We start from the raw sequence: 56,643 nt of genomic DNA, 5'->3' as shown, positions 1-56,643 counted from the left end.
CATTTTTCAGACGGCCGATGATTTCGTCCGAATCCAAATGAATCGGCACGGGGATTTCCACCGTATGAATTACATAATCGCCCAAAATATTGTCGCGGCGCACGGTGTGGCTCAGAAGCAGGCTGTTGGGAAACGAGAGCGTTTTACCGGAAAGCTGGCCAATTAACGGATTGGGGCCGATTTGCATCATCAGCGTGTTCAGCATATTGATATCGACCACCCGTCCGCGCAGGCTGTTGATTTCGATGTAGTCGCCGATGGAATATTGTTTAGTCACTGAGCGCAGGATGCTGCCGGACAAACACATAATCAATTCTTTGGTCGCCACCACAATTGCTGCGGCTACCGCAAACATTGACAACGCCAAAGTTTGAATCTGCGCCGCCCAAATCATCGCCAGTCCGAGCAGGATCAGCAACATGGTCAAGTTGCGGCTGAACACCAGCGAACGGCGTTTGTTTTCGATACTCAAATCCGGATGGCTGCGAAAATGTGCCGAAAGCAAAATGCTGCGCCCGGCAATGACGGCCACAATCATCACCACTGACATTAAAGCCGATTTGATGATTTCTTCACTGACAGGCAAAGCATTCAGCCAATCCTGTATGGTGTTCCACATAATGCTGTTTCCTTTCCCTTTTTAGGCCGTCTGAAAACCCACGCGTTCAAAAATTTCTGCCGCACACGCTTCCGATACCGCAAACAAAGTTGCCACGCTGCCCAAAGCCCGTTGTGCTGCCACGCTCAAATCGTCGCGACATACTTCGCCCAGCCACTCAACCGGCCGTGCCAGCGACATTTTCTCATCATCCCATTGCGGACAATGCACCGCGCGGCCTGTAATCCTGCCGACCCGATAACGGCGCAAAGCAGGCGAGTAGGTCAGTACGGCATCTCCATCAGCCAATTCGTTGACAAACCGCCACACCTGAGCCGCGCCCGATTGCGCAGTTCTCAACTTCACATTCGGCACGGCCGAACGGTAAATATCGGTCAGCTCCTCACGGCCAAAACCTTTTGCCGCCGCTTCGGCCAGCATGGGCCAAGCCAACGCCGCCACGCCGCGCTCGAAAAATACGTCATAAAGCACACCTTGAGTGCTGCGAACCATATAAAGTCTGGTTTGTTTTCCCATTGCAGTACCTGTTTGTTTGAAGAACCTATCCCTTTGTTTCCATGTTACCCGTTACGGCTGAAAAATTCGATATTTTGAATGGTCGGAAGGGTTTGAAGTTCTCGCTGAAAATAAATGAATTATAAATGAAAGGCCGTCTGAAAAAATAAAATAGGCCGATATATCAACAGATGATATATCGTAACAATATATTAATAACTGTAAAATTTTTTACGTTTATATCAAAAAAAGATAAGATAAAAAAATCAATCGAGAAAGATTGCTATTCACTGAACATTAGGAGAGAAAAAATGACCTGCAAAACCCACGAACATCATGACCACGTTCACGGCGCAAACTGCGGACACACTGCCATCAAACACGAAGGCCACGTTGATTATCTGCACGACGGCCACCTGCACCATGAGCACAACGGCCACTACGACGAGCATGCACTGAGTGTCAATGAAACCAATCCTGACGGCTGCCATCCGGTTGACACCTGCCACGGCCACGTTCACAGCGAAGGTTGCGGCCACGAAGCCGTACCGCACGGCGATCACGTCGACTACATCGTCAACGGCCGTCTGCACCACCAACACGGCGACCATTGCGACGACCACGGTCCTGTTGAAATCGTTAAATAAAACTGTTTTTCAGACGGCCTTTAATATGGGGCTTCTATAGAAAAAGGGGGTGTATTTTCACTCCCTTTGTTTGGTTTGCCCTATATTTAAAACTGCTGTGGCTTACCGCCTCAAAAACTGTATTAAACCAATGTATTTACTGGGTGCTTGACATTGTTTCGGCATTGTCGCTCCCCTTTGTTGTGGGCTATCTTTCCTTATTGGTCAAAGGCTTTATGCAATAAACTTTTCAGATAACCGTTCTATACAATAAGGTCGTCTGAAAACCGAATATTGATTTATGTTTTTAAAGCGCTTTTTAAATTAAAGGCCGTCTGAACGTGTAGTTTCAGACGGCCTTTAATTTTACCAATTTACACGAACAGCCCTACTGCCGAGCAATGTTTCCAGTTCGTCAAACAAGGCGGTGCTTGGCGTTACCATCCATTTGGGCGCAATTTTCAATTTGCCCGATGCTTTGCCGTTGCTGTACGACAGTTGCAGCGGGATGTGCGACGTGTCGGGCAGGCGGTGTGCGGTGAGGATGGTGGCGAGGCGTGTTATGTCGTGGCCGGGTGCGAGGGCGAGGCTGAGGCTGCGGGCGTAGCGTTCGCGCGCCATTTGCAGGGTCATGACTTGGTTTGCCATGATGCGCAGCCCGTCGCCTCCACCGTAGTCGTCGCGGCTGACTTTGGATTCGATAATCAGCACTTGGTCGGATTTGAGGTAGTCGGCGCAGTTTTCCAGCGTCTGGCCGCTGACCATGATTTCAATCTGCCCGCTCAAATCTTCGAGGCTGACGAAGGCGATTTTGCCGCGCTTGCCCATCATGGTGCGCACTGCGGTGACGAATCCGGCGAGGCGCACGCTGTCTTGCGGTTTCAGACGACCTAATTTGGTCGGGGCGATTTGGCGGACTTCTTGGGCATACGGACCGAACGGGTGGCCGGACAGATAAAAGCCGATGACGGTTTTTTCTTCGGCGAGTTTTTCCGATTCGCTCCACATGGGCGCGTCGATGAGCTGCACCGGTTCGATGGCATCTTCCATCATGTCGAAAAGCCCGCCCTGATTGGCGTTGGCGGCTTTTTGGTCGGCGTTGTTCATGGCGAGGTCGATGTTTGCCAAGAGCATGGCACGGTTGGGTTCGATGCTGTCGAACGCGCCGCCGCGTATCAGGGCTTCGAGGGTGCGGCGGTTCATGTGTTCTTTGCCGACGCGCTCGCAGAAGTCCAAGAGGCCGGTAAACTTGCCGCCGCTTTGCCGCGCGGCGATGATGGATTCGACGGCGGCTTCGCCCGTGCCTTTAATCGCGCCGAGTGCGTAGCGGATTTTCATGTTCGGATACGGCGTGAAGCGGTAGTCGGATTCGTTGATGTCGGGCGGCAGGAACTCGATGCCGTTGGCGCGGCAGTCGTCGTAGAAATGCTTGAGCTGGTCGGTGTTGTCCAATTCAGACGACATGGTCGCCGCCATAAATTCGGCGGGGTAATGGGCTTTGAGCCATGCGGTCTGGTAGGAAATCAGGGCGTAGGCGGCGGCGTGGGATTTGTTGAAACCGTAGCCGGCGAATTTTTCCATGTAGTTGAAGATTTCGTCGGATTTTTCGCGCGAAATGCCTTGTTTCGCCGCGCCTTCGGCGAAGATTTCGCGGTGTTTCACCATTTCTTCAGGTTTTTTCTTACCCATGGCACGACGCAGCAAGTCCGCGCCGCCGAGCGAGTAGCCGCCGATAATCTGCGCCGCCTGCATCACTTGTTCCTGATACACCATAATCCCGTAGGTTGGCGCGAGGATGCCTTCGAGCAGAGGGTGGATGTATTGGAATTCCTGACCTTTCATGCGCGCGACGAAGTCGGGGATGTTGTCCATCGGGCCGGGTCGGTAGAGCGATACGAAGGCGATGAGTTCTTCAAACTTGGTCGTATGCGCCGTTTTCAGCATTTTTTTCATGCCGGTCGACTCGAACTGGAAGACGGCGGTGGTGTTCGCATCGCGGAAGATTTGGTAGGCGGCTTGGTCGTCGAGCGGAATCTTGCCGACATTGACGATATCGCCGGTGGTATTTTTGATGTTGTTCTGCGCCATTTCGATAATGGTCAGGTTGCGCAGACCCAAAAAGTCGAATTTCACCAAACCCACGTCTTCCACGTCGCCCTTGTCGTACATGGATACGGGCGAGGCGGATTCGTCCGCCTGATACACAGGGCTGTAATCGGAAATCTTGCCCGGCGCAATCAACACGCCGCCTGCGTGCATACCCAAACCGCGCGTCAGGTCTTCCAGCTTTTTCGCCAGCGTAATCAGTTCGTCCGCTTCTTCCGCTTCGATTAATTCCTGAATTTGCGGCTCGGCCTTCATTGCATCGTCCAGCCCCAGAGGTTTGTTGGCTTCCAACGGAATCAGCTTGGACAGTTTGTCGCACAGCATAAACGGCAGTTCCAGCACGCGTCCCACGTCGCGGATGACCGCTTTGGACGACATCGTGCCGAAAGTCACAATCTGGCTGACCGCTTCCGCGCCGTATTTCTCGCGCACATATTCAATCACGCGGCCGCGGTTTGCCTGACAGAAGTCCACGTCGAAGTCAGGCATGGAAACGCGTTCAGGGTTTAAGAAACGCTCGAACAGCAGCGCGTATTTCAGCGGATCAAGGTCGGTAATCTTCAATGAATACGCCACCAGCGAACCTGCGCCCGAGCCGCGTCCCGGTCCGACCGGACAGCCGTGCGTTTTCGCCCAGTTGATAAAGTCTTGTACGATAAGGAAATAGCCGGGGAATTTCATCTGGATGATGATGTTCAACTCAAAATCCAAACGTTCCTGATATTCCGGCATTTTTGCCGCACGCTCCGCCTCGTCGGGATAAAGCTGAACCATGCGTTCCTGCAAACCCTCATTGGACAGTTTCACCAAATAATCATCCAGCGACAGACCGTCTGGAGTAGGGAAGAGCGGCAGGAAGTTTTTGCCCAATGTGATGTGCAGATTGCAGCGTTTGGCAATTTCTACCGTGTTTTCCAAGGCTTCGGGCAAGTCGGCGAAACGTTCGGCCATGGTTTCCGGGGGAATGAAAAACTGGCTCGGTGTGAAATCGCGCGGACGTTTTTTGTCCGTCAGTACCCAGCCGCCAGCGATACACACCCGCGCCTCGTGCGCGTTGAAATCATCGCTGCTCATAAACTGGGTCGGATGCGTTGCCACTACCGGCAAACCCAGTTCCTCCGCCAGCTTCACGCTGCCGGAAACGCAAGCCTCCCATTCAGGGCGTTCGGGCAGGCGTTGCAGCTCTAAATAAAACGCATCGGGAAACCACGCCGCATACTTCAACGCCGCCGCCCGCGCCGCTTCTTCATTGCCGTTCAATAGATTCACGCCCACTTCGCCGTAATGCGCGCCGCTCAAACAAATCAAGCCGCTGTTGTCGCCGTTTGCCAGCCATTCGGGGTTGAGTTCCGCATGATGGACATTGCGGTCTTTGCCGACATAGGCCTCCGTCAAAAGCTCGCTCAAGCGCAGATAGCCCGCATCGTTGCGGATAATCAGCATGGCGCGGAACGGCTTGTCGGGTGCATTCGGATTGCCTATCCACACATCCGCCGCGCCGATGGGCTTAATTCCTGCACCGCGGCAGGCTTTATAGAATTTCACCAAACCGAATTCGTTCATCAAATCGCTGATGCCCAAAGCAGGCAAACCGTATTCCTGCGCTTTGGCAATCAGTTTTTTAATCCGCACCATACCGTCGGTAATCGAAAATTCGGTATGCAGGCGCAGGGGGATGTAGGTCGGCTCGGTCATGGCAAAATCGGCGTGAACAATAAAAGGCATATTGTAGCAGGGTTGGCGGTTAAAGGCCGTCTGAAAACCAAATGTAATGGGTTTGGATAAAGCAAATCAAACAGAAGGGGGCTTTCTTTCAGACGGCCATGTTAAAATATCGCCATTATTGAAAAGGATTAAATGATGGAAGCAACAGTCTATCTTGAAGATAATGAATACATCGCTTTATGCGACCTGTTGAAATTGGCCGGCCTTGCCGAAAGCGGGGGACAGGCAAAAGCGTTTATCGCTGAAGGGCTGGTGTTGCGCAACGGCGAAACTGAAACCCGTAAAACCGCCAAAATACGCGGCGGCGAAGTGATTGAATTTGACGGCGCTCGCTTGGAAATTGCCGATGGATACGACCCTGAAGAATAAAGCCGAAGCCATCTTGGGCGAGCCGCTTTTAGACGAACCTATCCGCCCCGAGTCGTGGGAATGTTGCGGCAGCGAGTGCGGCGATGCCTGTATCCAGACAATGTATTGGGCGGAAAAAGCCCGCTATGATGCACAACGGCGGAAATTGAAAGAAGCAGGTTGGGTAGGCGGCGAAGATGAGACAAAGGCCGTCTGAAAACGATTAGCTTGATGTAAATCGTGTTTTAAATAATGCTGCATTATAAAGCCAATGCCGTCTGAAAGTTTCAGACGGCATTGGCTTTTTTAAAGTTTAAATTAAGATTGTGTTACCTCGGAAGCGGTTGCATTTTCAGGTGTGCCAGGTGCAGCATCTGCAGGAGCCTGATAATCTGTATTTTGCGATGAAGAGGGCTCAGCATTGTCATAGTTATCATGTTTATGATGCTTATCATGTTTACCAAAGTGTCGTTTGTCTTGATCGTCATCTTGTGCTACCGCCAATACTTTGCCGTTTTGAGCATCAACCAAAGCTTCGTATTCGACGCCGTCTTTCAAGATTTCTACTTTGTAACGGCCGCCCAAATGTTGTTTGTATTTGTAATCGACATCTTTAACGACGCCGCCCACTTCTGCTACCGCTGCTGCGGCTGCTTGCTGGCCGGAAACCTTTGCAAACATACCTTCTTTGAAAGCCATGGTACCTGCCGCACCGGCAACGCCCAAACTTGAAGCAATAATACCGGCAATGATGAGTTTTTTTGAAATAAAAGCGTTAATGCGTTTCATGATTTTCTTTCCTACTGTGTTGTTGAACGATGAATGCATTCTATGCCTCAACAATTAGCTGAATATGAGCAAAACGCTAAGATGTGTAATGGGTTGCAATACTAAAATTAACATTTTAATAATGGAGATCGAAGCCGCGCTTTCAGACGGCCTTGCTGATATGTTGTGATGACATATTTGGCGCAGATTGTGGTTTGCGTGTGAAAACAAAAAAGTGTGATGAAAAAAGGGCATGTGTGAGACATGCCCCGGATTAAATGGTAAACGCGATGATGAGAAACCAAATGACGGAATAAGATTTGCGGTTGGTCAACTTATCTCATTCCGCCTTGTTTTACAATCATTCAGGCGATGCTTCGCCTGCAAGATTTTCGATTTCTTCGCGATGCGCGTCAAACCATGAACCGACCACTTGATTGACTTCGCCCATGCCTTGTTTTTTCAGGCTGGAGAATAATTGAACGCTGATTTTTTGGCGGTCGGTGTAGGGTTTAAGTGATTTTTTTACCGCCGCCAAAGTTTTAATTTGGTCATTTTTAGACAGCTTGTCTGCTTTTGACAGCAGGATATGCACAGGACGGCTGGTAATGTGGAAAAAGTCCAGCATTTGAATGTCTAAAGCTTTGAGCGGATGGCGCGAGTCCATAATCAGAATCAGACCGATCAGTTGGCGGCGTTGTTGCAGGTAGTCGCCCAAGAGTTTGACCCAGTGCGTACGGATGGCCTCCGGTACTTGCGCGTAGCCGTAGCCGGGCAAGTCAACCATGAAATTGCCGTTTTCCAGTTCAAAGAAATTGATGTGTTGGGTGCGGCCCGGTGTTTTGGAAACATAGGCAAGGCGCACATGATTGGTTAAGGTATTGATGGCGCTGGATTTGCCGGCATTGCTTCGGCCGACAAAGGCAATCTCGGCCGGCGTGTTGGGCAGGTCTTTCAGATGGTTGACCGTTGTAAAGAATTTGGCGTTTTGAAAAAGATTCATCAGTATTTCCTTGCATGGAAACAAAACTGCAACATCATAATTTGTATCGGGCATTTATGTTGCAGCAGTTTGGTAATTTGAGTAGTAATTTAATGTAAACTTGGTATAGAATAGCACGTTTATAGAATTATCGGTTTTAATCGGGAAAATTCCCCGGTATTTGAGTATAAAAAAGGCATTGACGCGGTACGCAATGCTGTAATCAGGAGCACTCCATGAAACGATTGACTTTATTGGCCTTGGTATTGGCTGCCGGTGCGGTTTCCGCTGCCCCTAAAGCAGATGCTGAAAAAGGCAAACAGGTAGCGACTACTATCTGTGCGGCGTGTCACGCAGCCGATGGTAACAGCGGTATCGCAACTTATCCTAAACTGGCAGGTCAGGCTGCGGCCTACACCTACGGTCAAACCATGGCCATCAAAGACGGTACCCGCACCCACGGTGCTGCCGGCGTGATGAAACCGATGGTGATGAACTTGTCCGAACAAGACATCCGCGACGCTGCCGCCTACTACGCCAAACAACAAGGCAAACCGGGCGAAGCCAATCCTAAAGAAAACCCAGAGCTGGGCGCGAAAATCTATCGCGGCGGCCTGAGCGCTAAAAAACTGCCGGCATGTATGTCTTGCCACGGTCCTAGCGGCGCAGGTATCCCTGGCGGCGGTACTGAAATCCAAGCCTATCCTCGTCTGGGCGGCCAACACAAAGCTTACGTTGTCGAGCAAATGAAAGCTTACCAATCCGGCCAACGCAAAAACGCCATCATGGCCGATATTGCCAACCGCCTGAGCGAAGAAGAGTTGAACGCAGTAGCCAACTTCATCCAAGGTTTGCACTAATTTCGTTTTGAAACGAGCTTATTGATACAGGCCGTCTGAAAACCCTTCAGACGGCCTTAGCCAATATATGCCGATAAGCCTGATTGTTTTTTTCAAATAGCGACAGCAAGATTTTTACTACAATATGCAGTATTCTTCCTTTCGCATCACACGTCATTGCAGTCCGTTCCATCGATCGGGTTGCCCCCAGCCGACATTTGAGACATGAGTAAATCTTCATCATCCGTCCCACTCATCCGCAGACCGTGGTTTGCCTTTTTCAGCTCCATGCGTTTTGCCGTCGCCCTGCTCAGCCTGTTGGGCGTGGCTTCGATTATCGGTACGGTCTTGCAGCAAAACCAGCCACAAGTCGATTATTTGGTGAAATTCGGCCCGTTTTGGTCGCAGATTTTCGGCTTTTTGGGCCTGTACGACGTGTACGCCTCGGCGTGGTTCGTTGTCATCATGATGTTTTTGGTGATTTCCACCGGATTGTGCCTGATTCGCAATGTTCCGCCGTTTTTGCGCGAGATTCGTTCCTTCCGTGAAAACGCGAAGGAAAAATCACTGGCGGCAATGCGCCATTCCATCGTTTTAGACGGACAGGTAACGCCCGAAGTTGCGCAACGTTATTTGGAAGTGCAGGGCTATGGCTGCAAAACCGTTACGCGTGAAGACGGTTCGGTTTTGGTGGCGGCGAAAAAAGGTGCGATGAACAAATGGGGTTATATCTTTGCCCATGCCGCGCTGATTGTAATTTGTTTGGGCGGTTTGATAGACAGCAATATCCTGCTGAAAATCGGCATGCTCACCGGCCAAGTCGTGCCGGACAATACGGCGGTTTACGCCAAAGACTTTAAGCCCGAAAGCGTGTTGGGAGAATCCAACCTGTCGTTTAGGGGCAATGTCAATATTGCGGAAGGGCAGAGTGCGGACGTGGTGTTTCTGAATGCGGATAACGGCATGCTGGTGCAAGACCTACCGTTTTCGGTCAAATTGAAGAAATTCCATATCGACTTTTACGATACCGGTATGCCCCGCGATTTTGCCAGCGACTTGGAAATAACGGACAAGGCGACCGGCAAAGTCAGCGAACACACTATCCGCGTCAACCATCCTTTGACGCTGCACGGTATTACGGTTTATCAGGCAAGTTTCGCCGACGGAGGCTCAGACTTGACGTTTAAAGCTTGGAATCTGGCTGATGCCGACCGCACTCCGGTCAAACTCAAAGCAACTTCCATGCGCGAGTTTCCGCTGGATTTGGGCAAGACCTCTTATAAACTGGAATTTGACCAGTTTACTTCGATGAACGTCGAAGACATGAGCGAGCCGTCTGAAAAAGAGCAAAACCTGAAATCCGCCATCAATGATGTTCGCTCCGTTCGTCAGGAAGGCAAAAAATACACCAATATCGGCCCGTCTATCGTTTACCGCATCCGCGACAAAGCAGGGCAGGCGGTCGAATATAAAAACTATATGTTGCCGGTAAAACAAGATGAAGATTATTTCTTCATTACCGGCACACGCAGCGGCTTGGCGCAGCAATATCGTTGGTTGCGCATTCCGATGGATAAAAACGGTAAAATCGATACCTTTATGGCTTTGCGCCAATATTTGAAAGACGACGCGGCACGCCGTAAAACCGTTGCCAACGCCGTCAAAGGCGCGCCTGCCGAAATCCGCGAGCAATTCATGGCGGCGGCGGAAAATACTTTGTCGATTTTTGCCAAAGGCGGCTATTTGGCTTTGGACGAATTTGTTACCACCAACATTCCCAAAGATCAGCAGGAAAAAATGCAGGGCTATTTCTACGAGATGCTCTATGGCGTGATGAATGCCGCTTTGGAAGATACGATCAGCACATACAATCTGCCGGCTTGGCCGCAAGATGAAAAACGCAACCGATTCCTGCTGCATGCAATGGACGCTTATACCGGTTTGACCGAATATCCCGCACCGATGCTGCTGCAACTGGAAAGTTTGGCTGAAGTGCGCTCTTCCGGCCTGCAGATGACCCGTTCGCCGGGTGCATTCCTGGTGTATTTGGGTTCGGTATTGCTGGTGTTGGGTACGGTGTTTATGTTCTATATTCGTGAAAAACGCGCTTGGCTGCTGTTTTCAGACGGCCGTATCCGTTTTGCCATGTCTTCCAGCCGCAACGAACGCGACTTGCAGAAAGAATTTCCGCAACACACACGGCAATTGCAGCAGCTTGCCAAGGATTTGAACCATGAATAACAAACATCAGGCCTTGCCTGAGCATGAGCTTCTGACACACAAATCATTTATCCGAAACCTTAGCCTCTTCGACTGGGCGTTCGCGCTGCTGATTGCAGTTGGTGCGTTTATTGCCCAAACCCAGGCCGGTCTGCACATGGACATCTACGAAATGGTGATTTTGTGGGTGAGTGGCGGTATTGCCGTTTTTCTGGGTTGGTTTTTCAAACCGATGCGCTGGTTTATCCCTTTGGGCGTGTGCTTGGCGTATTTGGCCGTTGATTTGTATGGCGGCGACATCAAACACGCAGACGGCTTCCTGCTCAAATACCTGTTAAGCAGCCAGTCGGCGATTATGTGGCAATGCGCGTTTGTGTTCTTTGCCTTGTTTGCCTATATCGTCGGCGCGATAGCGGCGGTACGCAAAAATGTGCCGTCCAATACGCTTTTGGGCATGGGTACGGTGTTTGCGTGGGTTTCCGCGGTGGCGGGCTTTGTCGGTTTGCTGGTGCGCTGGCATGAAAGCTATCTGTTGCGTCCCGATGCCGGCCATATTCCGGTTTCCAACCTTTACGAAGTATTTATCTTGTTCTTGGTCATTACGGCGCTGATGTATCTCTATTACGAAGGCCGTTTTGCCGTACAAAAACTGGGTGGCTTCGTCTTCAGCTTTATGGCGATTGTGGTCGGATTTGTCTTGTGGTACAGCGTTTCACGCGAGGCGCATGCCATTCAGCCGCTGATTCCTGCTTTGCAGTCTTGGTGGATGAAAATCCACGTTCCGGCCAACTTTATCGGCTACGGCGCATTCTGTATCGCCGCCATGCTGGGTATTGCCGAACTGCTGGCGCTCAGAAAAGAAGATGCGGGCAAAAAATCATGGCTGCCGCACTCGCAAGTTATTGAAGAAGTCATGTACAAAGCGATTGCCGTCGGTTTCCTGTTCTTTACGATTGCCACCATCCTCGGCGCATTATGGGCGGCAGATGCCTGGGGTCGCTATTGGAGCTGGGACCCGAAAGAAACTTGGGCATTTATCGTTTGGCTGAATTACGCTGTCTGGTTGCATTTGCGGCTGGTGGCAGGCTGGCGCGGCAGGGTGTTGGCTTGGTGGGCAGTCATCGGCTTAATCATTACCGCCTTTGCCTTTATCGGCGTGAATATGTTCTTGAGCGGCCTGCATTCTTACGGCACTTTGTAAACAGCCTATCCTGCACTTTATTTCAGACGGCCTTTTTCCGTTTTCGGAGAAAACGCCGTCTGAATCGTTTTTAATCATTTTTTCAGACGGCCTCAAACCATGTTGGTATTAGGAATTGAATCATCTTGCGACGAAACCGGCGTTGCGCTCTACGATACCGAGCGCGGCCTATTGGCGCATCATTTGCACACACAAATGGCGATGCACGCCGAATACGGCGGCGTTGTCCCTGAATTGGCTAGCCGTGACCATATCCGCCGTGTCGTGCCGTTGACGCAAGGTTGCTTGAAGGAAGCAGGCGTAGGCTATGCCGACATTGACGCGGTTGCCTTTACGCAAGGCCCGGGCTTGGGCGGCGCATTGCTGGCCGGTTCAGGCTTCGCCAATGCCTTGGCATTTGCCATCGGTAAGCCCGTTATCCCCGTTCACCATCTTGAAGGCCATTTGCTCTCGCCCTTGTTGGCAGACGACAAGCCTGAATTTCCATTTGTCGCTTTGCTGGTGTCGGGCGGACATACGCAATTTATGGCTGTACGCGGTATCGGCAATTACACCTTGTTGGGGGAGAGCGTGGATGATGCGGCAGGCGAGGCGTTCGACAAAACGGCCAAGCTTTTAGGTTTGCCTTATCCCGGTGGTGCCAAATTGTCCGAGCTGGCCAAACTCGGCACACCTGATACTTTCACGTTCCCACGCCCCATGCTTCATTCGCACGATTTACAGATGAGCTTTTCCGGTTTGAAAACCGCCGTTTTAACTGCTGTCGAAAAAGTCTGTGCCGAAACCGGCAGCGATGAAATTCCGGAACAAACACGCAACGACATTTGCCGCGCTTTCCAAGATGCGGTGGTCGATGTGTTGGCGGCCAAAGCCAAAAAAGCGTTGTTGGATACCGGCTTCAGGACTTTGGTAGTTGCCGGCGGTGTGGGTGCAAACTGGAAACTGCGTGATGAATTTTCGCGCTTAACCGTCAAAGTGCCGTCTGAAAAAGGCCAACCCAAGCCGCAGGAAGAAAAAATTAACGTCTATTTCCCACCGATGGCATACTGTACCGACAACGGCGCAATGATTGCCTTTGCCGGCGCGATGCGTCTTGCCGAGCGTCAGGCTGTCGGCGCATTCAATGTCAAGCCGCGCTGGCCTCTGTCGGATATTGTGAAGCAGGGCTGATGTATTAGACTGCTTCGATGCAATGAAAGGCCGTCTGAAATGATGAATTTATCCAAAGGTTTGCTGGCGGCCATAACGTCCAATGCATTGTTTGCCATGCTGTTTTTGTACGGCATATGGATGCAGCCGATGAGCGGTACGGAAATTTTTGCGTGGCGTATGGTGGCGATGCTGTCGGCTTTATGCGTGTTGATGACGATGGTCAATGGTTGGCAGGCTGCGGCGCGGTTTGCGAACAATATCGGCCGTGATTGGAAGCGGTGGCTGTTGATTGTATTGCCGACGCCGATATTTGCCAGCCAGTTGTGGCTGTTTGTCTGGGGACCCGTCAACGGGGAAGGGGTAAACATCGCCATGGGTTATTTCCTGTTTCCTTTGGCGATGATGCTGGGTGGACGGATTTGGTTTAAAGAGCGTTTAAACAGGTTGCAGACGGTTGCCGTTGTGTTGGCCTGTGCAGGTGTGGCATGTGAATTGGTACGGTCGGGAGCGTTTTCGTGGACGACTGTATGGGTGTTTGGTACTTATCCGTTTTATTATCTACTACGCCGAAAACTGGGCGTGCCTTCTTTAATCGGTCTGACCTTTGATTTAATAATGATTACGCCGTTTGCGTTGGCGTATATTTTGCTGGCAACGGATACGCCGGCGATGATAGCGGCCAAACCGGCATTAATCTTTTTTATTGTGTTGCTGGGCTTCAATAGCGCAATATCCATGCATTTGAATTTGAAGGCCGAATCAGTTACTTCCGGTTGCGGTGTTCGGTATGTTGAGCTATTTGGAACCTGTATTGCTTTTTATCGTGTCGATTGTGTGGCTGGACGAGCCGGTGCAAAAAGGCGCATTGATCGGCTATGGTCTGATTTGGTCGGGATTGTGCGTGATGATCGTCAATGGCTTGTTGGGAATGAAGAAAGAAAAGAAATTGGCTAAAGCTTGATGATAAATTAAGGCCGTCTGAAAAATGGGTTGCCCAATATTTTCAGACGGCCTTTGATATTGCAAGGGACGTATCGGATACGCCCCTTTTGTTTTACCAGCTTTGGGCGATACGGTCGGCTTCTTGCAGACGTTCGACTGTGCCGACATCCAACCAAAGGCCGTTGTGGTGTTCGCCGCTGATTTGGCTTTGGCTCATGGCCTGACGCAACAGAGGGGCAAGTTTGGCAGCTTGGTGCGCCGGGGTATCTTTAAAAAGCGCAGGATGATAAACGCCCACGCCGCTGAAAGTCAGGGCTTGACCGTTTGCGGATGAGGCGGATACTAGGCCGTCTGAAAGCAGGCCGAAGTCGCCTTCGGGATGGTGTGGCGGATTGTCCACCAGCCACAAATGGGCGAGAAGGTTGTGTTCCTGCATACGCTTGGCAGCCAGTCCTGCAGCTTGGAAATCAATGTCGGTCAATACGTCGCCATTGACGACCAAAAACGGTTCGTCGCCCAAAAGAGGCAGGGCTGTGGCAATGCCACCGGCAGTTTCCAGGCCTCCGGCGCGCTCTGGAGAATAGGCAATGCGCACACCGTAGTCCGAACCGTCTTTTAAGGTGTCTTCGATTTGTTGGCCAAGCCAGGCATGGTTGATGACGATTTCAGTGAAGCCGGCCTGTTGCAGGCGGCGTAAGTGCCAACCAATAAGCGGCGTGCCTGCTACTTCGAGTAAGGGTTTGGGCGTGTGGTCGGTCAGGGGGCGCATGCGTTCGCCGCGACCGGCGGCCAGTATCATTGCTTTCATGGGTGTGCCTATAATGTGTGAAACAGAAAAGGTCTCAGGCCGTCTGAAACATCAGTTTCATTTTTCAGACGGCCTGAGACCTTTATTTATGCCAAAGATTTGAATTGCCTACGGAAATACAGCAATGCCGGTGCTTGCGTGTTGGTATTGCGGATTTCGTTGAGCTGAACGAAAAAGACGTAATGCGTGCCGATTTCGCGCTGATCGACAATACTGCCGTGCAGGTGCGCCAGCGCACCTTCAACCTCGAGCTGTCCGGTTTGCCCTCTATGCCAAATATGGTATTCGAAACGTTCTTCGGGCGAGAGGTCGGTCAGTCCGGCAAAGTGTTCGGCGATATCCTGCTGGCTGTCATTGAGCGTGTTGATGCACAAATCATGGTTGCCTTGCAGGATGGGAATGATGGCGGATTGGCGGTTGATGCACAGCATGACCGTCGGCGGCTCGTCGGTAACGGCAGTGACGGCAGTCATGGTAATGCCATAGCGTCCTGCTTCGCCGTCTGTCGTGATGACGTGCACGCCGGCGGCACAGGAGGCCATGGCCTCTCGAAATGGTCTCTTGAATGTGTGTGTTGAGTCTGTCATCCGGCTTTCTTTATTTTAATGCCTGTTCGATTTTTGCCAGCTCTGCCAAGAGTTCTTTGAGTTGTGCCATTTTTTCTTTGGACAGAACTTTTTCAATCGCATCGTAGCGTTCGTCAACCAATGCGCCGGTGGATTCATAGAGTTTCTCACCTTCGGGCGTCAGTTTCAGGTAAACACGACGTTGGTCGTTGGAAGGCTTCAGGCGGACGGCCAAACCTGCTTTTTCCAAGCGGGTCAGAATGCCGGTAAGACTGGGGCGAAGGATGCAGGCCTGATTGGCCAAATCTTGAAAGTCGAGTGTGCCGTTTTCCGCTAAGAGCCGGATGATACGCCATTGCTGGTCGGTAATATTGGCTTGGTTCAGAATAGGGCGGAATTGGGTCATCAATGCTTCCCGCGCCTGAATCAGACCGATATTGATAGATGCATGTTTAGATTGGTTGGGCATTACTAAGTCTCCGGTGTTATCAAAAATCAAACCGTTGAAGCGTGAGGTAGATTGATAAAGGCGAATATTGCTGTTTTAAGGCTGCCGTCGGCAGCCGGGTCATGGGAACAAAAGCATCACTGCCACAATATTAGATGAAGATCTCTAACAGTTTGTTTTGATAATAATGTTTCCAATTGTTCTTATGGTTATATCTTAGTCTATTTTCCTTATAATCTCAACAAAATCATATGTTATTGGGAAAGAGATAGTTTATTTATTTATGAAATCGAATTGGTTGAATATATTCAGGTGAAATTATTCTTTAGATTTTCTATTTTTGGTGGATTTTCAATGAATTTAGCTGAAGATATTTGCCAAGTAAATTCTGATTTTTAATCCGATATAACTGGAAAGTCCGGATGTGTGATGAATCATTTTGCCATCTTTTAATATGATAATGGTCGGCGTGACGGCTATATTCCATTTTTGAGCCATCAGGCCATCTGAATCATTGAAATTTGGAAAGGATAGATTGTTTTGTTGCATATGGTGGGCAATGTCTGCGTCGCTTCCGGAGCGCAAGGCTATGCCCAGTGTTGGGATATTGTCTTGGTGTAGCTTTTCTATGGTGGACGATGTGTATGAACAAATACGACACCAGCTGCCCCAAAAATAAACAATGGCAACCCGATTTTGGCTGAAGGATTGGAGAGAGGTGGTTTGCCCATCGGTTAAAGTGATGGTTTGTGCTGCTGATTGTAAGGGTTGGTCAGGCTTGCGCACCCAGTCGACAATCAGGGATAAGAAGATGAAGATAATCACAGCTTGAAGCAATGATTTGGCGTAGTGGATCAGGGTTTTCATCATATATTGCGGGATATTGGATTATTGTTTTATAAATGAAAAAAAGCCTTGCATAGCAAGGCTTTTTGATTCGATTCTGAAAACGTATTAACGTTTGGAGAATTGTTTTGCGCGACGTGCTTTGCGCAAACCAGGTTTTTTACGTTCAACTTCACGAGCATCGCGAGTAACGAAGCCTGCTTGAGACAGAGCTGGTTTCAGAGCTGCATCGAAGTCGATCAGGGCGCGGGTAATGCCGTGACGGATAGCGCCGGATTGACCGGTTTCGCCACCACCGGTTACGTTAACTTTGATGTCGAAAGATTCGGCATTTTCAGTCAGAACCAGAGGTTGACGTACAACCATGCGGCTGGTTTCACGTGCGAAGAATTCGTCAACGGGACGGCCGTTTACGATGATTTGGCCGGTACCTTTAGTCAAGAATACACGAGCCACTGAACTTTTGCGGCGGCCTGTGCCGTAGTAGTATTTACCGTTCATGTCGTGTCCTTATTATTTCAGTTCCAAAACTTTAGGTTGTTGTGCAGCGTGGCCGTGTTCGGCGCCGGCGTACACTTTCAGTTTTTTGATCATGGCGTAGCCCAGAGGACCTTTAGGCAACATGCCTTTTACGGCTTGTTCCAAAGCGCGGCCTGGGAATTGCTCTTGCATTTCGCGGAAAGTACGCTCGTAGATGCCGCCTGGGAAACCAGAGTGACGGAAGTATTTTTTGTCTTCGAATTTAGCACCGGTCACGCGCAGTTTGTCTGCGTTGATGACGATGATGTAGTCGCCGGTATCAACGTGAGGGGTGTATTCGGGTTTGTGTTTGCCGCGCAGACGGTGTGCGACTTCGGCTGCGACACGACCCAGAACTTTGTCTTCTGCGTCAATGACGAACCATTCGCGCTTCACCTCGTGGGGTTTTGCAGAGAAGGTTTTCATGGTTGGAATCCAGATATATATAGAAAGTTATGGATTTTAAAGAGGAGATTGGCTTTTGTCAATCTTAATTGAGTGTGTTTGATGCATGAATATGCGGTTTTTTCAGACGGCCGGAAATCTTTACGAAAGTCTTAACTTGGAAAGGGGAAAGCCACACCTGTCGGTATGGCTTTTTTAGGGAATCCCCACGAGTGCCGTTTAGGCTGAATCCGCTTGAACCTTGCTGACAAGGCGGTCACCTCGGGTAGTTTCGGGTGCGTCCGACAAACGGACGCTCGCGCCCACTACAGCTCCCGGTAACCTAAAGCGAACGTATTGGTTCAAAGGAATGTATGCCTTTGCGAACACCGCAGGGAAAAGGGGAAAATCAGTTTTGCTCCAAGCGCGCCAGTGCTTTTTGGCACGCGTTGTTCATGTCGGTTATTTTACGCTCAAATTCACCGATTGCCAAATCGTCGTTGAGGGTGGTTTTCAAGAGGTCGTGTACGACGTTGAGGGCTGCCATGACGACGATTTTGTCCGTGCCGACGATTCGGCCGCTTTCTTTAATCGCGTCGCTTTTTTTGTTGAGCATTTCAACGGCTTGCAGGAGGGTGGTTTTTTCTTCACTCGGCGTGTTGATGGTGAAGTTGACATTCATGATGTCGAGATTGACTTGTTCGATACTCACGGGGCATCCTTTTATTGTTGTGTTTCTTGGGGCAGTCGGGCAATGAGGCTGCGGATTTGGTCTGCACTTTGGGCCAGCGCGTTGCGGTAGTTTTCTTTTTCGGCAGTCAGGTTGTCAATTTTGCTTTGCAGGTCTTCTTTGAGTTTGCCGACTTGAACCAGCAAGGCTTCGCTGAGTTCGTCAATGGCCGCGTCGTGTTGGCGTTTTTGTTGCTCTTGCTCGAGTTTGAGTCTGTCGATTTCTTCGTTGAGACGGCGGTTTTCTGAAACCAGTGTTTCAAATTTTTGGACAAGTTGGTAAACGTTGATTTCCAGATTGTTCAGTGATTGCTTCATGTGTTTCCCTTCAGACGGCCTTATGGCCGTCATATTGTGCGTCAGGCCGTCTGAATGGCAGACGGCGCGACAGTTTATTCGAAGCGCGCGCTTCGTTCCATCAGTCGTTCAACGACTTGCTGCGGGGTCATTTCTTTGCGGATGAGTTGCAGCAGGGTTTGAGTGATGGGCATATCGATTTGGTATTTGGCGGCGGTGTTGAAGACTTCTTCAATGGTGCTGACGCCTTCGGAAACGTGGCCGATTTCGACAAGCACTTGATGCAACTCTTTGCCTTCTGCGAGGCCGAGGCCGACACGGCGGTTGCGCGAGAGTGCGCCGGTACAGGTCAGGATAAGGTCGCCGATGCCTGCCAAGCCCATCATGGTTTTGGGTTGCGCGCCCATGGCGATGGCAAGGCGGGTGATTTCGGCAAGGCCGCGTGTTACTAAGGCTGCGCGTGCATTGAGGCCGTATTCGAGGCCGTCTGAAAGGCCGGTGGCAATCGCCATAACGTTTTTAACGGCACCGCCCACAGCGACGCCGATGACGTCGGTGCTGCCGTACAGGCGCATCACGTTGGTGTTCAGTTGGGCGGTGGTTTCCTCCACCCAGTCTTTGTTTTCGGAAGCAAGTACGACGGCGCAAGGCAGTTGGGCTGCAAGTTCTTGGGCAAAGCTCGGACCTGAGAGAACGCCGATTTTTTTATTGTTAGGCAGGACTTCTTTCAGTACTTGGAAAGTCAAGAGGCCGGTATCTTGTTCAAAACCTTTGCAGGCGGCGAGAACGGGAATATCGGCAGCGTTATGCTGTTTGAGCAGCTCGGCGCTGCTTCTGAGGCCGGCTACGGAGGTTACGATCAGGGCAAGTTGGCTGTCTTTCAGCGCTTCGCCCAAATCGGCGTGAACGGTCAAGGACTCAGGGAAAGGGAAGCCGGGCAGGCCGCGTTTGTTTTCGCGATCTGTTTGCAGGGCGCGGATTTGGTCGGGATTGCGTGTCCAAAGGGCAACTTCATTGTTGTGGTGCGCAAAGTGCAACGCGAGAGCTGTACCCCACGAACCTGCGCCGATGACGGTAATTTTCATGTTTCTCTTCCATATGGGAACGGGGCTTACTTTAAAACAAACGGCTTTGGGGTGCAAGGGCAGCGTTTGTGAAAAATATTTTGTGCCGTTTAAAAAGCCTTAGGCCGTCTGAAAGTTCAGACGGCCTGCTTCGGTTTATGATTTATTGTTACCGGAATGGTAGGCATCGTAGGCGTAGTAGTCGTAGCTGTTGTTGGCTTCGCGCTTCATGCCGTTGAGGACGACACCTTTGATGTTGATGTGGTTTTGTTTGAGGCGTTCAACGCTGGCCTCAAGCTCTCGTGCACGCGTATGTGCATAACGGCTGATCATCAGGACGGTGCCTGCATGTTGGCCGATGATGACGGCGTCGGTCACGGCCAATACGGGCGGCGTGTCCAAGATGACGTAGTCGTAGCGTTGGCTAGCGTTGGCTAGCAACTCGTTGAAACGGTTGTCCATCAAAAGCTCAGACGGATTGCTAGGATAGCTGCCGCTGCTGATGAGGTGGAGGTTTTCAATGCCGGTTTCTTGTACGGCTTTAGCCGGAGCTGCTTTGCCGTTGAGGATGTCAGACAAGCCGAACTCGGGGGTAAGGCCGAAGAGTCGGTCGAGGTAGCCTTTGCGCATATCGGTATCGATAAGCAGAACGCGTTTGCCCGACTGCGCCATTACGGTGGCGAGGTTGGCGGAGATAAAGGATTTACCTGCTTCAGGCGCGGCACCGGTAATCATGAGGACGTTGTTAGGCGCGTCCAGCATGGAGAAGTAGATATTGGTGCGCAGGGCGCGGATGGCTTCGACGGCCGTGTCGGCGCGGTCTTCGCTGGCCAGCAGATAGTTGGAACGGCCACCGGTTTTCTTGAATTTGCTTTTGAAGAAGTCGCGTTTTTGCTGGGTTTTGGAGTGCGGAACAAGAGCGACGACTTCCAAATTGAGATTTTCGATTTCTTCGGATGAAGTAATGCCGTTTTTCATGCGGTTGCGAATCATCAGCCACAAAGCGGTCAATGAACCTGCGGCAAGTGCGCTCAGGAGTGTGATGACAGCTTTGCGCGGGGCAACGGGGTTTTCAGGGACATAGGCATAATCGACGATGCGGACATTACCTTGCGCACTGGCTTTCATGATGTTGAGTTCTTGTTGTTTGCTCAACAGTTGGACGTAGGTAGCCTGGTTGGTTTCTACGTCGCGGGTCAGGCGGATAACTTCTTGTTGGGTATTCGGCAGCTCAGCAATTTGTTGGTTGATTTTGTTTTTAGCACGCTCGAGAACGGCAAGTTTGTCCAATACGGCTTTATAGGAAGGGTGTTCAGGCGTGTATAGCTCGGCCAAGCCTGCTTCTTCGGTTTTGAGCAGGGTAATTTGGGTTTCGATGCCGGTCAGGCTTTCCAATGCGCCTTTGGACTCGAGCGGAATGTCGAGGGAGCCTGATTGTTGGCGGTAGGCATTGAGTTTGTTTTCAGCGTCTTGCAAGGTTTCTTTCAAGCGTGGCAATTCTTCGCTGATGAAGGCCAAACCGCTGGATGCAACTTGGACGTCGCGTTCGCGGTTTTGCGCAACGTAGTTGTCGGCAATGCTGTTGAGGATGACACTGGTACGTTTAGGGTCAGTGCCGGTAAAGGTAAGGTTGATGATGGGGCTGGTTTTACCTTTGCTGATGACCGCCAGTTTGTTTTGGATGTTTTCGATGGCGCTGATGCGCGAGAACTTGGTCAACGCAAATTCTTGACCCGGATTGGCTAAGATTTGATCGATTTTGAGGGTGGTTTGATTGTTGATTTTCAGAGGTACGCCGACCTTGCCTTCTACAACGCGTTTGTCAGGCAGGGTAAGGGTATAGGCTTTGTTGCTCTTGGCGGTCAGCGTGAAGGTTTTGTTGAACCATTCGTCTTGTACGGTAAAGCTGCCGACGGTCAGTTTGGGATCAGGGTCGCCGCTGACGTTGTGCATCAGGCTGCCGATAACGGGTGTGTATTTGGCTTTGACTTCTTGGTCAAGCTGAAGGTCGTCAACGGTTTTACCCAGTACCAAGCGTGATTGAACCAGCTCGACTTCTGCTTCAGACGGCGTGGTTTGGTTGTTGAAGATGCTGTTGATTTCGGTCAGGATTTGGTTTTGCCGCGTTTCAATTTCCAGCATGGCGTCGGCACGGTATTGCGGAGTGGATGCCAGGCTGAAGGCTGCGCCAAGAATGCCGCCTGCAAGCAGGGCGGCGAGGATTTTGTATTTATTTGTCCAAATTACGCGCAGCTGTTGGCCGAAGTCGATTTCGTCGTTGTCTGCGCTGTAAGGTGTGTAGGTCGTTTTTTTCATTGCTTGCTTTCTTGTTCATGCCGGTTTTATACCGGTTGAGTTTTTCCGTTTAGTTTGGTTTTCCAAGTGTCTGCGGCAGCATTGAGCTGTTCAAAAACGGCTTCAAACATTTCGCTGCTTTGTTTGTATGGGTCAGGTATGGTTTTTTTAGGCAACCATTGGGCAAACAGCATGGTTTTGCTGCGTGCCGGCGGATGGATGTCGGCCACCATATCGATTTGACTGGGCTCCATGACGAGAATCAAATCGGCCTGTTCGCACATCGGGGCGGTCAGTTGGCGTGGCGTATGGCCTGCAACGATGACGCCGTGTTTGAGTGCGGTTTTAATGGCCTGGAAATCGGCATCCTTACCTGCCAGTGCTTTTATGCCGGCGCTGCTGATTTGATGGCCGGGTAGTTTTTTCTGCATGATCCGCTCTGCAGTGGGGGAGCGGCAGATGTTGCCTAGGCAGACGATGAGTATGTTGTGGTACATGATATTGTTTTCGGTTTATGGCCTGAAAAAAACGTGAGTCAGACTATAAGATACTGCTTTTCCGTTTGTGCGGTGTGTACGGCTTTTGTATGCCGTTTATGTAATTAGCTTGGATTGTGCGTGATTTTGTATCCTGCTGTCAAACAAGGGTCTGACAGCAGGAACCACTGTTTATCTAAACGTATTGTCGAGGGTGTTGACGTTGCTGATGGAGTTGGTAATTTGTGACATTACGCGGTTCCAACGGGTAACCGGGGCGGCGGTAACGTAAACGGTATCTTCCGAACGCAGTTTGAATTCGCTGCCCAATGCGTAAGAAGTCGCATCTTTCAGGTTGAGCTGATAGATGTGGATAGGTTTGGCCGCGTCTTCTGGTGCGCGGCGGATTACGAATACGCCGGTTGCGTCAGCATAGTTTTGGTTCATACCGCCGACTTCTCCGAGCGCTTGGGTCAGGTTGAGGCCGTGATTGCCGATCGGTAGTGTGGCTTGTTTGCCGACTTCGCCCATGATGTAGATTTTGTTGTTGCTGCTGTTAGGAACGTAAACGATGTCGCCATGGCTGAGGAGATGGTTTTGCGACATATCGCCGTATTGCAGCATGTCTTGCAGGGAGATGGTGCGGTCGACACCGTTGTGCGTCCATTTGATGTGTTGGGTGTCGGCACTTTGGGTAACGCCGCCTGCTTGGTTGATGGCATCCAAAATGGTCATCGGGATATTGGTAATCGGCAGCTGACCTGCTTGGTTGATGGCACCGGATACTGAAATGCGTTGCGAACGGAATTCGGTAACGTTGATGGCTACTTGAGGGTTTTTGATGTAGCGTTTCAGAAGGTTGGTCAGGGTGTTTTGCAATTCGTCCAAAGTTTTGTCTTTGGCTTGAATTTTGCCTGCCAGCGGGTAAGTAATATAACCGCCCTCATCTACCCAGGCCCCGCGGCTGACTTGGTTGGTTTGCGGGTTGCTTTGCTGGATAGGGGAGTTAAGGTCGGAGTGCGCCCAAACCATGATATTGAGGACGTCGCCGCTGCCGATGCGGTAGCGGTAAGCGCTTTTGCTTTGCTCCAAACCTTGATTGTTTTGGGAAAGTACAGGCGGCTTACGCATTTTTTCAATCAGGTTGGGCGTGATGGGGTAAACAGCAACGCGGCTGTCGAGGTTGGTGTCGGCTGCGGTGTCGGTATCGGTGTAAACAATGGTTTTGGTTCTGGTTTTGATGGTTGAACCAGGAATGACTGTCGTGCTGTTACAGGCAGTCAGTGCGAATAGAGTAAGCAGGGAGAGCGTTTTTTTCATGTAGTAGTCCTTGCGGGATGGTGTCCGGGCCGTCTGAAAATGTTCAGACGGCCTTATTGTTTTGTTGCCAAACCAAGTCGCAGATACCGTCTTTAGGTACGAAGCCTGTCGGTGCGCGCAGCAGAAGCTGGCGCAGGCTGTTTTGGTCGCTTTGGAGACAGGCAGTATGGAGTTCCGACAGTATGTCAGATAATTGCGTCCATGGAAGCATTACTTCACTGGCGGTCATAATACGGGGATGAGTGGTTTTTTGTACCTCGTCGCCGATGAGCAGTTCTTCATAAAGTTTCTCGCCCGGGCGCAGGCCGGTAATCTTGATTTCGATGTCGCCGTGTGGGTGTTGCTCGTCTTTGACTTTGAGGCCACTGAGGACAATCATTTGACGGGCAAGGTCGATGATTTTGACGGATTCGCCCATGTCGAGGACGAATACGTCGCCGCCTTTACCCATTGCGCCGGCTTGGATAACCAGTTGCGCTGCTTCGGGAATGGTCATGAAGTAGCGGGTAATGTCTTGGTGGGTCAGGGTAATCGGGCCGCCTTCGGCAATTTGTTTTTCAAATACAGGGACAACGGAGCCGGACGAACCCAATACATTGCCGAAACGCACCATGCAGAAGCGTGTTTTTTGTTCCGGCTCGGCGGCAAGGGCTTGCAGGCAGAGTTCGGCCATGCGTTTGCTGGCGCCCATGGTATTGGTCGGACGGACGGCTTTGTCGGTGGAAATCAAAACAAAGGTGGAAACGCCTACATCTACGGCAGCCTGCGCGCAGCAGAGTGTGCCGAACACGTTGTTTTGAATGCCTTCGATGGTGTTGAACTCAACCATAGGGACGTGTTTGTAGGCCGCAGCATGGTAGACGGTGTCGACGTGATAGGCCTTCATGATGCTGCTAAGGCGTTCTTTGTTTTGAACCGAACCCAAAAGCGGTACGACTTCGACTTGACTGCCTTGCGCGGCTTGGGTTTCGCGCAATTCTTTGTCTATGCTGTACAGGGCAAATTCGGACAATTCAAACAACAGCAGTTTGGTCGGACGGCAGTTGAGAATCTGACGGCAAAGTTCGGAGCCGATAGAACCGCCTGCGCCGGTCACCATCACGACTTTGTCGCTGATGTCGGCGCTCATCAATTCAGGGCGCGGTGCCACAGGGGCGCGGCCGAGCAAATCGACCACAGAGATTTTTTTCAATGAGCTGACGTTGATTTTGCCGTCGACCAAATCTTTCATGCCCGGAATGGTCAGGACTTCGCATTTGTATGCTTCGAGGCGGCGGATGATGTCTTTGCGTTCTTCCGGCGTAGAACTTGGAATCGCCAGCAGAATTTTGCGGACGCCGTAGCGGCTGATTAGCATCGGGATTTCATTGGGGTTGTAGACGGCAAGATCATAGATGACGGTACGTTGGATTTTCGGGTTGTCATCGACAAAGGCAATGGCCGAGTATTCGTTAACCTGTTTGATGGCTTCCAACAACTGGCGGCCGGATTGGCCTGCGCCGTAGATGATGACGGGTGTCATTTGTTTGCGGTGATGGTCGGTCAGAATCGCGCGCAGGATCATGCGCGAGCTGGTTACGCCGACCACCAAGACCAAGAAATAGACGATGGGCAGGGCAAGATGCAGTTTTTGTTCAAAAATCAGGGTGGTCAGGCAGAACAAGACCGCTGAAATGATGCTGCCGAATGCGGCTGAAGTCAGGACGCGGATGCTGACGAAGCGTGTGACGGCGCGATAGAGGCCGATACGGATGAAAAGGATGATGGTCAGCACAGCGGTGCTGCCGAAAGCCAGCCAGTTGGCGATACTCAACCATTCGTCGGAATATTGCACTTTGAGGCTTTGGGCAAACCAAAATGCCACGAATATCATCAAGATATCGTGGATGACGAAAAAGGTTTTTTTAAGGTTGCGCGGCAGAGCCAGCAGGGTTTCCAAGTTCATTTTATATTTCTTGTGTCTGAGTGTTGTAATGTGGCTTGGTACGGATTGTTTGAAGCAGGCTGTTTTATTTTTTCAGACGGCCTGAAGTTGCAGGCCGTCTGAAAATGATTATGCTGAGGCTTCAGTCAATACGGCTTCGATGTTTTCTTTGCAGAACGCAATTTCTTCATCAGTCAGGGTTGGGTGCACCAAGAACATCAGGCTGGTGTCGCCCAACTCGACAGCATTTTTCAAACGCTCTTTCGGACGCCAAGGCGTGTTGTCGAAGGCTTTTTCCAAATACACTTCGGAGCAGCTGCCTTGATAGCATGGGACTTTGCGTGCGTTCAGTTCGTTGACGATGCGGTCGCGCGTCCAGCCGTCTTTCAGGTGTTCGGGTTTGACGAAAACATAGAACTTGTATTGCGCGTGTTCGATGTAGTCGGCAACTTCAACCAAACGGATGCTGGCAAATTTGCCCAAGCTTTCAGCCAGTTTGGCAGCGTGAGCTTGACGGCGGGCAGTCCATTCGGGCATGCGTTTGAGCTGGATGCGGCCGATGACAGCCTGCATTTCCATCATGCGCCAGTTGGTGCCGAAGCTTTCGTGCAGCCAGCGGAAACCGGGTGCGTGTTCGCGGTGGTACACGGCATCGTAGCTTTTGCCGTGGTCTTTGTATGACCACATTTTGCTCCACAGCTCTTTGTCGTTGGTGGTTACCATGCCGCCTTCGCCGCCGGTGGTCATGATTTTGTCTTGGCAGAACGACCAAGCGCCGACGTGGCCGATGGAGCCGACGGATTTGCCTTTGTATTTCGCACCGTGCGCTTGGGCGCAGTCTTCGATAACCCACAAGTTATGTTCTTTGGCCAAAGCCATGATGTCGTCCATTTCGGCAGGCATACCGGCAAGGTGAACCACGATGATGGCTTTGGTGTTTGGCGTCAAAGCGGCTTTGATGGTTTCGGCGCTGATGTTTTGGCTGTTTAAATCCACATCGGCGAAAACCGGATTTGCACCGGCGGTCACGATACATGACGCGGAAGCCAAGAAAGTGCGCGAAGTGACAATCACATCATCGCCTTGGCCGATGCCCATTGCTTTGAGGGCTACGTCCAAAGCCAACGTACCGTTGGAAAGGGCGACGGCGTATTGTGTGCCGACAAAGGCAGCAAATTCTTTTTCAAATTCGCGACATTCCGTACCTGTCCAGTAGTTGACTTTGTTGGACAGCAGGACTTTGGAAACGGCATCGGCTTCTTCTTGAGTAAAGCTTGGCCATGGGGAGAGTGATGTATTAAGCATTGGCTTTTCCTGCGAAAAGACTGGTTGAGCCTTTGGGGGCGATTTCTTCCAGCAGCTGGCGGTTGATCAGGGTGTATTTCTGACCGTTGATTTTGACGTATGCGCCGTCGTACGGCGGAAACCAGAACGCGCGGATTTTTTTCTCCACATCGTCGTCGTCGCGGATTTGCTTCATGGCTTCCATTTCGTCACGGCTGACATAGCGGCCACCGATGTTTGGCGTGGTCGGCAATTTGGTTTTCGACTCGATGGCACGGGTGATGATGCGTCGTGCGAAATCTTCCAATGCCTGCATGGTTTTGCGTTCGAGCGATTGGGCAGTTTCTGTTTCAGCGTCGATAGGGAAACGGTCCACTTCGATAATTTCGCCGGTATCGATGGAAGCATCGACGTAGTGGGCGGTATTGCCCCATTCGTTCAGCTCGTCCATGATGGCCAGGTTGTAGCCGCCTGTGCCTTTGTATTCGGGCAACAGCGCAGGGTGGAAGTTGATCGTGCCTAAAGTCGGAATGCTCAGGAATTCATCACGCAGCTTGCGCCAGTAAAGGACGGACAAGCCCAAATCGTATTTCAGACGGCCTTCTCGCATTGCTTCCAAAGCCGTATCGAAGGTGTACAGGGGCAAGCCCAATTCCTGCGCGGCGGCCGTAGTCGGCGAGCCTTGCAGATGGCTGTCGGTTAAGACACCGACGATTTCGATATGGTCTTGTTTGGTCAAAAAACGAAGCAGGTTGGCGGAAACCTGTTTACGACCCATAAATAAGATTTTCATGGAGAAATGTCCCTTATGCATTTGCTTTTTCGGTGGCGGAAGTTGTCAGTGTAGTCAATTCTTCCAGGGTGTTTATCCAAAGGGTGGGCTGGTATTCATGACCGTATTGCTCGGGATCGGCTTGATGAATATTGTGCGGCTTAGGCATGATGCCAATGGAGAGCCACCCCAGTTTGTTGGGTGCGACAAAATCTTTTTTGATGTTGTCGCCGATGTAGATGAAATGTTTTGCAGCCGGATATTTGTTTTGCAGGAAGACAAAACGCTTATCTTCGGGTTTTTCCGATTGCATGGCTTCCGAAATCAAAATGTCGTCAAACAAATCGGTCAAACCCAAGACCTGTATTTTCAAACGCTGTGTCAGACTGCGGCCGTCTGTAATCAGGGCGCGTGCGGCAAAAGGGCGCATCAGCTTCCGTAAAAAAGACGGTTCGACATAAGGTCGGATAACAGGCCGGTGTAGTCGATATTGCCACAAAAGTGATTGTTTCTCTAATTCGTTTAATTTGCAATGATGGCACAAATTATCGAGCCAGTCTTTACTTTTATTGTCTGCAATTTCATTTAGTACGTCAGCATTGTATTGAGGATAAAGCGACGTAATTATCCCTACAACTGCCTGTATTCCGGAGCATTTGTAGTCGTACTCAGAGTAAAGCGTATCGTCAAGATCGAAGACGATGACAGATTCTTCCGGCTTAATCATGTTCTCTTACCAAAACTTTAGCATCGTAACGAAGCATGATTAAATTGTTTTCCCAGTCGTTGGAGAAAGGGATGTCTTGGCCGCCGATGTATTCTTGAATCAGCCAGCCCGGATAGTTGCCGCCTGCGGCGTAAGTCAGCGGGAAACCGCCGCCGAAACGCGGGTTGATTTCCACACCGTAGGTCGTGCTGTCGGTTTTGCTGACGAAGAATTGCGCGGTAATACAGCCGCGTGCGCCTTCCAATACGGCCATTTTTTCAACCAGCTCTTCATACAGGGCATTGAGTCGGGTTGCGCCTTTACTGACTTCGCCGGTGCGTACTTCCAAACGTTCGCGAGGAATGGCGCATTTCAGACGGCCTTGACGGTCGTAATACATATCGACGGTAAATTCGGAGAAAGTATTCTCGATATCGATGTATTGGGTGAACATCATTTTCGGATCTTCGGTGATATCGACAGTCAAATCAGCCGGTGTGTTGATTTTTTTCGCACCGATGGCGCGGCTGCCGTCATAAGGCTTGGCAAAACATGGGAAAACCAGGCGGTCCCGTTCGTAAATTTCAGGCGAACGGATACTGTATTGTGCAAACAGGCCTGCGGTCAGGCGCTTGTCGCAGCACAGGGTAATCAGCTTTGCATCGGAAATGACAATATGTATTCCTTCAGCTTCAAAACGGTCACGTGCTTCGGCCAGTTTGAGCAGCTCGGTATCGATGGTTGGCACAATCAGACCGATGTCGTGTTGTTGGGCCAGCTCGAGAATGCTGTCAATGTATTCGGCTGCATCGATACGCGGCACGCTGAAAGCGCGGTCGGCAACATGGCATGCAGAAGACATGTGTGGGTTGAGGTCAGTGGCAAAAACGCCGATGCCGTCTGAAAAACGTGCGGCTTCGGTTTGAAAGTCCTGCACCAATTCGACACGGCGACCTGCCGACAGAATCAGTATGTTATTTTTTTTCATCAGTTTTATTACCCGTGAAATAAGGCATGGTGGCTTCTCCTTCGGCTGAGATGCCTTCTTTGACGAAGATTTTTTTAACCGTCAGGAACAAAATTTTGATATCCAGCCAAAAGCTGAAGTTGTCGATGTACCAAACATCGTGGGCAAATTTTTCATCCCATGAAATGGCGTTGCGGCCATTGACTTGGGCCCAACCGGTCACGCCCGGTTTCATTTCGTGGCGGCGGTTTTGGAAGTCGTTGTACAACGGCAGGTAGTGCATCAGCAGCGGACGAGGGCCAACTAGACTCATCTCGCCTTTTAAGACATTCCATAATTCAGGAAGTTCGTCCAAACTGGTGGCACGTAATTTTTTGCCGAAATCGGTCAGGCGTTCGCTGTCGGGCAGCGGGTTGCCGTCTTTATCGACCGCATCGCGCATGGAGCGGAATTTAATCATTTTAAACGGTTTGCCGTCTTTGCCCGGCCGCTCTTGGGTGAAGAACACGGGTGCGCCCAAGTTTTTGCGAATGAGGTATATCAAAATCAAAAATACGGGCGAGAGGAAAATCAGTCCTGAGGCGGAGGCGACAATGTCAAACAGGCGTTTGAAGAATTTACTCATGGGCTAATCTTTCAATCAGGTTGACGATTTTTTGATACGCCACGTCGCGCTTGAAGCGGCGGACGATTTCGTCGGATTGAACGGGGTCGTTTTTGCGCGCCAGAATGTCTTTGGCGGCTTGGACGAAGCTGTCCACGTCGCCGGAACGGTAGTCCGCGTGCGGCAGCAGGGTGAGGACTTCGGCGACTTCGTCGTTGACCTGGCTGTTTAAAATCGGTTTTTGCAATGCCATGTAGTCGGACAGTTTGTTGGTAATCGACTGCATGGCGTAGGAATGGATGGCGTTGACGGAGATGTCGCAGCCTTTGGCGACCGACATCATTTCGGCGTAAGGAATGTAGCCGTAGAACTTGATGCCGTCGCAGGCGTATTGTTTGAGCCTGTCCAAATCGGGGCCGCCGCCCATGATGTGCAGCTCTACATTTTCGCCGTCGCCCAAAAGTTTCCGAACGCCTTTGCACACGGTTTCCACGTCATAGCTGTAGCTGAGCGTACCCAAGTAGAAGAAGCGGGTTTTGCTGTCGCCGAAGTCTTTTGCCGGTGCGGCATCGAGTTTCGGAAAATCCGCGCCGATATAGACGACTTCGCCGGGTACGTTCGGATTGGCTTCTTTTGCGCGGTCAAGGTAGGTCTGCGACACGGCGACCAATGCGTCGGCGTAGCGGTAGGCACGGTTAGCACGGGAGGAGAAGGGCAGCAGGTTGTGCGGGATTTTTTTCAAAAACGGCACGACCGAGGAGAAGGATTCCGGCCATACGTCCTGCACGTCGATAATCAGCTTGTAGCCCAAACGCGTTTTGTGTTCGCCCAAAAGCAGGTTGGTGGCGATCAGCGGATAGGCGGAAAAGACGACGTCTTGTTCGCCCGGACGGCAGTTTTTCAGCCATTGCTCAAAATTTTTGACGAATACATGATGGCTTTTGACGCGGTCCAGCGAGACGTTTTTGCCGTAGCCGCTCTCTTCCAGCAGCATGACTTTCAGACGACCTTGCGAAGCAGATGTGGCATCTTCAGGTCGTCTGAAAGATTTGTCGTAGTGTTTGAAATTGCTGGTAATCAGCAGTACGTCATGAGACTGCGACAATAGCTCGGCAAGATACCAGAAGCGGTTGAAATGCGGCTCGGACGGCAGCGAACAGTAGGGGGCGACGATGGTGATGTTCATATTTTCAGACGACCTCACATATCGTAAGCGGCCATGGTGGTGCGATAGATTTCATCATCGGAACACAAGGTCTCAACGTGTTTATGCAGGGCTTTGCCCATCTTTTCGCGCAACTCGGGCTGCTTGATGAGTTGATCGACGGCTTCGATAAAGGCTTCGTCATCGCCAAAAGGAATGCAGTAGCCGGTTTGGCCGGTAATGACCATTTCGGAAATACCCGCCATGTTGTAGGTCACGACAGGCGTGTCGTAAAGGCCGGCTTCCAAAATATTGTTGCCGACACCTGCGCCGTGGTCGCCCACGCAATGTGGCGTGTTCACCAAAATATCGACTTCTTTGAAGTAGCCGGTCAAGTCGCGGACGCCGCCGAGGAAGGTGACTTTGTCTTCAATGCCCAAACGTTTGGCTTGGGCTTTGAGGTTGTCCATTTCTTCGCCGATACCTGCAACGTTGAGGCGTACAGGCATACCGCGGTCAATCATTTTCTTCAAAATATCCAACATCAGATGTACGGCGCGGACGGTGTCCAAACGGGAAAGTGTGCCCAGTTGGACATAGTCTTTGACCGTTTTTTCAGGAACGAAATCTGCTTTGTGCAGGGCGTTGTAAGTGTAGGTGATGCGGTTGGCAGGGAAACCGTAACGGATGAGTTTTTCGCGTTCGTGTTTGCAGTTGCCGATGATGTACACGCTCAGCTTGTTGAAAAGCTTGGCAATTTTCGGATAAGTTTCCGGATCAAGGCCGCGCGCGTGGTAGAACACTTTGGTTTTCGGCGAGGCAAACTTGGCCGCAATGGCGCAGGCCGGAACGATACGCGCCATTTGGCAGTGAATCACATCAGGTTTTTCTTTTTTCAGCAGTTTCATATAGGCAAACATGCCTTTGACGTAACCCAAAAGACCGCCTTGGTAAAAATCGATCGGCTGCCAACGGATGCCCAATGCTTGCGCTTCCTGAATCAGAGGGCCGTCTGAAGAGGCCAATACGATATCGTGTCCGCGTTGTTTGAGCAGGCGGCCGAGGCGGAAAGTGGCGTTTTCAGTGCCACCGAGACCGGACATGGAGGTAGTCAGGATGATTTTCATGATGGTTTCTTCGTATCGTATAGTGTTTCGTTGTATGCGTAAGCGGCCATATCTTTCAGCTTGGGCGCAACAAATACGCTGTAAATAAAAATCAGCAGGCAGGGCAGCCAGATAAACGGCATACGTAAAATGGTGGATGGAATAAAACCGGCCAGCAGGAAAATGCCCAAGGTAACCCAAGCCAGTACGCGTGATTTATTGGTTAGTGCACGGCTTGAGGCAGTGTAGAGGAAATAAAACGCTACAAATGCAATAAAGCCGAGCAGGGAAATTATGCCGAAACCCAAATACAGTTCGATGATAAAACTGTGCGGATTTTCAAAACCCACGCTGTTACTCAAGTGGCCGCCGAAATATTCGCGGAAGTTTTTAGGACCGTAACCGGTCAGCAGCAGGGGCGGATTGTTCCAGAAGTAGTTGTAAATCTCCTGACGGTAGGACACGGAGTTGTCGCTGCCCAAGTCGTACAGGAAGAGGTACACGCGGCTGGAAAAACGTTCCAAAAACTGGTTGCCGTTGAGCGACAGCAAAAATTCCGCAATCGCGCGTGACGGAATCATCGACAACACTAACGCCAGCAAACCAGCTACGCCGACTGTAATAAAACCGTTTTTGCGATAGGCCGTATAAACCAGCAAAATCAACAGGTAACAGCCGATGGCGGTACGCGATACACTGGCGAAAATGGCCATGCCCAACAGCAGGAACAAACCCCAGCCCAGTAGTTTTTCTTTGTGTTTTCGTCCTTGGAGTTGGAAGAAAAACAAAATGGCAGGTGCAAGGCAGACTGCGGTGGCGGCAAGGTTGTTCGGGTTAAAGAACAAGCCTTTGAGCGAGCCTTCGTCAATAGCCAACTCATCGCTGGCGCTCACAAACTGAATGCCGGTGGCCAACTCTGCAAAAGGCGGCACGGCGATAAACAGCGTAAATACGATGAGGAACTTTTGAATCGTTCCCAAAGGGTCGTCGGCACGTTTCGATACTTGGTAAAACAAGTAGAAGAAAGCCGGAATCGCCATAAAAAACAAAATATCCATGTACTGCGTCGGCGTCAGCGACGTAATACCCATGTGGATGGCAGGCCAGATGCACATGGCGGTCAGGGCGCAGAGCATGGCAAAAATCTTGCGCGGAATATGCTTGCTTTCCAGAAAAAATACGACAAAACCAAGCAGTACAAATATCAGGGTCAGCGGGTTGTCGATACGCGGCACGCCGACCTTAAAGGACAGCGCGGGTCCCAGCATATAGGCTGCGAGCATGATGTATAGGATGTAAGTGTATAAGTTCAGACGTTTTATTTTCATGGTCGTTCTGTTGTTATCGTAGAGACGTGGATCTCAGGTTGGCTATTTTGCCGAACGGTTTAATTTGGCTTTGATTTTTTCGGTCGTGGCAAATAGTGCGTGTTTGTATTTTAGGAACAGGAAACCCAGTCCGACTGCCCATGCCAGCGCAAACCAAATGTAGTTGTCGCGCGTACCCAGCCAAGTGTAGGCAAGGCAGATCATCAGGCAGAGCGTTGAATTGGTATAAATCTTCAGGCGCGGCAAAGGTTGCCACAGGCGTGAAGAGAATTCGGTTTTAAAGATGAAAAACAGCCAAAAAGCCGTTGCGCTGGCCATAGCCGCACCTTTTGCACCGAATTTCGGCACCAGCAGATAGAGCAGGGCGGTATTGGCGATAAAGGCAACGATGTTGATGACGGTAATCAGCCAAGTCAAGCGGACGACGTTCAAACCGATGCCGCTGACTTCGGTCAGCGTGTAAAACAGGGGGAAGAGCATACACGAGAGCAGGATAAATTGAACCTGCGTGTATTTTTCCGGCAGTATCCAAGTCGCCATCGGCGAGAAAATCCCGATGAGGCAAATCATTGCGCTGATGAGGACGGTCATGGAAAGCGTGATGTCGCCGATTTTATCCAGATTGGTTTTTTCTTCTACCCATTTGAACACCAAAGGCGCCCAAATGGTGGAAAACACACTTTGGAAAATCAGGGCGACGGCACCAAAGCTGACTGCCATCGAATAAATGCCCAATTCGTCCAAACCCGAGATGTCTTTGAGGACAAAGCGGTCAATCGAAGTCAGGCCCCAATAGGCCAGGTTGCCGAATGCCAGCGGCAGGCCGTAGCGCAGGCCGTCCCGATGCAGCTCGGACGACCATTTCGCATGGGAAACGGCTTGCAGGTCTTGGCGCAGCTGATATATCAACAGTACAACGGTCAGCACTTGGGCTGCGGTGTAGGCAAAAACCAGCGAAGTAGTATTTGCAGGCAAACCGGAGGCAATCACGACAAAAACCAACACCAAAATCAAGAATTTCGGCGCAAGCTGGCTGACGGAAAAAGCCAATGCCTGCTCTTTCATCCGCAAAATCAGGGCTAAAAAACGGGTAATCAGCGTGGTGGCCAAAAAAATCAGAAAGAGAATCCCCAAATTTGCACTGGGGATGTCAAAAATGATTTCAGACGGCCATGATGCGTTTATCAGTAACACTAAAACCACAACCGCCACCGTCAGAATCAATGGCGATAAAAAAACGGATTTGAACAGCGCGGCCTTGTCTTTAACGGCGTAATAGTCGCGAATATAGGATTGGTCCAGTCCCAAGCCCAAGAGCAGAATGCTCAGTCCGGCAATGGTCTGCAAGAGTACGATACGGCCGATGTCTTCCGCAGGGAAGTACCATGAGATGAGTGGCAGGGAAAGCAGGCCGAAGGCGGCGCTTCCTACCGGGCCCAATGCGTAGCCGAGGATTTTTTTCGCGTTCATATTATTTGTTTTCAGACGGCCAGAAGTTCGAGCTGAGCGTTTTTCGTAAGGTATGTGTTGTTACCGTTGCCGGTTTGCCAAGGCCGCCTGAAAAACAAATGGCCTTGGGAAACCGGCCGCCGTCCCGGTCGGGGAAACCGGAGGCAGCCGGATGCGTCTGAAGCAAGATTATGCTTTGATGACTTTAGGATTTTTTACTGGGAATTTGCCGCGTGTATCAACAATCAGCTTGGCATGTTCGGTGATCATGTCATAGTCGAATTTGTCGTGATCGGTGGTCAGAACCACGCAATCGTATTGGGCGACAGTTTCAGGGGTCAGCGCTTCGCTCTTCAGGTCGAAGTAGTGGTGGCCGGGGATGTGCGGGAACTCTGGAACGTGCGGGTCAGAGTAGGAAACCACCGCACCCAGTTTGTGCAGGCGGTCCATGACTTCCACAGACGGGCTTTCGCGCATATCGTCCACGTTTTTCTTGTAGGCGATACCCAATACCAAGATTTTGCTGTCTTTGATAGAACGGTTGTGGTCATTCAAAGCCAGGCCGACTTTTTCGATAACGTAGTCGGGCATATGGGAGTTCACTTCACCGGCCAGCTCGATGAAACGGGTGTTTACGCCGTATTCGCGTGCTTTCCAAGTCAGGTAGAACGGGTCGATAGGGATACAGTGGCCGCCCAAGCCAGGGCCTGGGTAATAAGCAACGAAGCCGAACGGTTTAGTTGCAGCGGCATTGATGACTTCGTGAATGTCGATGCCCATTTTGTCGGCAACGATTTTCATCTCGTTCACCAGGCCGATGTTTACGGCGCGGTGGATGTTTTCCAGAAGTTTGGTCAGCTCGGCCGCTTTGGTGGAGCTTACTGGAACAACTTTATCGATGGCAGGTTGGTACAGCGCAAGGCCGACTTCCAAACAAGCAGGGGTATGGCCGCCGATGACTTTAGGAATGGTACGGGTTTCAAAGTTAGGGTTACCCGGGTCTTCGCGCTCAGGAGAGTAAACCAAGAACACGTCTTGACCGACTTTCAAGCCGCCTTCTTCCATGCGCGGCAGCAATTCTTCTTCGGTAGTGCCGGGGTAGGTGGTGGATTCCAAAGACAGCACTTGACCGGCGCGTAGGTAGGGTTTTACCGCATCTGTAGTGTCGATCACAAAGCTCATGTCCGGCTCGCGGTATTTGTTCAGCGGAGTCGGTACGCACAAAATAACGGCTTCTACTTCGCCGATGCGGGAGAAGTCGGTCGTTGCTTCAAACAGGCTGTTGGAAGCAGCGGCAATTTTGTCGGAAGGGATATGCTCAATGTAGCTTTCGCCTTTGTTGAGCTTGTCGACTTTGTTGGTGTCAATGTCGAAACCCAAAACTTGGTAACCGATATCCACATAGCGCAACATCAGTGGTAAACCGACGTAGCCTAAGCCAACGATGCCGATTTTTGCGGTCTTATCGGCAAATTTTTGTATCGTAATGTTTTTCATGATGTCTTTCGTTTAATGAATGAGTAAATCGAGATGTTTGCGCGATGCCTGAGTTGTTTGCTGCAACCGCATAGCCATAGCCGGCTGCCGTATTGTGTGAAGCCTTAAAACCATACTTATAATTACATTAGACAAAATCATAAGCACTTATCTGATTCGTCTCAATCAAAAAAGTTTAATGGTCGTTCAGACGGCCTATAAGGCATGAAAACGGTATTTTTGAATGCTTAATTTTTAGAAGTTACATTCAACTACATGTTTTGATTTTAGATATTGTTTTGTCAAATGCATGGTTCATGAAATGAAACTACCGTTTATGCCGTTTAAAACCCTTCTAGAATAAAAACTTTTAATAAATTTTCGTGACTTAACTTATCTTAATAATCCATTATTTCGTGATGAAAAAAAGGAAAATTTGTCGATAATCAGCTTGAGGATAGTTAACTTAAGTCAAAGTTTTAAATTGGAATACGCTAAAGTCATTATAATATATTGACGAAAAAATTACATTTATTGCTATGTGAATAATAGATATATGCTATTGAAAGTGATTTGATTATTAATTTGAGGCAATTAGATGGATTGTTTCCGGAGAGCCCATTTAATGTCCTGTCCGATGATTTCTACTGATTGACTTTGCCAAGGGCCGTCTGAAAGTAGGGCGGCCGGATTTTCAGAAAGGGAGAAAAGAGGTTTGCCTGCGCCTAACAGTTTCGGCGCTTGGTAGAGGACGATTTCATCCACCAAGTCATCCTTCAGGAAGGCTGAAGCAAGTGTGGAGCCGGCTTCTACCAGAACTTCGCCAAAGCCAAACTCTGCCAGTTGCGGCATGAGTGAAAGAAGATTGATGCGGCCGTTGATGTGTTCAGACGGCCTGATGATGCGGATATGTTCAAATGTGCGTAGAGCCTGCAAACGTTGTTCGTCTGAGGAAAGGGTAACGATAACGGTCGGGCTTTCGGTATCGGTAACGAGGTGGCAGTCTAAAGGAGTTTGCAGTCGGCTGTCCAAGACGATACGCGCAGGTTGGCGTAGAGTGGGGAAGCTGCGAACGTTGAGTTTCGGGTTGTCGGCAAGTACGGTACCGATACCGGTCAAAACAGCGCAACTTTCGGCACGGAGAATTTGTACGTCTTCGCGCGCCGCTTCGCCGGTAATCCAAAAGCTGCGGCCGTCTGAAAGGGCGGTTTTGCCGTCCAAACTGGCGGCGCACTTGAGGCGGACAAACGGTCTGCCACGTTCGATACGTGACAGAAAACCGCGGTTGAGTTCGCGCGCCTGAGCTTCCAACAAACCGCTTTCTGTACGGATTCCGGCGGCTTCCAGCATAGATAAGCCTTTGCCTGCGACCAACGGGTTAGGATCGGTCATGGCGGTGACCACGCGCGTTACGCCTGAATGAACGAGCGCTTCGGCGCATGGCGGTGTGCGACCGTAATGGCTGCAAGGTTCCAGCGTAACATAGGCCGTTGCGCCTTTTGCTGCCGCTCCGGCCTGCCTCAACGCATGAACTTCAGCGTGCGGTTCGCCTGCTTTGACGTGGAAACCTTGTCCGACGATTTGGGCACCGTGTACAATTACGCAGCCGACGCGGGGATTGGGGGAAGTGGAAAACCGCCCAAGCTTGGCCAGCTCGAGGGCGGTTTGCATCATTTGGGTATCAAGTGCGGAAAACATGGTTTCAGACGGCCTTATTTGGCTTTGCATTCGGCGATGACTTGGGTGAATTCGGAAACGTCTTTAAAGCTTTTATAGACAGACGCGAAGCGGACATAAGCGACTTGGTCGATTTTTGCCAGCTCTTCCATCGCCATTTCGCCGACGATGTGTGAAGCGACTTCTTTTTTGCCCAAACGGTAGAGGCGTTGCTCGATAAGGGCAACGGTTTCATCGATTTGTTCTTGCGTAACAGGGCGTTTGTGCAGCGCGCGCTCAAGGCTGGTCTGCAGTTTGTGCGGATTGAAGGGAACCCGTGTGCTGTCGGATTTGATGACTTGCGGCATCCGCATTTCAACGGTTTCAAAGGTGCTGAAGCGTTGTCCGCATTCCAAGCATTTGCGACGGCGACGGATGCTGTTGGTGTCTTCCAGCCATCGCGAGTCGGTTACTTGTGTGTTGGGGTGTTGGCAAAACGGGCACTTCATCGGGTTTCCTTGTCATACGCTCGGCAAGGTCGCTAAGCAATTGAATTTATTGTTTGTGACCTATTATTGTAGCGGATTGCGCTATTTTCGTATAGTAAAGGCTTTTTCGTCGGATTAAGTATAAAAAGGCCGTCTGAAAGGGCAACTTGAGTGAAGTTGATCTTTTCAGACGGCCTTGAGTTTTTCAATCAATCAACCGTTAAACCGATACGCCGACGGCACGGGCGATTTCCAAACCTTCTTCCGCGCTCATATAAACCGGATTTTCGGGGCGGTCGCTGCGGACGATATCGCCGTCTTGAAACATCACCAATTCATTGACTGCCAACTGCGACCAAGTTTCATCGCGCGTCAGGGGCAGGGTGGCGATGACGGAGACTTTATCGTTTGGTGTGGTCACTTTGGAAAAATCGACCATCACGTCGTCGTCCAGCAGGCGTGCTTTGCCAAACGGGGCTTTGCGTACTATGTAGTGCAGCAAGGTACTGGCATGGGCAAACAGGCAGTCGCCGTTGGACATCACAAAGTTGAACAAACCGTAGCGGCGGATTTCATGAGTCAGGCCGGCAATGGCATCAAACAAAACTTCAGGTTCGGGTTTGGTGGCAAAGCGGCTGCGCAGGCGGTTGAGGATAAAGCAGAACGCACGTTCGGAATCGGTTGTGCCGACCGCGTGGTAGTACTCGCCCTGCTCGGGGAAAAAATCAATCAAATGGCCGTTGTGTGCAAACAGCCAATATTCGCCCCACATCTCGCGCATGAAGGGATGAGTGTTCGCCAACGAGGTCTGGCCTTGTGAGGCCTTGCGGATATGGGCGATAACGTTTTCAGATTTGATCTGATAGGCGCGCACCAAGTCAGCAACGGGCGAGTTGGCACTGGGCTTGTCGTCGTGAAACAAGCGCACGCCTTTGCCTTCGAAAAAACCGATACCGAATCCGTCGGCATGGTGGTCGGTAATGCCGCCACGGCGGCGGAAGCCTTCGAAAGAAAACATGATGTCTGTGGGAGTGTTGCAATTCATGCCGAGCAGTTGGCACATGGCGTTAACCTTTTTTCCGGGTATTTATAGGGTTATTATGGTGTATCGGGCAGGCAGTTTCAATATATTCTTTGCCGTTTTGGGGCAGGTGATACAGGTCGTATCGAATTAAAAATAAATATTTTCGCCTTATTGGAGATTTTTAGGATATTTGCTAATTCTGTGCTAACACTTCCCCTATAAAATGTTTTGTAGAACAAAAAGACCTCCTCACATAACGATATGTTCTACTCACAACGAAAACATAATTTTCCCCACCATCGTTTTACCTCAAGGAGTGTTCAATGAAACTGAATCTGCAAAAAACCACCGCTGCTGTTTTGGCTGTTGTATTCAGCGTAGGCGCATTTGCCGCTAATAATGCCTATAACCCATTCGAGTATGGCTACAAAAATCACAAATACGGCAAAAAATGGGGCAAGCCTGCATCTGAAGCCGAAGGCGAAAAAGTAATGAAAAATGCGGCATACCGTTCCGGCGTGTATTACACCAACGTAAACCGCATTCCGGCAAAAGCAGACCGCAACGGCGTGAAAACCGTACAGGTTAACGACGCATACACCCGTCAAAATCTCGGCCGTTATGCGTTTGATACCATTAAGAGCGGCGGTTCGGAAGTATATTACGGCGAGTGGGTTGGCAAAGAATACGCTAAAGGCACCAACCGCGGCGTTTACTACTCCGGCGACAAACGCGCTACCTCTATGCCTGTATCCGGTGTAGCCAACTACGCGGTTAAAGGCATCAACAACTACACCGGCAATAATCCTCTGACTGGTACATTGCGTGCCGACTTCGGTCAAAAAGTCTTGACCGGTTCTATGAAAAACAACGCCATGCAGCTGGATATTCATTCCCGCATCAAACCGTCTAGCGCATCATTTGAAGGCTACGCCCGCGCCAACGGCCACTTCGGTACAACCGAAGGCCACTTCTTCGGCAACGGTGCAAGCGCGTTGGCCGGTGTTGCCAAATTTAAGACTGACCGCAACTTGGATACGGCATACGGCGGTGTAAAACGCTAAAATCCGTAGTTAAGTAAAATGAAAGCCTGCTTCACGCAGGCTTTTTTAAACACCAGCCCGCCAACCTTCTCAAGGTCGTCTGAAAACCACCGACCGGAAAGCCGACACCATGTACAAACCGTCTGCCTGCCTTCTCCTGTTTCTCGCTGTCCCCGTCCTTGCCGCGCCGCGTTCTGACTTTTCAGACGACCGTACCGCGCAACGCCTGTGGCAGGACACCCGCCAAACCATGCAGGAACAGGAACAAAAAGTGCGTGAATATCATCTTAATATTTCTGCTCCATATACCGGGCAGACAGCCGAGAGCGATTCCGAAACCGACCAAGGCGAGGGACTGTTTAACGCAGTTAACCGCAGCGACTGGCAAACCGTTCGCCCGCTGCTCGAGCGTTATACCCAGCAAACCGAATACGACCCCGACATCGCCCTCTTTGCCCGCGCCTCACTCGCCCGCGGCGAAGGCAGGTGGAAAGATGCCAAACAAGACTACGAAACCCTGCTGCAACGCCATCCCGACTTCGCGCGTGGACGGCTCGATTACGCCCGCCTGCTCTTTGAAGGTCGTCTGAACCGCGAAGCCACTTCCGAATTTATGCGCCTGCAAAACGAAGACCTGCCCGAAGCCGTCAAAGAAAACATCGGCCATTTCCGCGACTCTCTAAACCAACGCCAAAGCTGGCAGGGCAGCCTTTCCGTCGGCGCCGTCCACAACAGCAACATCAACGAAGCCAGCGGCAAAGTGTGGTGTAAAACCGAAATCGACGGCGAATGCTGGGAAGAATTTTCAGGCGACAAGCCCATTTCCGCCAACGGCATCAAATACGAAGCCGCCGCCGTCCGCCGCTGGCAGATTAAAGGGCATCACGGCATCGCCACCCGCGCGCTCGGCTACGGCCGCTTCTACCGCGACCATAAAGACTTCAACGAACACACGCTCAACCTCAGCGCAGGCTACCAGTTTGAAAACCACCGCCACACCTTCGCCCTCGCCCCGCTCGTCGAATGGAACGGCAGCGGCGGCAAAACCCTCAACCGCGCCTACGGCGTACGCAGCGAGTGGAACCTCGACAAAGGCAGCTGGACATGGAACACCGAAGCCGAGTGGAAACACCTCTCCTATTCCGACAAAACCCGCCTGCTCGACGGCAGCCTCTTCTCCGTTTACAACACCCTATCCTACTTCCCGCGCAACGACCTCATGCTCTACGGCGGCATAGACTGGCAGCAGCGCAAAGCCAAAGAACCGGTGGACAGCTACCGCCTCATCTCCGCACGGCTGGGCGCGGCAAAAATGTTTGAAGCCGGCTTCGACGCCTCCGCCTCCGTCACCTTCGGCATCCGCAGCCACCGCGAAGAAAACGCCGTACTCGAACAACGCCGCCGCGACAAAGAGCAAACCTACCGCCTCAGCATAGGCGCGGACCGCTGGAAATTCGCCGGTCTCAAGCCCGTCCTCAGCTACAAACACCGCCGCGTCCACGGCAACACCGACTGGCTGTACAGTTACAAACAAAACGAAGTCGGTCTGTCGCTGGTCAAATCGTTCTAACGCAGGACGCAGAAACACAAAGGTCGTCTGAAATTCAGTTTTCAGACGACCTTTGCCGTTTTTGATGCACCGCGTTTCTGCCTGTCTCCCCTTCTCTGCCTTGCGGATAGAAAGAAACTGAAAAACGGCGCGGATAGAAGTTTTGGCTATAATCAAAGCATTAGGATTTATTTAACCGATATCAACCTAATTTGCTAGAATCCGTCGTTTTGCCGGTTGATTGAACGGCATTTTTCATAGAAACAAACCATAACCATGACCCACACACAGCAAAAATCCCCTAACCTTTGGCTGGTTATCACTGCTGCCGCCGCTATCCTACTGATTACCATCGGTATGCGCATGACTATGGGGCTGTTTGTCCGTCCGGTCGTCGACTCTACCGAGTTAAGCATCCAAGAGTTCAGCCTGATTATTGCCGTTTTCCAGTTGATGTGGGGCTTGTCCCAGCCGCTTTCCGGCGCGCTTGCCGACCGCTTTGGCGCGTTTAAGGTGTTAGGCGGCGGTGCGCTGCTGTTGGCATCTGCCTGTCTGATGGTGCCACAGATGCCGACTTATTGGGGGCTGATGCTGGCAATTGGGCTGCTTTTTTTCGGGCTGGTGTACGGGGCGGTTTTTAGGCAAATATGTTTTGTTCGGACTCTACGCCTCGCGTGTGGCGATGGTGCTGATCTACCTTGCCTCCCCGAGAACTGACGTCAATTTCTACATTTTCGCCGCCGCGCTGGGCTTCACTTGGCTCGCCACCGTCGCGCCGACCGCCGCGATTACGGGCAAACTGTTCGGCACGCGCTATCTGGCGACGCTGTTTGGGCTGACCATGTTGAGCCACCAAATCGGCGGCTTTTTAGGCTCGTATATCGGCGGCATCGTGATTTATCAATTCAACGATTACGGCTGGATGTGGTATGCCGATGCGGTGCTGGCGGGCATCGCGGCGTTGCTGAACCTGCCGATACGCGAAAAGAAACTGGTGCAAACCGCTTAAACACCAAGCCAAGCACAAAGGTCGTCTGAAAACGGAAAAACGGTTTTCAGACGACCTTTTTCTATCATTAGTGGGAAACGGTCGATGTGTTTGGCAATCATGGCTTGGGCGGTTTGCTGAAAGAAGGTACTCATGAGAAATCCCCTAAATGTCTTGGTGGGAATTTAGGGGATTTTGGGGAATTTTGCAAAGGTCTCAATTAGCGTGCAAATGTGCTTGCAGTGAAAAAATATTGGAAATAATATCAATGCAAGTAATAATTTTTATCAAGAAGGAGATGAGTGTGAAATTTTTAGCTGCTTTGCTGTGGCCGGCCATGTTGCTGCCCATTTTGTCTCATGCCGATAGCGGCATTCAGACGGTCTCTGTTTCTCAAGCATATGCGGATGACGCAACGGGCTGCGGGCAGCTTTATCCTGTAGAGAGCTTCGAGAATTTGTTCAGACAGATGGCCGGCACGCTGCATAGTGCCTGTTTGCTTGATATGCCGCCTGAAGATTTAGCGAAAAAGTGGCAGATTCCCGTGTACCGGCGCTATCTGCGGCTTTCCGGCCGTTTGCGGCCTGACGGAGAAAAACAGGCGGTACTCAGATGGAAAGACAAGGCAGAGCGGCAGAAATGGCTCAAACACAGGCGGCGTAAGCTAAAACGGCCGACCGACGGCTTTACGGTAGTGCATCAGACCGACTACGACGGCAGCACTTTTTTAGAAATCGAAGCAACGCCTGATTATATAAAACGATACCGTTCATTGTTTCCTGACGACCGTTATCCTGATGATTTGCCGAAACCCTATGTTTCATCTCATATCCTAAGCCCGGTCAGCGTATGCTTTAACAATGGAACAGAACAAGTTTTTCCTAGGTATACGGTAGTAAAACAAGTAGCAGTAGATGAAAACAACCATTTGATCGGGAGTGATAGACATTTGGTTATAAGGGAGGAGAAAGGTGCAGGAATATTATTTCAGCATCCAACAGACAAATGCATTAATGATATTTCCAGCATCTTTCTTATCAGATAGTCGATAGTATTTAATTTTAAAGGTATATGGTATGGCTACAACAGCACAAATCCGGCAGCATTTTTTAAAATTAGGGATGCCTGTTTCGGAAGTTAATCAGATTATTCGGGATTCAATTTTACTGGGGCAAACCCATAACTTTATCAATCAATAGGGGTTAGGGAGTATTCAAGCAAACACTAAATATTCCGGCATATTTTTCCAAAGCAAACTAATTGGCAGTAAAGAAAATAGAAGTATTGTATTCGGTACGGCAGACAAAAGATATCTGACTGCTTCTGATTGGGCTCATGAGTTAGGACATGGTTTGTCGAAAACAATTTCCAAGCTTGATCTTGATATTGATGGAAATCGCAATATAACAGCGAATGAATATGCACGAAGATTTGTTTATGAAGAAGGAAAAGCCGAATACAACCGTTTTCAGTTTGATTTGCGGAACAACCCAAAAGAAACCAAATACGGATCGGATACGGCAGCAATCAAGGCGATGAACCAACAACAGGCTGTTGATTATTTTGCCCACAAAATGAAAACCCAAAACCCCAGCGGACAGCCCAGCCATACTTATTGGACATGGGCGAAATCTGTATTCCTTAAGGAAACCAATCCAAACCTGCTAAACGGTAAAACTCCAGCCGAAAAGCAAAAAATTCTGCAATCAGGAATGGATGAAGCAGCGCCTGACCATCCCAACAGACTGTTTGGCGTAGGTGACGAGCGGGTTCGCTTTCAGAAAACCGATCCAAATATGCCGCTTAGTCTGATGCCGATGATGACACGTGGAAATCCTATGTTGATGGTGGTATTTGTACCTGCCAACAGCCGTTTGGCAGACGGTACGGTAACGACGGCTGCAAGAACAGCGTTATATTATTCTTCAGGCGGAAAGCAGGGGGCGATTGAATTCGGTATCGGTAGCGCGGGCAAGAGTGTCAGCTTCAACGATAATTTAGTAAATTACTCAAAAAGTGCGTATGCGGCATTGATTACTTCAGCCAGCAGGCTTCATTCCAATGCAGTGAACCGCTTGGCTGCTTTGGTCGAACAGCAAAAATCCGAACAGGCATCAGGAAAAGGCAAAGAAATTCATAATGAAAACGAAGCTTTGAAAGCTTTGCAGGATTTACTGAACAAAGCCAATATTTCACTTGATTTGCAGGGCGGAGTGGATAATCTTCAGCAGAATTTTGACCAAATTGCCAAAAATTACCATACTCCTCTTGCTATCGAGCTGTATGGAGAAGAGTTGCTCACGACTTCGGTGGAGGATGGAGTGAGTTTTGATATGGATGGCGACGGGATGGTCGAACAGACGGCTTGGCTCAAAAAAGGCAGCGGTTTTTTGGTTTGGGATAAAAATGGAGACGGCATGGTAAACGACGGAACGGAGATGTTTGGTGAGGCAACAGTTATGTCTGACGGCAAGCGCGCAGAAAACGGCGTAGAAGCTTTGAAAGATTTGGACAGCGACAATAATAATATCATTAATCAATATGATGAATTGTGGGGTGAGCTAAGAATCTGGCATGACGAAAACAGTAACGGGAAAACGGAGGAAGGAGAGCTTTCTCTATTGTCCGACTGGGATATCCAGTCGATCTCTTTGGATTTTGCAGAAATCAATCTGAAAGATGAAGCCGATAATAAAATATTATTTGAATCAGAAGTGGTTTTGGAAAATGGGGAAAGGCGCAAGGTTGCCGATATTGATTTCCAAAACGACAAAGGAATTTACAATGAGTTGGCAGGTGAAATTTCAGCAGAGACAGCCGCTGATGTCGTGTATCCGACGGAAATTTCAACATCGGTTATACTGCCCGGAGAAAATACTGCATATATCCCGGCCGTATAAACACGTTATCAGATATGGCTTCCAAAGATATTTGGCAGGATAATCCTTTTGCGTGAGGCATTCAGACGGCCTTAAAGTGTTTCCAGACAGGACGGCATTGTTCGGGTAAGTCGGGACAGGCGCCGAGTATGCCGCCGCTGAAGTCGTTGGGGCGGTGGAAGTCGCTGCCTGCGCTGGCGAGAAAGTTGAAACGGTCGGCAAGCAGGGCATAGTTGAGGCGGTCGTTTTTACAGCAGTTGCCGCTGTGTACTTCAATCCCTGCGCCGCCGAGATTTTTAAATTCTTGAAACAGGTTTCGTTTGGCGGTGGCGGATAATTCATAGCGCATCGGGTGGGCGATAATGGCCATGCCGCCCGCGCCTGTAATCGCGGCTACGCAGTCTTCCAGTGTGGCCCATTCATGTCTGACGGAACAGGATTTGCCGTCTCCCAGATATTTGGTAAATGCCTGCTGTTTGTTTTTGACATGGCCTTCGCGGATGAGGAATTCGGCAATGTGGGTGCGGCTGGCCATTTCTTTGTTGGCGGCCAATGCCAGTGCGCCTTCATACGCGCCTGTTATGCCTTTTTTCTCCAGTTTGGCCGCGATGGCTTCCAATCGTTTCAGACGGCCTTTGCGGACTTCGGCAAGCAGGTTTTGCAGGGCTTCGTTGTGTTCGTCAAAGTCCAAACCGACAATGTGGATGGTGCGGCCGTGCCAAGTGACGGATATCTCCACGCCGTTGACGAAGGGGAGGCCGAGGGTATCGGCTTCGGTGCGTGCTTCGGCAAGTCCGCCGGTATGGTCGTGGTCGGTCAGGGCGAGCAGGGTGCAACCGTTTTGACGGGCGAGTCGGACAACTTCGGTTGGGGACAACATGCCGTCTGAAACGGTCGAATGGCAGTGTAAATCAATCATGGTTTTGCTTTGAATTTTCTTAAAAAAGGCCGTCTGAACGTTTCAGACGGCCTTGTTTTAGAACATTAGAACAGAGAGTCCAGTTGTTGTCTGTTATTGTTGCTGGTATTGCTTGGCAGAACTGGGGTTTCGTCTGATTCTTCACGGGCTGGCGCAGTGTTGCTCTCGGCACTGCGGCGGTTTTCATTCGGAACGGCACGACGGGCAGGTTGAGCAGGACGCGGAGCAACGCCGCTGTTGTCCAAGGCCAGGTCGGAGCTGGTGGTCATGCGTTCGCGCATATACACTTCGCCGCCGTTTGTAACCACGCCTTCAGGTGCTTTCATCGGTTTGACGCTGGTGCCTTTCAGGGCGAAGCGCATGTATTCTACCCAAACCGGTACGGCGATTGTGCCACCGTAGCCTGCACTGCCCATGCTGCGCGGTTTGTCAAAGCCGATATAGACGGCAGTCACAACGCTAGGGGTGAAGCCGACAAACCATGCGTCTTTGTTGTCGTTGGTGGTACCGGTTTTACCGGCGATGTCGGAGCGGCCCAGTGCGGCTGCACCGCGCGCGGTACCGACACGGACAACGTCCTGCATGATTTTGTACATGATGTAGGCGTTGCGCGGGTCAATGGCTTGAGGTGCGTTTTCACCGGCCACTAACGGCTGCATTTGCGCTCTCAGACGGCCTTGGCTGTCGTAGATTTTGTCGATGACGTGGGCAGATACTTTGTAACCGCCGTTGGCAAAGACGCTGTAACCTTCTGCAATACGCAACGGAGTGGTTTCGCCTGTACCCAAAGCCATAGACAGGCTGGCAGGGATTTCAGATGGCTTGAAGCCGAAGCGTTGGATATATTGTTGCGCGTAGCCGATGCCGATAGACATCAGGATGCGGATGGATACCATGTTTTTCGACGCGGTCAAAGCCTGACGCAGCGTGATGTAACCGGCATAGCGGCCGTCAGAGTTTTTCGGGTTCCACGCTTTACCGTTTGCACCTTTGCCCGGCAGGGAAATCGGCGCATCGTTAATCATGGTGGAGGCAGTCATGCCTTTTGCCAAAGCGGCGGAATAAACGAACGGTTTGAACGTCGAGCCGGGTTGGCGCATGGCTTGAGTTGCGCGGTTGAAGGTTTTGCTGTGGTAGTCGTAGCCGCCGACCAATGCACGGACTGCACCGGTTTTCGCGTCTAAAGACACCAATGCGCCTTGCAACAAAGGCTCTTGAACGACGGTAAAAGTATCGCCACTGCCTTTAACGCGAATGACGGAGCCGCGACGGATGCGGTCATCTCCCATTTTTTCGTTGTTGACGGCACGGGCGGCAAAGCCTAAAGCGTGGCTGTTCAGCGTGACTTTACGGCCGCTTGGCAACTGAATCTGTACACCTTTGCGTGAGGCTTCCAAGACAACCGCCGGAATCATTTTATCGATGGTGTAAAGTGTAGAAAGATATTGGCTGACAGTTTCTTCTACGTTATCGCTTTTGCTCAGGTCGATGTAGTTTTCTGCACCGCGGTAGCTGCTGCCGCGGTCGAAATTGCGCAGAACTTTACGCAGGGCTTCGGTGGCGACGCGCTGGTGTGCGGTATCGACGGTGGTATATACCTTGAAGCCTTGTGTGTAGGCATCTTCGCCGTATTTTTCAAACAGCTCTTGACGCACCATCTCGGCAACATACAGGGCATTTTGGTCGATGTTTTGTACAAAACGCTCGTAATGCAACTCTTCTTTCAAAGCCTGATCGCGTTGCTGCAGGGTGATCATGCCTTCTTCCAGCATATTGTTCAGAATATAAGCCTGGCGCAGTTTGGCACGCTCAGGGTTTACAATCGGATTGTAGGCGGAAGGTGCTTTAGGCAAGCCGGCCAACATGGCGGCTTCAGCCAATGTTAATTCATTAACATTTTTATTGAAATAAATTTGGGCGGCAGAGGCAAAACCATAAGCGCGTTGACCCAAATAGATTTGGTTGAAGTACAGCTCCAAAATCTTGTCTTTACTTAAAGACTGCTCGATTTTGTAGGCCAACAGGGCTTCGTTGAACTTACGGGTGAACGAACGCTCGCTGCTCAGGTAGAAGTTTTTGGCAACCTGTTGCGTAATCGTACTGGCACCGGATTGAACACCGCCGGCCATGACGTTGCCGATTGCGGCGCGCGCCACGCCCCAAACGTCCACACCCCAGTGGTCGTAGAAGCGTTTGTCTTCGGCGGCAATCACGGCGTCTTTTAAAATTTTCGGGAAGTCACCGATTTTGGTAAATTCACGCCGTTGTTCGCCGTAAACGCCAATGACTTGGCCGTCTGAAGAATAAATCGTCAGCGGCATTTTTGGTTTGTAGTGTTGTAAAGAGTCCAAAGACGGCAGTTTTGGATAGGTTACCAAAATTGCAATTGCAATCAGACCTACACCGAAAAGAGCCAGTCCTAATAAGAGACCCATGCAGGTCGTTATAATTTTTTTAATCATGACTAAGTAATAATTTTGCCATTAATGGCGATAAATAAAGTAAAATGGGAAACGATTTCTATCAGCCACAGTCAATACTGTGTAAAGAATAAGAAGTCCTTTACGGATAACGAAACAGTTACTCACTCCTAAATGATACAGGGAAGTCAAATCATGCGCTTATTTAAAAGCACGAAAGATACCAAAACAGGCAAGGCTTCTAGCGGATTGAACAACCGCTCTGCCATCGGCGTCGACATCAGCCAACATGCCATTAAGATGGTACAACTGACAGGCCGTAGTTTAAACCAAATTCAGCTGGAAAAATACGTTATTACCAAATTGCCTAAAAATATTGTCAAAGGCAACAAAATTCAAGACTACGATCAGCTTGCCACTTACATCCAACATACTTACACACAATTACGCAGTTCTTGCAAAAATATTGTTGCGGCTGTGCCACAAAATTTGGCGACAGTCGAGCAAATTATTTACAACCCGCGTGATACCGATTTGGACTTGGAAGAGTTTGTCGAGGCGGAAGTCGGCCAATTTGCGCCTATTGAAGAAATGAACTACGACTTTCAAGCCGAAGAAGTCGGTTCGGGCCAGCATGTTTTAGCTGTTGCCGCTAAAAAAGACGATGTCGAACCGCGCATTGAAATGTTTGAAAATGTGGGCTTGCCTTTGTCCGCTTTGGATTTGGACTTACTGGCGCAACGCAATGCCTTCGTTTATTGGATGAATACGCATGCTCCCGAAATGGCAGAGGAAAAAGTTGCCGTGTTCGGCATTCATGCGACGCAAATGTATGCCCTGATTCTGCAAAACGGCCGCATTCTCTATAAACAAGAAACTCCGGTCAGCACAGAGCAGCTCAATCAGCTGATTCAGCGTACTTATCGGGTAACGGAAGAAAAAGCCGCTCAAATGATGGCTTCCCAAAACAAGCCTTCCGACTACCAGTCTCAGATTGCCGACCGTTTTAATGTGCAGGTTGCGCAAGAAGTTCAGCGGGTTTTGCAATTTTACTATACCACGCAGGCCACTGATTCTTTCGCCAATATCAAACACATCCTGCTGACCGGCTTTACCGCTCAGCAGGCAGGTTTGGCGGAAAGCATTTTCTCGCAAACCAATACGGCAACAGAATACCTGCATCCGATTTCATATGTGGAACGCAGTGCAAAAGTAGAATTGCCGCAGTTTCAAATTGATGCGCCGTCACTGACGTTGGCGTTTGGATTGGCATTAAGGGGACTTTGAGAACATGATCGAATTAACCAGAATCAACCTTCTTCCGTATCGGGAAGAGATTAAACAGCGCAAGCAGCAGCAATTCAAAGTATTGATGCTTGGCGCTTTTGCAGTGGGTTTGGGCTTGGCAGCCGCTACCTATCTCGGTATTGATAGCGCCATCAGCAATCAAGAAGGCCGCAACAATTTCCTGCAAACCGAAATCGACAGACTTGATAGAGAATTGGGCGAAATCGATAAACTTCAGCAAGAAAAAGAAGCCTTCTTGGCCAAGAAGCTGAAAGTGGAAGAGTTGCAGGAAAAACGCTATCAAGCAGCTTATATCCTTGATTCTTTGAATGCGCTTACGCCCGATAATACTTATTTGACTGCGTTGGAAGCAGAAAGCCCGACCAGCTATAAAATTAGCGGCCATGCCGTCAGCGACAATAAAATCGCCGTTATGATGCGCTCCCTGCCAAGTACAGGTATTTTCTTGCAGCCTGAATTGTTGAGCATCAAAAAAGTAGATAACTACCAAGAATTTACTTTGAAATCTTCAATCAACCAAGTGAATACGCCGGCTCCTGCACCGACTGCACAAAGCAGCAGTGAAATAGCCGAACCTGTGGCAGAACCTGCTCCGGAGGCTCAATAATGGCATCTAAAAACTTGAAACAATTGGACGTACAAAACCTGTACCTGCTCAATATGCCTTCAAAACTTTTGCTGGCAGGTTTATTGATTGTCGGTATGTTGGCTTTGGGCTATGTCGGCGTATTTAAAGATCAGATTGAAACCCTGAATACGCAGGAAGCCAAAGAAGAAGAGCTGAAGGAAACCTTTACGCGTAAAAGCATTCAGGCGGCAAGCTTGAACAATTTGAAAGCAGAATTAGCTTCTATCCGTTCTGCATTTGACGTTTTGTTGAAGCAACTGCCGACCGACGCGGAAATTCCGAACCTGATTCAAGAGCTGCATCAGGCAGGTTCAACCAACGGGCTGCGTTTGGACAGCGTTGCACCACTCCAACCTGAAAACGATGGTCCGATTCAAAAACTGCCGTATCAGATTTCCATCACAGGCAAATACTCTCAGATCAGCCAATTTACCCGTGATGTAGGCGATTTGTCGCGCATTATTACGTTAGATTCCTTGAAACTCGTGAACGCAGGCGAGGATAAAGAGGGCAAAGGCAATAAAGGCGAGTTGACATTGAGCGCGATTGCGACGACTTACAAAGCACGTCCGGCCGAAGAGATTGCTGCCGAATTGGCTGCGCAACAGGCACAAGAAGAAGGCAAACCTGCCGAGAATGAGCAAAAATAAAAGAATAGGGAAATCATGAAAAAAATCATCTTACTCTTAAGTCTTCTTCCCTTGGCAGCCTGTACGCAAAGCTATGAAGATTTGACTCAATGGATGACGCAAACCCGTCAGGAAGCAAAATCCAAGATTATTCCGTTTGAAGAGCCGACGGTTGCATTGCCTAAGCCGTATAGCCCGCCGAACTTTAAAGGTATGAATGCGTTTGATTCACGCCGTTTGGACACTGCGCCTAAAGGCGGCAATGCGCCGGATGTGAACCGTCCGAAAGAAACATTGGAAGCCTTCAGTTTGGAAAACATGGCCTTTGTCGGAACGCTGCAAAGCGGCGGCAAAGTTTCCGGATTTATCAAGGTCAACGACCATGTTTATACCGTTTATCCCGGAAACTACATCGGTCAGAATTACGGCAGAATCCAAAGTATTACCGAAGATAAAATTATCTTGACCGAGCAAGTTGAAGACAGCTACGGCAACTGGGTGTACCGGAAGGCCGAATTGCCATTGAGCAGTAAAGAGGCGGATTCTTCCAATAGCTCAGATAGTTCGAATTCAAATTAATTTAGGGGTCTCACTCGATTATGAAAACCAAGTACATGACAAAATTATTTGCCGGCTTCAGCGTTGCCCTCGCTGTTCAGACGGCCTTTGCAGGCAATATTACCGATATTAACGTTTCTACTTTGCCTGACAACCAAAAAATCATCAAAATCCGTTTCGACAAAGATGTCACCACACCTCATGGTTTTGTAACATCTACGCCGGCGCGTATCGCATTGGATTTTGCCAACACCAATATCCGTTTGCCTCAGCCTGTTTTGGAATATGCCGACCCATTGCTGAATCAAATTACTGCGGCGCAAAACAATGACCGTGCACGCGTGGTTTTGGGTTTGAACAAAATCAGCCAATACAATACTGAGATTCGCGGCAATGAAGTTTGGGTATTTGTAAACGAATCTACTGATCAAACCAATGCGGCCGTTGCAAATGAACGTGCGGCTACGCCGTCTACCGCGCGCGCTGCTCAGACTTATCAAGCCGTTTCAGCAGCCAATATCGATTTCCGCAAAGGCGCACGCAATTCCGGCATTATTGAATTGTCCGCCCCTGGTTTCAGCGGACAGCCGGATATTAAACAGCAGCGCGACCGCGTGGTTGTGACATTGAAAAACCATACTTTGCCGACACAAGCGCAACGCAGTTTGGATGTGGCTGACTTTAATACACCTGTACAAAACGTTACGCTCAAACGTATCGGCAATTCTACCCAGCTTATTATCCGCAACAATAATACGAATTGGGACATCAATACCAAAGCTTCTTCCGGACGCTTTGTATTTGAAGTATCGCCTAAAGCCGCCAATACCGAATCCGGCGGCTTAAACCACAATGCGAACAAATCGTTCAAAGGCCGTAAAATTTCTTTGGATTTCCAAGATGTAGAAGTTCGTACCATCTTGCAGATTTTGGCAAAAGAATCCGGCATGAATATTGTTGCCAGCGATACCGTCAAAGGCACTATGACTTTGTCCCTGAAAGATGTACCTTGGGATCAGGCTTTAGACTTGGTTATGCAGGCGCGCAATTTGGATATGCGCCGTCAAGGCAACATTATCAATATCGCACCTCGCGATGAATTGTTGGCAAAAGACAAAGCCTTCTTGCAGGCTGAAAAAGAGATTGCCGAATTGGGTCCGCTGTATTCTCAAACCTTCCAGTTGAAATACAAAAACGTGGATGAATTCCGCAAAATTCTGCGTTTGGAAGAATACGACAGCAATAATTCCAACACCCGCAACACTCTGTTGAGCAACCGAGGCAGCGCCTTAATCGATCCGGCCACCAATACACTGATTGTGACCGACAACCGCGGCGTGATTGAGAAATTCCGCAAACTGATTGATGAATTGGACGTTCCAACCCGTCAAGTGATGGTGGAAGCGCGTATTGTGGAAGCTGAAGATACCTTCTTCCGCAACTTGGGCGTTAAATTCGGTTCCGGTGGTGCGATCGGCCGTACGGCATGGGGCAGCAACTGGAGCAATGCACAAACCAACTACAAGACCAATGCCTCATTTAACCGTGGCGATGTAGGCTACCGCACATGGACTTTGGATCCGAATGTCAGTCTGCCGACCGCAGCCGCAGTCAACAGCATTGCGCTGGTGCGTGCGTTCTCGTCCGGCGCATTGGGCTTGGAAATCAGCGCGTCTGAAGAACAAGGTAAGAGCAAAACCATTTCCAATCCGCGCGTGCTGACACAAGACCGTAAAGAAGCCAAAATTGAATCCGGTACGGAAATTCCTTACCAAGAGGCTTCTTCCAGCGGTGCGACTTCGATTACCTTCAAGAAAGCCGTTTTGGGCTTGACCGTAACGCCGAACATTACGCCTGACGGTCAAATTATCATGACTGTGAAGATTAATCGCGATACCCCGATCGACTGTACCGTAGATTCTCTGATGACCAAGTGTATCAACACCAAACACTTGAATACCCAAGCCATGGTTGAAGATGGCGGCACGCTGATTGTCGGCGGTATTTACGAGGAAGAAAGCACCAATGCGGTGAACAAAGTACCTGTTTTGGGCGATATTCCCGTTGTCGGCAATCTGTTCAAATCACGCGGCAAACGTGAAAACCGCCGTGAGCTGTTGATCTTCATCACGCCGCGCATTATGGATAATGTGGGTAACAATCTGCGTTACTGATTTTTAAAATGACAAACAGGCATATCTGAAAAGGTATGCCTGTTTTGGTTTTCAGACAGCCTGAGATGAAAAGGCCATCTGAAAAACGACGAACTTTTCCACGAAACCACCATATCGTATAAAATGACCCACATGGAAAAAATCAACGGCAATTTAATCTTAATCGGGCTGATGGGCGCGGGCAAAACCACTTTGGGCAAGCAGCTTGCCCAAATGTTTGAATGCCCGTTTTACGACAGCGACTACGAAATCTGCACTTCTTCGGGTGTAACCATTCCGACCATTTTTGAGATGGAAGGGGAGGAAGGCTTCCGCAACCGTGAAACCAATATGCTGAAGAAGCTCGCTTCCCGGCGCAACATCGTTTTATCGACCGGTGGCGGCTCCGTATTGCGCAGTGAAAACAGGCAGATTTTGCGCCAAAACGGTACGGTTGTTTATCTGCATGCCAGCCCCGAAACCTTGCTGGAGCGTACCCGTTACGACAGCAACCGGCCGCTGTTGCAAGTTGCCAACCCTTTGGCCAAACTGCAAGAGCTGTATGACCAACGCGATACGCTGTACCGTCAAACTGCCCATCTCGTCATCGAATCCGACAGCTGTCACAAAACGCTCAAACGCCTGATGCAGGCTTTAGGCGAATAAACACGTTTTGCAAAGGAATACCATGCGCACACTGACTGTCCAAACCCCGTCCCATCAATATCCCATCTTTATCGGGCATAAACTGATTGAGCAGGCAGATACGTTGCTTCAGCCCTATTTAGGCAAAAAAGCAGCCATCATTACCAACAAAACCGTTGCGCCGCTTTATCTCAAACAGCTTCAGACGGCCTTAGACAGACTGGGCGTGCCGCATTTCAGCATCATCCTTCCTGACGGCGAAGAATATAAAAACTGGCAGACGCTCAACCTGATTTACGATGGCCTGATGCAAAACCGTGCCGAACGCAAAACCACTTTAATCGCTTTGGGCGGCGGCGTGATAGGCGACATGGTCGGCTTTGCCGCGGCGACTTATCAGCGTGGTGCACCTTTTATCCAAGTGCCAACCACATTGCTCAGTCAGGTCGATTCCTCGGTCGGCGGTAAAACCGCCATCAACCATCCGCTCGGTAAAAACATGATCGGCGCGTTCTACCAGCCGCAAGCCGTGCTGGCCGATTTGACCGCCCTGCAAACGCTGCCGCAACGCGAACTTTCCGCAGGCATAGCCGAAGTCATCAAATACGGCGCATTGGGTGATGCCGAATTTTTTGCTTGGTTGGAAGAAAATATGGCCGACCTGATGGAGCAACACCAAGAAAAAATGGCAGAAGCCGTTTACCATTGCTGCAAAATGAAGGCCGATATTGTTGCCCAAGACGAAACCGAGCAGGGCATCCGCGCATGGCTTAATCTCGGCCACACTTTCGGCCATGCCATCGAAGCCGAAATGGGCTACGGCGTATGGCTGCACGGTGAAGCCGTTGCCGCCGGTTGCGTCCTTGCTTCCCGTTTGTCGCAAATTTTGGGCAAAACCCGACAAGCCGATACCGACCGCATTGCCGCTTTAATGGAAGCCGCCTCCCTTCCGTCTGCGCCGCCTGTTTTCTCCTTTGAAAAATGGATTGAACACATGAGCCACGACAAAAAAGTCAGCAGCGGCATCATGCGTTTTGTCGGTTTGGAATACTTGGGCAAAGCCAATATCACCGAAATTACCGATATGGAAATCCTCCGCCAAACCTTGCAGCCGTATTTGTGAGGAATGAATGAGGGTTGCTTTAAAATATAAAAAGGCCGAGACCTTTGCAAAAAAGCCCTTCCCCCAACAGCCGAAACCTAAACAAAGATTTTCGGCTG

53 protein-coding genes, 1 other RNA gene and 2 pseudogenes (1 of these 56 only partly in view) are annotated in these 56,643 nt (G+C 50.2%); 21 read left to right on the top strand and 35 right to left on the bottom strand.

Annotated elements, in window-relative coordinates:
• Window positions 1–619 carry the 5' portion of a mechanosensitive ion channel family protein gene (locus HMPREF2872_RS03340; RefSeq protein WP_070631200.1) on the bottom strand. 245 nt of this gene lie to the left of the window's left edge, so 619 of the gene's 864 nt are visible here — the first part of the coding sequence; it begins with the start codon at window positions 617–619; its stop codon lies beyond the left edge, outside the window.
• A 21-nt stretch (window positions 620–640) separates the two neighbouring features.
• Window positions 641–1,135 (bottom strand): restriction endonuclease, encoded by a 495-nt coding sequence (locus tag HMPREF2872_RS03335; protein WP_070631198.1) that lies wholly within the window; start codon window positions 1,133–1,135, stop codon window positions 641–643.
• A gap of 290 nt (window positions 1,136–1,425) precedes the next feature.
• On the opposite strand from HMPREF2872_RS03335, the gene HMPREF2872_RS03330 reads away from it, so the two are divergent.
• A complete protein-coding gene (locus HMPREF2872_RS03330; protein ID WP_049350783.1) occupies window positions 1,426–1,761 on the top strand; it encodes a hypothetical protein in 336 nt (111 codons plus the stop codon).
• Window positions 1,762–2,106: 345 nt separating this feature from the next.
• Here the strand turns inward: HMPREF2872_RS03330 and dnaE are convergent, their stop codons facing one another.
• Window positions 2,107–5,541: a DNA polymerase III subunit alpha gene (gene dnaE / locus HMPREF2872_RS03325; RefSeq protein ID WP_070631213.1), complete on the bottom strand. Its 3,435-nt coding sequence runs from the start codon at window positions 5,539–5,541 to the stop codon at window positions 2,107–2,109.
• Between the two features lie 165 nt (window positions 5,542–5,706).
• On the opposite strand from dnaE, the gene HMPREF2872_RS03320 reads away from it, so the two are divergent.
• Entirely contained in the window at window positions 5,707–5,940 is a 234-nt protein-coding gene (locus HMPREF2872_RS03320; RefSeq protein ID WP_002221492.1) for an RNA-binding S4 domain-containing protein, read from the top strand.
• Complete coding sequence (locus HMPREF2872_RS03315) at window positions 5,918–6,136, top strand: hypothetical protein (protein ID WP_049336941.1); 219 nt, start codon at window positions 5,918–5,920, stop codon at window positions 6,134–6,136. The genes HMPREF2872_RS03320 and HMPREF2872_RS03315 overlap by 23 nt, the downstream gene beginning before the upstream one ends.
• 101 nt (window positions 6,137–6,237) lie before the next feature.
• On the opposite strand, the gene HMPREF2872_RS03310 is transcribed toward HMPREF2872_RS03315, so the two are convergent.
• Both HMPREF2872_RS03310 and yihA read right to left on the bottom strand, forming a co-directional pair.
• Complete coding sequence (locus tag HMPREF2872_RS03310; RefSeq protein ID WP_283118975.1) at window positions 6,238–6,708, bottom strand: PepSY domain-containing protein; 471 nt, start codon at window positions 6,706–6,708, stop codon at window positions 6,238–6,240.
• Window positions 6,709–7,048: 340 nt separating this feature from the next.
• Window positions 7,049–7,690, bottom strand: coding sequence for a ribosome biogenesis GTP-binding protein YihA/YsxC (gene yihA, locus HMPREF2872_RS03305; RefSeq protein ID WP_070631196.1), 642 nt, complete (start codon window positions 7,688–7,690; stop codon window positions 7,049–7,051).
• Window positions 7,691–7,905: 215 nt separating this feature from the next.
• On the opposite strand from yihA, the gene HMPREF2872_RS03300 reads away from it, so the two are divergent.
• The 5 genes and pseudogenes from HMPREF2872_RS03300 to rarD all read left to right on the top strand — a co-directional run bounded on the left by HMPREF2872_RS03300 (window position 7,906) and on the right by rarD (window position 14,042).
• Window positions 7,906–8,529 (top strand): c-type cytochrome, encoded by a 624-nt coding sequence (locus HMPREF2872_RS03300; RefSeq protein ID WP_003684518.1) that lies wholly within the window; start codon window positions 7,906–7,908, stop codon window positions 8,527–8,529.
• Between the two features lie 267 nt (window positions 8,530–8,796).
• The gene (locus HMPREF2872_RS03295; RefSeq protein WP_070631194.1) at window positions 8,797–10,749 is read left to right on the top strand and encodes a cytochrome c biogenesis protein ResB; all 1,953 of its coding nucleotides are present in this window, start codon (window positions 8,797–8,799) and stop codon (window positions 10,747–10,749) included.
• On the top strand, window positions 10,742–11,929 hold the full coding sequence (ccsB, locus tag HMPREF2872_RS03290) for a c-type cytochrome biogenesis protein CcsB (RefSeq protein ID WP_070631193.1): 1,188 nt from the start codon (window positions 10,742–10,744) through the stop codon (window positions 11,927–11,929). The genes HMPREF2872_RS03295 and ccsB overlap by 8 nt, the downstream gene beginning before the upstream one ends.
• Before the next feature lie 99 nt (window positions 11,930–12,028).
• The gene (gene tsaD, locus HMPREF2872_RS03285) at window positions 12,029–13,099 is read left to right on the top strand and encodes a tRNA (adenosine(37)-N6)-threonylcarbamoyltransferase complex transferase subunit TsaD (protein WP_070631191.1); all 1,071 of its coding nucleotides are present in this window, start codon (window positions 12,029–12,031) and stop codon (window positions 13,097–13,099) included.
• A gap of 39 nt (window positions 13,100–13,138) precedes the next feature.
• Window positions 13,139–14,042 (top strand): annotated as a pseudogene (gene rarD, locus HMPREF2872_RS03280) (EamA family transporter RarD).
• A gap of 93 nt (window positions 14,043–14,135) precedes the next feature.
• Here the strand turns inward: rarD and murU are convergent.
• The 27 genes from murU to HMPREF2872_RS03145 all read right to left on the bottom strand — a co-directional run bounded on the left by murU (window position 14,136) and on the right by HMPREF2872_RS03145 (window position 39,742).
• On the bottom strand, window positions 14,136–14,831 hold the full coding sequence (murU, locus tag HMPREF2872_RS03275) for an N-acetylmuramate alpha-1-phosphate uridylyltransferase MurU (RefSeq protein WP_070631188.1): 696 nt from the start codon (window positions 14,829–14,831) through the stop codon (window positions 14,136–14,138).
• 86 nt (window positions 14,832–14,917) lie between these two features.
• Window positions 14,918–15,418, bottom strand: coding sequence for a 4-hydroxyphenylacetate 3-monooxygenase, reductase component (hpaC, locus tag HMPREF2872_RS03270; RefSeq protein ID WP_070631186.1), 501 nt, complete (start codon window positions 15,416–15,418; stop codon window positions 14,918–14,920).
• A 10-nt stretch (window positions 15,419–15,428) separates the two neighbouring features.
• Window positions 15,429–15,866 carry a homoprotocatechuate degradation operon regulator HpaR gene (hpaR, locus tag HMPREF2872_RS03265; RefSeq protein ID WP_003681518.1) on the bottom strand — a complete coding sequence of 146 codons (438 nt, stop codon included), beginning with the start codon at window positions 15,864–15,866 and terminating at the stop codon, window positions 15,429–15,431.
• 339 nt (window positions 15,867–16,205) lie between these two features.
• Window positions 16,206–16,715: a protein disulfide oxidoreductase gene (locus HMPREF2872_RS03260; protein ID WP_083311725.1), complete on the bottom strand. Its 510-nt coding sequence runs from the start codon at window positions 16,713–16,715 to the stop codon at window positions 16,206–16,208.
• Window positions 16,716–16,799: 84 nt separating this feature from the next.
• Window positions 16,800–17,192, bottom strand: a complete 393-nt coding sequence (gene rpsI, locus HMPREF2872_RS03255) for a 30S ribosomal protein S9 (RefSeq protein ID WP_003681515.1) — start codon at window positions 17,190–17,192, stop codon at window positions 16,800–16,802.
• A gap of 12 nt (window positions 17,193–17,204) precedes the next feature.
• Window positions 17,205–17,636, bottom strand: a complete 432-nt coding sequence (gene rplM, locus HMPREF2872_RS03250) for a 50S ribosomal protein L13 (RefSeq protein WP_003684605.1) — start codon at window positions 17,634–17,636, stop codon at window positions 17,205–17,207.
• A 178-nt stretch (window positions 17,637–17,814) separates the two neighbouring features.
• Window positions 17,815–17,995, bottom strand: a non-coding RNA gene (gene ssrS, locus HMPREF2872_RS03245) — 6S RNA.
• 8 nt (window positions 17,996–18,003) lie between these two features.
• Complete coding sequence (gene zapA / locus HMPREF2872_RS03240; protein WP_070584685.1) at window positions 18,004–18,306, bottom strand: cell division protein ZapA; 303 nt, start codon at window positions 18,304–18,306, stop codon at window positions 18,004–18,006.
• A gap of 11 nt (window positions 18,307–18,317) precedes the next feature.
• Window positions 18,318–18,641 carry a hypothetical protein gene (locus tag HMPREF2872_RS03235; protein ID WP_070631183.1) on the bottom strand — a complete coding sequence of 108 codons (324 nt, stop codon included), beginning with the start codon at window positions 18,639–18,641 and terminating at the stop codon, window positions 18,318–18,320.
• 74 nt (window positions 18,642–18,715) lie between these two features.
• Complete coding sequence (locus HMPREF2872_RS03230) at window positions 18,716–19,705, bottom strand: NAD(P)H-dependent glycerol-3-phosphate dehydrogenase (RefSeq protein ID WP_070631182.1); 990 nt, start codon at window positions 19,703–19,705, stop codon at window positions 18,716–18,718.
• 135 nt (window positions 19,706–19,840) lie between these two features.
• A complete protein-coding gene (locus HMPREF2872_RS03225; RefSeq protein ID WP_070631180.1) occupies window positions 19,841–22,000 on the bottom strand; it encodes a polysaccharide biosynthesis tyrosine autokinase in 2,160 nt (719 codons plus the stop codon).
• A gap of 26 nt (window positions 22,001–22,026) precedes the next feature.
• Window positions 22,027–22,476 carry a low molecular weight protein-tyrosine-phosphatase gene (locus tag HMPREF2872_RS03220; RefSeq protein ID WP_049328305.1) on the bottom strand — a complete coding sequence of 150 codons (450 nt, stop codon included), beginning with the start codon at window positions 22,474–22,476 and terminating at the stop codon, window positions 22,027–22,029.
• Window positions 22,477–22,647: 171 nt separating this feature from the next.
• On the bottom strand, window positions 22,648–23,775 hold the full coding sequence (locus HMPREF2872_RS03215) for a polysaccharide export protein (protein WP_003684536.1): 1,128 nt from the start codon (window positions 23,773–23,775) through the stop codon (window positions 22,648–22,650).
• A gap of 43 nt (window positions 23,776–23,818) precedes the next feature.
• Complete coding sequence (locus HMPREF2872_RS03210) at window positions 23,819–25,720, bottom strand: polysaccharide biosynthesis protein (RefSeq protein ID WP_070631178.1); 1,902 nt, start codon at window positions 25,718–25,720, stop codon at window positions 23,819–23,821.
• Between the two features lie 108 nt (window positions 25,721–25,828).
• Window positions 25,829–27,004 (bottom strand): DegT/DnrJ/EryC1/StrS family aminotransferase, encoded by a 1,176-nt coding sequence (locus tag HMPREF2872_RS03205; RefSeq protein WP_070631176.1) that lies wholly within the window; start codon window positions 27,002–27,004, stop codon window positions 25,829–25,831.
• Window positions 26,997–27,776, bottom strand: coding sequence for a methionyl-tRNA formyltransferase (locus HMPREF2872_RS03200; protein ID WP_070631174.1), 780 nt, complete (start codon window positions 27,774–27,776; stop codon window positions 26,997–26,999). Before HMPREF2872_RS03200 ends, HMPREF2872_RS03205 begins: the two co-directional genes overlap by 8 nt.
• A 13-nt stretch (window positions 27,777–27,789) precedes the next feature.
• The gene (locus HMPREF2872_RS03195; RefSeq protein WP_070631172.1) at window positions 27,790–28,482 is read right to left on the bottom strand and encodes an HAD family hydrolase; all 693 of its coding nucleotides are present in this window, start codon (window positions 28,480–28,482) and stop codon (window positions 27,790–27,792) included.
• Window positions 28,475–29,449, bottom strand: coding sequence for an ATP-grasp domain-containing protein (locus HMPREF2872_RS03190; protein WP_070631170.1), 975 nt, complete (start codon window positions 29,447–29,449; stop codon window positions 28,475–28,477). Before HMPREF2872_RS03190 ends, HMPREF2872_RS03195 begins: the two co-directional genes overlap by 8 nt.
• Entirely contained in the window at window positions 29,436–30,053 is a 618-nt protein-coding gene (locus HMPREF2872_RS03185) for a sugar transferase (protein WP_070631168.1), read from the bottom strand. The genes HMPREF2872_RS03190 and HMPREF2872_RS03185 overlap by 14 nt, the downstream gene beginning before the upstream one ends.
• Window positions 30,046–31,218 (bottom strand): glycosyltransferase, encoded by a 1,173-nt coding sequence (locus tag HMPREF2872_RS03180; RefSeq protein WP_070631166.1) that lies wholly within the window; start codon window positions 31,216–31,218, stop codon window positions 30,046–30,048. The genes HMPREF2872_RS03185 and HMPREF2872_RS03180 overlap by 8 nt, the downstream gene beginning before the upstream one ends.
• 14 nt (window positions 31,219–31,232) lie before the next feature.
• Window positions 31,233–32,303 (bottom strand): glycosyltransferase family 4 protein, encoded by a 1,071-nt coding sequence (locus tag HMPREF2872_RS03175; RefSeq protein ID WP_070631164.1) that lies wholly within the window; start codon window positions 32,301–32,303, stop codon window positions 31,233–31,235.
• Window positions 32,300–33,610, bottom strand: coding sequence for an O-antigen ligase family protein (locus tag HMPREF2872_RS03170; protein WP_003684579.1), 1,311 nt, complete (start codon window positions 33,608–33,610; stop codon window positions 32,300–32,302). Before HMPREF2872_RS03170 ends, HMPREF2872_RS03175 begins: the two co-directional genes overlap by 4 nt.
• Window positions 33,611–33,652: 42 nt before the next feature.
• Window positions 33,653–35,080, bottom strand: a complete 1,428-nt coding sequence (locus tag HMPREF2872_RS03165) for an oligosaccharide flippase family protein (protein WP_070631162.1) — start codon at window positions 35,078–35,080, stop codon at window positions 33,653–33,655.
• 168 nt (window positions 35,081–35,248) lie between these two features.
• Complete coding sequence (locus tag HMPREF2872_RS03160) at window positions 35,249–36,556, bottom strand: nucleotide sugar dehydrogenase (RefSeq protein ID WP_004520865.1); 1,308 nt, start codon at window positions 36,554–36,556, stop codon at window positions 35,249–35,251.
• 573 nt (window positions 36,557–37,129) lie between these two features.
• Window positions 37,130–38,233: a bifunctional diaminohydroxyphosphoribosylaminopyrimidine deaminase/5-amino-6-(5-phosphoribosylamino)uracil reductase RibD gene (gene ribD / locus HMPREF2872_RS03155; protein WP_070631160.1), complete on the bottom strand. Its 1,104-nt coding sequence runs from the start codon at window positions 38,231–38,233 to the stop codon at window positions 37,130–37,132.
• A gap of 14 nt (window positions 38,234–38,247) precedes the next feature.
• A complete protein-coding gene (gene nrdR, locus HMPREF2872_RS03150) occupies window positions 38,248–38,700 on the bottom strand; it encodes a transcriptional regulator NrdR (protein ID WP_070631158.1) in 453 nt (150 codons plus the stop codon).
• Window positions 38,701–38,899: 199 nt separating this feature from the next.
• The gene (locus HMPREF2872_RS03145) at window positions 38,900–39,742 is read right to left on the bottom strand and encodes a class II glutamine amidotransferase (RefSeq protein ID WP_070631155.1); all 843 of its coding nucleotides are present in this window, start codon (window positions 39,740–39,742) and stop codon (window positions 38,900–38,902) included.
• Window positions 39,743–40,026: 284 nt separating this feature from the next.
• Here HMPREF2872_RS03145 and HMPREF2872_RS03140 point away from each other — a divergent pair, with 284 nt between their 5' ends.
• The 3 genes and pseudogenes from HMPREF2872_RS03140 to HMPREF2872_RS03130 all read left to right on the top strand — a co-directional run bounded on the left by HMPREF2872_RS03140 (window position 40,027) and on the right by HMPREF2872_RS03130 (window position 43,304).
• Entirely contained in the window at window positions 40,027–40,767 is a 741-nt protein-coding gene (locus HMPREF2872_RS03140) for a Slam-dependent surface lipoprotein (RefSeq protein WP_070631154.1), read from the top strand.
• Window positions 40,768–40,876: 109 nt separating this feature from the next.
• A complete protein-coding gene (locus HMPREF2872_RS03135) occupies window positions 40,877–42,316 on the top strand; it encodes a surface lipoprotein assembly modifier (protein WP_070631152.1) in 1,440 nt (479 codons plus the stop codon).
• Between the two features lie 255 nt (window positions 42,317–42,571).
• A pseudogene (locus HMPREF2872_RS03130) lies at window positions 42,572–43,304 on the top strand (hypothetical protein).
• On the opposite strand, the gene HMPREF2872_RS11730 reads toward HMPREF2872_RS03130, so the two are convergent.
• Window positions 43,301–43,438 (bottom strand): hypothetical protein, encoded by a 138-nt coding sequence (locus HMPREF2872_RS11730; RefSeq protein WP_168164753.1) that lies wholly within the window; start codon window positions 43,436–43,438, stop codon window positions 43,301–43,303. The pseudogene HMPREF2872_RS03130 and the gene HMPREF2872_RS11730 overlap by 4 nt on opposite strands.
• 143 nt (window positions 43,439–43,581) lie before the next feature.
• Here HMPREF2872_RS11730 and HMPREF2872_RS03125 point away from each other — a divergent pair, with 143 nt between their 5' ends.
• From HMPREF2872_RS03125 to HMPREF2872_RS11960, 3 genes are all read left to right on the top strand, one after another.
• Entirely contained in the window at window positions 43,582–44,328 is a 747-nt protein-coding gene (locus HMPREF2872_RS03125; protein WP_107810729.1) for a hypothetical protein, read from the top strand.
• A gap of 31 nt (window positions 44,329–44,359) precedes the next feature.
• Window positions 44,360–44,482, top strand: a complete 123-nt coding sequence (locus HMPREF2872_RS11965) for a hypothetical protein (protein WP_283118974.1) — start codon at window positions 44,360–44,362, stop codon at window positions 44,480–44,482.
• Window positions 44,483–44,635: 153 nt separating this feature from the next.
• Window positions 44,636–46,183, top strand: coding sequence for a hypothetical protein (locus HMPREF2872_RS11960; protein ID WP_283118973.1), 1,548 nt, complete (start codon window positions 44,636–44,638; stop codon window positions 46,181–46,183).
• 61 nt (window positions 46,184–46,244) lie between these two features.
• On the opposite strand, the gene HMPREF2872_RS03115 is transcribed toward HMPREF2872_RS11960, so the two are convergent.
• Window positions 46,245–47,081, bottom strand: a complete 837-nt coding sequence (locus HMPREF2872_RS03115; protein WP_070631149.1) for a PHP domain-containing protein — start codon at window positions 47,079–47,081, stop codon at window positions 46,245–46,247.
• Between the two features lie 65 nt (window positions 47,082–47,146).
• The gene (locus HMPREF2872_RS03110; RefSeq protein WP_070631148.1) at window positions 47,147–49,543 is read right to left on the bottom strand and encodes a penicillin-binding protein 1A; all 2,397 of its coding nucleotides are present in this window, start codon (window positions 49,541–49,543) and stop codon (window positions 47,147–47,149) included.
• A 153-nt stretch (window positions 49,544–49,696) separates the two neighbouring features.
• On the opposite strand from HMPREF2872_RS03110, the gene pilM reads away from it, so the two are divergent.
• From pilM to aroB, 7 genes are all read left to right on the top strand, one after another.
• Entirely contained in the window at window positions 49,697–50,788 is a 1,092-nt protein-coding gene (gene pilM / locus HMPREF2872_RS03105) for a type IV pilus assembly protein PilM (protein ID WP_003684494.1), read from the top strand.
• A 4-nt stretch (window positions 50,789–50,792) separates the two neighbouring features.
• Complete coding sequence (locus tag HMPREF2872_RS03100; protein ID WP_049328903.1) at window positions 50,793–51,416, top strand: PilN domain-containing protein; 624 nt, start codon at window positions 50,793–50,795, stop codon at window positions 51,414–51,416.
• Window positions 51,416–52,087, top strand: coding sequence for a type IV pilus inner membrane component PilO (gene pilO, locus HMPREF2872_RS03095; RefSeq protein ID WP_004520855.1), 672 nt, complete (start codon window positions 51,416–51,418; stop codon window positions 52,085–52,087). The genes HMPREF2872_RS03100 and pilO overlap by 1 nt, the downstream gene beginning before the upstream one ends.
• Before the next feature lie 15 nt (window positions 52,088–52,102).
• Entirely contained in the window at window positions 52,103–52,645 is a 543-nt protein-coding gene (locus HMPREF2872_RS03090; protein WP_070591494.1) for a pilus assembly protein PilP, read from the top strand.
• A 20-nt stretch (window positions 52,646–52,665) separates the two neighbouring features.
• Window positions 52,666–54,798, top strand: coding sequence for a type IV pilus secretin PilQ (gene pilQ, locus HMPREF2872_RS03085; RefSeq protein ID WP_070631147.1), 2,133 nt, complete (start codon window positions 52,666–52,668; stop codon window positions 54,796–54,798).
• A 132-nt stretch (window positions 54,799–54,930) separates the two neighbouring features.
• Window positions 54,931–55,443: a shikimate kinase gene (locus HMPREF2872_RS03080; protein ID WP_070631144.1), complete on the top strand. Its 513-nt coding sequence runs from the start codon at window positions 54,931–54,933 to the stop codon at window positions 55,441–55,443.
• 22 nt (window positions 55,444–55,465) lie between these two features.
• The gene (gene aroB / locus HMPREF2872_RS03075; RefSeq protein ID WP_070631143.1) at window positions 55,466–56,545 is read left to right on the top strand and encodes a 3-dehydroquinate synthase; all 1,080 of its coding nucleotides are present in this window, start codon (window positions 55,466–55,468) and stop codon (window positions 56,543–56,545) included.
• Window positions 56,546–56,643: the final 98 nt, after the last annotated feature.

Source organism: Neisseria sp. HMSC069H12 (assembly GCF_001812735.1).
Classification (GTDB): Bacteria; Pseudomonadota; Gammaproteobacteria; order Burkholderiales; family Neisseriaceae; genus Neisseria; species Neisseria subflava.
Note: the sequence above shows the minus strand (reverse complement) of the source record. Positions and strands in the feature narration are given on the sequence as shown.

Bases quoted from the DNA above. Each gene is read 5' to 3' on its own strand.
- HMPREF2872_RS03335 (WP_070631198.1), bottom strand. From the start codon at position 1,135: ATGGGAAAACAAACCAGACTTTATATGGTTCGCAGCACTCAAGGTGTG.
- HMPREF2872_RS03330 (WP_049350783.1), top strand. From the start codon at position 1,426: ATGACCTGCAAAACCCACGAACATCATGACCACGTTCACGGCGCAAAC.
- dnaE (WP_070631213.1), bottom strand. From the start codon at position 5,541: ATGACCGAGCCGACCTACATCCCCCTGCGCCTGCATACCGAATTTTCG.
- HMPREF2872_RS03320 (WP_002221492.1), top strand. From the start codon at position 5,707: ATGGAAGCAACAGTCTATCTTGAAGATAATGAATACATCGCTTTATGC.
- HMPREF2872_RS03315 (WP_049336941.1), top strand. From the start codon at position 5,918: ATGGATACGACCCTGAAGAATAAAGCCGAAGCCATCTTGGGCGAGCCG.
- HMPREF2872_RS03310 (WP_283118975.1), bottom strand. From the start codon at position 6,708: ATGAAACGCATTAACGCTTTTATTTCAAAAAAACTCATCATTGCCGGT.
- yihA (WP_070631196.1), bottom strand. From the start codon at position 7,690: ATGAATCTTTTTCAAAACGCCAAATTCTTTACAACGGTCAACCATCTG.
- HMPREF2872_RS03300 (WP_003684518.1), top strand. From the start codon at position 7,906: ATGAAACGATTGACTTTATTGGCCTTGGTATTGGCTGCCGGTGCGGTT.
- HMPREF2872_RS03295 (WP_070631194.1), top strand. From the start codon at position 8,797: ATGCGTTTTGCCGTCGCCCTGCTCAGCCTGTTGGGCGTGGCTTCGATT.
- ccsB (WP_070631193.1), top strand. From the start codon at position 10,742: ATGAATAACAAACATCAGGCCTTGCCTGAGCATGAGCTTCTGACACAC.
- tsaD (WP_070631191.1), top strand. From the start codon at position 12,029: ATGTTGGTATTAGGAATTGAATCATCTTGCGACGAAACCGGCGTTGCG.
- murU (WP_070631188.1), bottom strand. From the start codon at position 14,831: ATGAAAGCAATGATACTGGCCGCCGGTCGCGGCGAACGCATGCGCCCC.
- hpaC (WP_070631186.1), bottom strand. From the start codon at position 15,418: ATGACAGACTCAACACACACATTCAAGAGACCATTTCGAGAGGCCATG.
- hpaR (WP_003681518.1), bottom strand. From the start codon at position 15,866: ATGCCCAACCAATCTAAACATGCATCTATCAATATCGGTCTGATTCAG.
- HMPREF2872_RS03260 (WP_083311725.1), bottom strand. From the start codon at position 16,715: ATGATGAAAACCCTGATCCACTACGCCAAATCATTGCTTCAAGCTGTG.
- rpsI (WP_003681515.1), bottom strand. From the start codon at position 17,192: ATGAACGGTAAATACTACTACGGCACAGGCCGCCGCAAAAGTTCAGTG.
- rplM (WP_003684605.1), bottom strand. From the start codon at position 17,636: ATGAAAACCTTCTCTGCAAAACCCCACGAGGTGAAGCGCGAATGGTTC.
- HMPREF2872_RS03235 (WP_070631183.1), bottom strand. From the start codon at position 18,641: ATGAAGCAATCACTGAACAATCTGGAAATCAACGTTTACCAACTTGTC.
- HMPREF2872_RS03230 (WP_070631182.1), bottom strand. From the start codon at position 19,705: ATGAAAATTACCGTCATCGGCGCAGGTTCGTGGGGTACAGCTCTCGCG.
- HMPREF2872_RS03225 (WP_070631180.1), bottom strand. From the start codon at position 22,000: ATGAAAAAAACGACCTACACACCTTACAGCGCAGACAACGACGAAATC.
- HMPREF2872_RS03220 (WP_049328305.1), bottom strand. From the start codon at position 22,476: ATGTACCACAACATACTCATCGTCTGCCTAGGCAACATCTGCCGCTCC.
- HMPREF2872_RS03215 (WP_003684536.1), bottom strand. From the start codon at position 23,775: ATGAAAAAAACGCTCTCCCTGCTTACTCTATTCGCACTGACTGCCTGT.
- HMPREF2872_RS03210 (WP_070631178.1), bottom strand. From the start codon at position 25,720: ATGAACTTGGAAACCCTGCTGGCTCTGCCGCGCAACCTTAAAAAAACC.
- HMPREF2872_RS03205 (WP_070631176.1), bottom strand. From the start codon at position 27,004: ATGCTTAATACATCACTCTCCCCATGGCCAAGCTTTACTCAAGAAGAA.
- HMPREF2872_RS03200 (WP_070631174.1), bottom strand. From the start codon at position 27,776: ATGAAAATCTTATTTATGGGTCGTAAACAGGTTTCCGCCAACCTGCTT.
- HMPREF2872_RS03195 (WP_070631172.1), bottom strand. From the start codon at position 28,482: ATGATTAAGCCGGAAGAATCTGTCATCGTCTTCGATCTTGACGATACG.
- HMPREF2872_RS03190 (WP_070631170.1), bottom strand. From the start codon at position 29,449: ATGAAAAAAAATAACATACTGATTCTGTCGGCAGGTCGCCGTGTCGAA.
- HMPREF2872_RS03185 (WP_070631168.1), bottom strand. From the start codon at position 30,053: ATGAGTAAATTCTTCAAACGCCTGTTTGACATTGTCGCCTCCGCCTCA.
- HMPREF2872_RS03180 (WP_070631166.1), bottom strand. From the start codon at position 31,218: ATGAACATCACCATCGTCGCCCCCTACTGTTCGCTGCCGTCCGAGCCG.
- HMPREF2872_RS03175 (WP_070631164.1), bottom strand. From the start codon at position 32,303: ATGAAAATCATCCTGACTACCTCCATGTCCGGTCTCGGTGGCACTGAA.
- HMPREF2872_RS03170 (WP_003684579.1), bottom strand. From the start codon at position 33,610: ATGAAAATAAAACGTCTGAACTTATACACTTACATCCTATACATCATG.
- HMPREF2872_RS03165 (WP_070631162.1), bottom strand. From the start codon at position 35,080: ATGAACGCGAAAAAAATCCTCGGCTACGCATTGGGCCCGGTAGGAAGC.
- HMPREF2872_RS03160 (WP_004520865.1), bottom strand. From the start codon at position 36,556: ATGAAAAACATTACGATACAAAAATTTGCCGATAAGACCGCAAAAATC.
- ribD (WP_070631160.1), bottom strand. From the start codon at position 38,233: ATGTTTTCCGCACTTGATACCCAAATGATGCAAACCGCCCTCGAGCTG.
- nrdR (WP_070631158.1), bottom strand. From the start codon at position 38,700: ATGAAGTGCCCGTTTTGCCAACACCCCAACACACAAGTAACCGACTCG.
- HMPREF2872_RS03145 (WP_070631155.1), bottom strand. From the start codon at position 39,742: ATGTGCCAACTGCTCGGCATGAATTGCAACACTCCCACAGACATCATG.
- HMPREF2872_RS03140 (WP_070631154.1), top strand. From the start codon at position 40,027: ATGAAACTGAATCTGCAAAAAACCACCGCTGCTGTTTTGGCTGTTGTA.
- HMPREF2872_RS03135 (WP_070631152.1), top strand. From the start codon at position 40,877: ATGTACAAACCGTCTGCCTGCCTTCTCCTGTTTCTCGCTGTCCCCGTC.
- HMPREF2872_RS11730 (WP_168164753.1), bottom strand. From the start codon at position 43,438: ATGAGTACCTTCTTTCAGCAAACCGCCCAAGCCATGATTGCCAAACAC.
- HMPREF2872_RS03125 (WP_107810729.1), top strand. From the start codon at position 43,582: ATGAGTGTGAAATTTTTAGCTGCTTTGCTGTGGCCGGCCATGTTGCTG.
- HMPREF2872_RS11965 (WP_283118974.1), top strand. From the start codon at position 44,360: ATGGCTACAACAGCACAAATCCGGCAGCATTTTTTAAAATTAGGGATG.
- HMPREF2872_RS03115 (WP_070631149.1), bottom strand. From the start codon at position 47,081: ATGATTGATTTACACTGCCATTCGACCGTTTCAGACGGCATGTTGTCC.
- HMPREF2872_RS03110 (WP_070631148.1), bottom strand. From the start codon at position 49,543: ATGATTAAAAAAATTATAACGACCTGCATGGGTCTCTTATTAGGACTG.
- pilM (WP_003684494.1), top strand. From the start codon at position 49,697: ATGCGCTTATTTAAAAGCACGAAAGATACCAAAACAGGCAAGGCTTCT.
- HMPREF2872_RS03100 (WP_049328903.1), top strand. From the start codon at position 50,793: ATGATCGAATTAACCAGAATCAACCTTCTTCCGTATCGGGAAGAGATT.
- pilO (WP_004520855.1), top strand. From the start codon at position 51,416: ATGGCATCTAAAAACTTGAAACAATTGGACGTACAAAACCTGTACCTG.
- HMPREF2872_RS03090 (WP_070591494.1), top strand. From the start codon at position 52,103: ATGAAAAAAATCATCTTACTCTTAAGTCTTCTTCCCTTGGCAGCCTGT.
- pilQ (WP_070631147.1), top strand. From the start codon at position 52,666: ATGAAAACCAAGTACATGACAAAATTATTTGCCGGCTTCAGCGTTGCC.
- HMPREF2872_RS03080 (WP_070631144.1), top strand. From the start codon at position 54,931: ATGGAAAAAATCAACGGCAATTTAATCTTAATCGGGCTGATGGGCGCG.
- aroB (WP_070631143.1), top strand. From the start codon at position 55,466: ATGCGCACACTGACTGTCCAAACCCCGTCCCATCAATATCCCATCTTT.